We start from the raw sequence: 57,671 nt of genomic DNA, 5'->3' as shown, positions 1-57,671 counted from the left end.
CGTTATAGATTTGGTATACGCCAGTTACTGTTCGGTTTTGCGCCGAACCTACCAATATAGTTGCTATTTTTCGTTCAATCATTAATTGTTCGGCCTGGTGAATGTATTCTTCCGGTTCAACGATAACTGGGTTAATGGTCATCATATCGTCGATATGCAATTGTTTGGTATCCGGATTACACAACAATGCCCTGCGAAGGTCACCATCAGTAACTATACCTTCTACCTTGTCTGCTGTTCCGACAATCACCATTCCCAGCTTACCTTCCGACATACAGAGCAACATTTCAGTAAATGAAGCATTTTTATCTATAAAAGGCAGGCTTTCCTTGCGCATCAGGTCTTTCACCTTAACCAATAATTTTCGTCCTAAGCTGCCTCCTGGGTGAAACCGCGCAAAGTCCTCATGTTGAAACTGCCTGGCTTCCATCAGTGCAATAGCCAAAGCATCACCCATTACCAAAGTAACAGTAGTTGATGAAGTCGGCGCCAATTCCAGCGGACAAGCCTCGCGGGTAATGCATACATTCAGGTGATAATCGCTGTTTTTGGCTATTGTTGAATTCGGATTGCCGGTAATACTGATGATTTGGTTATTGTTCCATTTCAAAAAAGGGATGATCTTCAACACTTCATCCGTTTCGCCGGAGTAAGAAATCAATATAACCAGGTCGTCATGCTCTACCATTCCCAGATCACCATGAAAAGCCTCACCGGGATGCAGAAAAAAACTAGGGGTTCCGGTGCTTGCCAGTGTTGCGGCTATCTTCCGGCCTATTAATCCTGATTTACCCACTCCGGCAACAATCAGTTTACCTTTTGATTCCAGTATGGCGTTAACAGCTAAAGTAAAATCATCGCCAATGGAATTAGCAACTTCTTTCAGTGATTCGATCTCGATATCAAATACCCTTTTGGCGGTTTCTTTCAAGTTGTACGTTTTAAGTTTTACGTATTACGTTTTGTTTAATCCCAATTACGTACAACGTACAACGTAATACGTAAAACCCCTTGAACTATTAAAGTAAAGGCTTAATCACTTCTTCCAACTGGTGCAGTTTCACCATGTTCGGTCCATCACTCAATGCATTATCCGGATCGGGATGTGTCTCCATAAAATAACCATCGGCACCAAATGCTTTTGCAGCCAATGCCATCATCGGAACGAATGTACGATCACCACCTGTTTTGCCGCCTGCACTACCCGGACGCTGAACGGAATGCGTACAATCCATACAAACCGGGTGACCGAATTTCTTCATATCATAAATATTCCTGAAATCGACAGCCAGGTTATTATATCCGTACATGTTTCCTCGCTCGGTAAGGATCACTTGTTCATTTCCTGCTTCAATCACCTTCTGTGCAGGGTAAAACATATCCTGTCCAGAAAGGAACTGGGCCTTTTTCACATTTACAATTTTACCCGTTTTTGCAGCAGCGACTAATAGATCAGTCTGACGGCATAAGAAAGCAGGTATTTGCAATATATCAACCACCTCAGCAGCAACAGCAGCCTGGAATGGTTCATGAATATCGGTAGTAACAGGTAAATTGAAACGCTCCTTTACATTTTGCAGCATCTCCATCCCTTTTTCAATACCCGGTCCGCGGTAGGAATGAATGGAGGTGCGGTTTGCTTTATCAAATGAAGATTTAAAAATCACAGTTACAGGGTACTTCTGCCCTATTTCGGCAGCTTTTTCGGCAACGGTGTAAAGCAGGTCCTGGTTTTCCATAACACAAGGGCCCAATATAAAGAAAGGCTTTTGCCGTATCTGGTCGTATAAACTCATGCACAAAGATGATAATTAAGCACGAATTTCACGAATGAGAATAAGTGCACTAATTACACGAATTGACATCGAAATATTCAAATTCGTGCAATTCGATCAAATAGGTGTAATTCGTGTACTTTTGCATTATGATCAATTACTTCGATTTCTACGGAATACCTGAATCCTTTCACCCCGATGTAGCTGCTTTGAAAAAGAAATTTTATGAGCTGAGCAAGCAGTATCATCCAGATTTTTATGCTACTGATACAGACGAAAAACAACAGGAGATATTAGAACTATCCACCATCAACAATAAAGCATGGCAGACTTTGAGTGATCCCACCAAACGGCTTGAGTATATCTTACGTCAGCATGAATTGTTGGTTGATGGCGCTAAACCTGCCCTGCCCGGCGATTTTCTGATGGAGATGATGGATATTAATGAACGCCTGATGGAAATTGAGGATGCCGATCAGTGGGCAGAGATCAATAATGAAGTGATGGCAGTAGATGATGATATTAACCAGAAACTGCACTCATTAACAAAAGATTATCAAACATTGGATGATACAGCAAAAGAAAGCCGGCTGAACGAAATTTTAGATATTTACTACAGACAAAAATATTTGTTGCGTATTAAGGAGAGTTTGAATACATTTGCAGCCCGGTTTTGAACGAACTAATCCACCGTTCAGACCAAAAGAGGCCCAGATGGCGGAATCGGTAGACGCGTTGGTCTCAAACACCAATGGCTGCAAGGCCGTGCCGGTTCGACCCCGGCTCTGGGTACAAAGCCTCGATACTATGGTATCGGGGCTTTTGTCATTTTAGGGTTCGAGTCCCTTCTTCCGCACGTATCTTTTCCGATAAGTAGCCTATATATTGTCGCTCTTCCCAAATTTATTTTGCAAATTAGATTATCCATTAAACCAACCATTAAGAATCTAACCAATTATGAAAAGAAACGTTATCCAATCTTTATCCATTGTGGCTTTATCTGTCGCCATTTTTACCAGTTTCACTTACACAACCGATCAAAACAATAAGCTTTCTGCCAAAGAAAAGGCACAGGGCTGGAAATTGTTATTTGACGGAAGCTCAACCAGCGGCTGGCATTTGTACAACAGCCAGGTGCCGTTCACCGTATGGAAAGCTAAGGATGGTGAGCTTTTTTGCGATCCAAATGATAAGACAGGTCCCGGCGATTTGATCACTGACAAAGAATATAAAGATTATGACCTGAAATTCGACTGGAAATTACCAAAAGGCGGTAACAGCGGCGTTTTTATTAATGTTTTAGAAAAAAAGGATATCCCGACCGGCTGGGCATCAGGGCCAGAATACCAGTTGCTTGATAATGCCAACCCGGACTATGCAAAACCGGAATACCGTTCAGGATGCTTATTTGGAATGACATCGCAAAAGACAGCTGTAAAAACCAAACCCGCTGATACGTGGAACCATTCAGAGATCAAACAAAAGAATGGTAAAGTGCAATTTTTTCTGAATGGCGTGTTAACCACAGAAATGGACTTTAACTCCAAAGCCTGGGCACAAAAAGTAGCTGCGTCCCATTTTCACGCTTTCCCTGAATATGGTAAACATATCAACGGCCATATAGCTCTTCAAGACTGGGCCACTGGTATCGCGTTTAGAAATATTAAGATAAAAGAACTATAAAATTGATCTTATAAGGTATTGAAAGGCTTCCCAATTTGCAGGGAGGTCTTTTTTATTTTAATTGAATTCCTGAATTTATTTTTCCGATTGGGTAAGGGTATGCTTTGATCAATGTGTCTTAACGTCAAAATAAACAATAAGACAGTATGAAAAAGCTAATTTTAATCTTTGCAGCAGGTATGTTGACTGCCGCTACCACGTTTGCCCAGCAATCTACACGGAAAATAAATATCGGTCTCGTGCCGCCGCTCAGCAGTAATTGGACCTCCGCTTCACGTGATACCAACTCATTTTCACTGAATGCGATAGCTGGCTTATCCGCGTCAGAAACCGGGTTTGCGTTGGCTGGTTTTGGCAATTTTGTTAAGCACAATACGAACGGCTTTCTCGTAGCTGGTTTTATGAATACATCTGGCGGAGGGCATGGAACCGCCATTGCTGGATTTGGCAACTTTTCAAAAAGTACAAGCGGTACGCAAATAGCGGGCTTTGGTAATTTTTCTAAAAGCACCAGCGGAACACAAATAGCTGGTTTTGCCAATTCGAGCGGCAATATATCCGGAATGCAACTGGCAGGTTTTATGAACGTAGCCAAAAATGTAAAAGGCGTACAGATCAGCGGGTTCATCAATATTGCCGACACCGCAAATTGCCAGGTTGGTTTCATCAATGTTTCTAAAAACGGGGAAATGACGCTTGGCGTTACCTATGATGAGAATGAGACTTTGATGTTAAGCCTGCGCTCCGGAGGCAAATTTCTTTATGGTATTATTGGTGCCGGGTATAACGTCGCCAACAAAAAGGATGTATATGCTTACCAGGCCGGCCTTGGCGCTCATATTGTTCGGGCGGAGACCTTTCTCTTAAATGCTGAATTGACAAATTCTGCATTATTAAACTTCAAGGGACTAACCTATTACAGAGCTGCGTTTGCTGCGCTTCCTTCGCTCAGGCTTGTCAATCATATTGACTTGTTTGCAGGACCGTCGTTCGTTTATATGCAAACCAACTCCAGTGAAGATATGCTACGCCATAAAAAATATATCTCTTCATGGGGCGGAAAAAATGGCGATGATTTCAGGGCCTTTTACATCGGGTACAACGCCGGCGTTGCCATCCGATTATAAGTATATTTGGCCAATGCAGTTAAAGAGCTCATCGATCAGCGAAGCGGAATTTGAGGCTTTATTTAAGGCTCACTTCAGGGAATTGCATACTTATGCCTACACTTTGGTAAACGATTGGGATAATGCGGAAGAAGTAGTGCAAGGCCTGTTTCTGAAATTGTGGGAACGAAACGACTGGGCAGGTATACATACTTCCATCAAATCGTACCTGTACCGGTGTATCTACCATGACAGTCTTAACCTGCTGCGGCGCCAAAAAGTGCATTCACGCTACCAGGAATTAACTGCTCCGACTATCGGGTATCATTCGGGAGATGCCGCGGAAAGAATAAAGCTGAACGAAGTAGAAACACATTTGGCAAAGGCGCTGAATAAATTACCGGAGAAATGCCGGGCCACATTTCATCTCAGCCGGTTTGAGGGACTGAAATACCAACAAATAGCCGATCAGCTGCAGATATCTGTTAAAACGGTAGAAACGCATATGGTTAAAGCACTTAAAATATTAAGAAAAGAGATGGCGGAGTTTTTACCCGTCACTCTTTTCATACTACTTAACCTATTTAAAAGATGAAAGAGGATATAACAGAAGATCTGCTGATCAGGTATGTCCTGGATGAAGCAAGTACCATAGAGAGGCAACAGGTAGAAAGCTGGCTTACTGGTGAAGATGCGCATATGAAACACCTGGAGCAAATCAGGTTTCTTCTCGATCAGAGTAAGCAGCTGGCTCAGAAAAGCCCCATCAGTGAGGATGAAGCCTGGGAAAAATTCAAGGTAAAAAGGGAAAACTACAAGCCTGCGCCTGTTAAAATGCTAAGCAAATATAACCGCTGGCTGCAGGCCGCAGCTGTATTGGTACTCGGCGGCGCTTTATGGCTGACCTGGTATTACACATATCAGCAACGCGATGAATGGACAGTAGTAACAGCCTACAATAAAGTGGTTACCGATACATTACCGGACGGCTCGGTGATCCAACTGAATAAAAACTCAAACATTCGTTATTTAGGCAGAACGGTTTACCTTAAGGGAGAAGCCTTCTTTAAAGTAGTTCACAACACAAGCAAACCTTTTGTGGTACATGCTGCGGATATCAGTATCACAGATGTCGGTACCGCATTCAATGTAAGATCAGCAGCAGGCAAGGTGGAGGTTATAGTGGAAAGCGGAATTGTACGGGTGCAACGCAAAGCCGGTAATGTTCTGCTTAAGCAAAAACAAATGGTGCTTGTTCGGCCGGAAAGTGCTTCTTTACAACCAGAAGCAAATAATGATCTGCTGTATCAGTACTATCGTACAGGCGAGTTTGTCAACGATCATACACCGCTTGGCCACCTGGTGAAGGTGCTGAATGAAGCGTATGGTGCAGACATTCGGATTGAAGGGAAAGGCCTGACTGATCTTCCGGTTACGGCAACCTTTAAAAATGAGTCGCTGGATAAGATACTGCAAGTATTGCTGCTCACTACACCTGAAATACACAGAGTCGATCGCGGGAATACGATCATTCTTACCAGGTAAGCTGTAAGCCACCGGCTGCGGCGGCATAGATTGTATTGATGTCATCGCCACTTCCATAGGTATTCACCTTCCAGCCATGAATCACTAAAGGTTCACTGGCGGTGTAAGAAGCCAGATTGATGGTTGGCCCAACAAATAATCGTACCCGTTTGGTCAGATTTAACCCTGCAAGCAGGCGGAAAGAACTGATCTGATCAGGATCTTTTTTGAAACTGGTCAGGGCTTCGTATCCATATTCCCCGTCGAGTGTAAACGAGGATCGGTGAAGAAAATAAGCTCCAAATCCTATATCAAAGGCATACTTGCCGGAATAATCAACATTGTAACCAGCACCGATCAGGCCATAAAGAACACGCCCACCCGAACGAAAATCCAAATGCGCATAATGGAGTTCATCATAGCTAAGTGATAAGCTCTTGTGCCCGTTTTTAATAAAATTGATAGGCGCAATGGGGTAGTCACTGCTATCTGCTACATTGACAAGCCCGGCTAACTGGACACCTTTTACCTTTTTTGCGACGTTATATATTCCGGCAAATTGCAGGCCTTTTACTTCATTTGCATAGTTACTGATACCTGCTACCTGGATGCCGCTGGTCTTATCTAAAACCTGGTTGAAAATGCCTGCCACCTGGATGCCATTCATCTTACCTCCTATTACATTAAACAGACCGGCCGCTTGTAAAAAGCCTGCGTCCCATCTGTCGATGTTAAACAAGCCTCCTATCTCTACGCCCTGCGCACCTGCCGTATAACCGCCAAGCATGTTGATCGAAACGTTATTGGCCACCTGGCTGCTGTACATCCCGTGTGAGCTCAAGCCAGGAGTTAACGAAACCTGGTAAGGACTAAAAGCAAAAAAGCCGCCCAGGTTCATGTTTTGAATCCGTTGTTTTGACCCGATAAACATGCGGGCAATACCTTTCCCCAATTTATCTACTGTCTCTTCCGGATGATACTTGTAACGCTTTTTCTTTTTGGAGTTAACTTTAACCTCTTTCAGAAAAAGAAGGCTGGTATCACGATAGTTCTCCTTAGTCGCAGTTAATGAAATAGGGCCATTTTGATTATTCAAGGTTAATTGAAAATCACCATCGTCATCGGTCAGGGTAGAAATCAACTGATTCCTTTCATAAACGCTCACCTGTTTAACAGGAGTTCTGTTGCTAACATCGAGCACCTGCCCCCTGATTGTTAATTGCTGATCCCGTATATTTTCTATTGCAGCTGTCACTAGCATTTTAGACGGTGCATGCCGCAGTACGATATAGCCGGGCACTTCTTTAAACTCATAATCAGGACCCAGAGTATTGATCAAAAATGAGTAGATCGTTCCATTGAACCCGCTAACCGAAATAATGCTATCGGCTGGAATAGCCTTGTTATTATAAGCAAACGTAAATTCTCCTTTTGAAGCGATCTTCTGCAAGACTGTCCCAAAGGTCTGATGATCAATTTTATCTATAGTTATTTTCCTGAACAAGTTGCTTTGTGCAAAAGCAGGTATCGAAAAACAAATTAACAGAAAGAAAAAAACTAGCAATCGTGATCTCATCATAGTATAGTTATCCGCAGTATAGACACGCTGACCGTCGTTTACCCTTAGCCGGTACGAAAATAATCTGAGGCTTGCTATATTTATGTGTTTCTATTAGATTTTTTGAAACAATACAAGAATTGTAAGTTTGTTCTAAGTCAATAAAGCATGCCATTCTTATCACATATCTCTCTGTCACCTTTGGGCGGTGGTTACCTGCAACATATTTCAAGCCTCAATAGAGGCCTGGAACTTAGCCTAAAAAGTAACGTAACTTTCTTTGTAGGTGAAAATGGGTCAGGAAAGTCCACTTTGTTGGAAGGTATTGCAGAGCAATGTGGATTTAGCCTGAGAGGTGGCAATAGAAATCATAATCTAAATACCGGCCATCGTTTTGAAGGATATGAATCAGCATTGACCCGACATGTTCATTTAGGTTGGACGCCGCGCAGGATAAACGATGGATTTTTCATGAGGGCAGAAAGCTTTTACAATTTTGCGTCTTACATCGATGAGTTGGCTTTAGATGATCGTCGTATTCTGAATGCTTATGGCGGGAAATCGTTGCACCAGCAATCACATGGGGAATCATTTCTTGCTCTGTTTAATAATCAGTTTGAGTCAGGTATTTATATTCTCGACGAGCCCGAAGCAGCCCTTTCACCTGCAAGAATATTGGCTTTTATGTCAGTTATAAGTGAGCTTGAGAAAAGTGGTAGAGCACAATTCCTGATAGCTACGCATTCGCCGATACTTATTTGTTATCCGGGAGCTACCATTTACCAATTTGATGAAAGTGGTGTACAGGAAACCAACTATGAAAATACTGAACACTTCTATCTTACCAAATCATTTCTCGACAACCCGGCTGCATATCTTCGCCACTTAATGAATGACAACAACTAATCTCTTTACAGGGTTAACCCAAAAGTCATCATGCCGACAGATGTTACCTCATCGGCTCTGTGTTCTTGCTCACACGAACATACTTTTAAACAAAAAACCCAGCCAAAACTGACCGGGTTTAATTCGTACAGAAAAATGGGCTCAAACTCCTTACTTCTTAAAATGTCCTATTATCAAACTCGCCAGTTCCACTCCTATTCTTTCCTGGGCTTCGTTGGTAGCTGCACCAATGTGCGGTGTTAATGATATTTTAGGATGTTTCAATATTTCTTCGCGCGGGGTTGGCTCGTTGTCGAACACATCCAATGCAGCAAATGAAACCTGACCGCTGTTCAATGCGTCGACCAAAGCTAATTCATCTATCAAACCACCGCGAGAACAATTAACCAAGCCCACACCTTTTTTGGTTTGAGCAAGTTCAGCAGCGCCTAATAAGGCTTTGTCTACAAACGGTGTATGCAATGTAATGAAATCTGCTGTTTTGATTATCACATCCAGGGTAGCGGTCTTTACAGATGTTTTAACGGTTGTACCACCGCCTAATACTATTTCTACTTCCGGGTTAAATGGATATAAATCATAAGCCAGCACATCCATTCCTACACCAATAGCAATCTTAGCCACCTCGCGACCGATTCGACCAAAGCCTACAATACCTAAAGTCTTACCGCGAAGCTCGATACCTTTTGCATAAGCTTTTTTCAGATCGTTAAATTTGGTATTACCTTCAACAGGCATTTTGCGGTTGCTGTCCGGTAAAAACCGAACGCAGCCAAACAACTGTCCGAACACCAGTTCTGCAACTGATAATGATGAAGATGCAGGGGTGTTATACACGCCAATGCCTTTCTCTTTGGCATAGTCTACATCAATGTTATCTACGCCTACCCCACCGCGACCGATCAGTTTCAGGTTAGGGCAAGCGTCGATCAATGCTTTGCGCACTTTAGTAGCGCTACGAACAGTGATGGCATCATAAGCCTGCAGTTTAACAGGTAATTCATCCTGTGGTATATTATTTGTATCTACTTCAAATCCGGCATCTTCCAGCATTTTTTTCCCTATCGGATCGATACCATCGTTAGCTAATATTTTGATCATTTTTTTATTGTTCAATAGTTCATTTGTATCATTAGTTCATTGGTCTGCTCATTAATACTAATGAACAAATGAGCCAGTGAACTAATGAACTTAAAAATTATTTATTCTTCTCCTGGAACTCCTGCATCGCGTCAATCAGCACATGTACGCTGGTGATCGGCAATGCATTATAAATTGATGCCCTGAAACCGCCTACGCTTCTGTGGCCTTTGATACCCACAATGCCTTTTTCTTCGCAATATTTCAGGAACGGTTTTTCAAGCTCTGCGTTATCCATAACAAAGCAAACATTCATGTGCGAGCGGTCTTCAGGAACTGCAACGGCTCTGAACAATGGATTGCGGTCGATCTCAGCATATAAAGCTCTGGCTTTGGCCTCATTTTCTTGTTGAATAGCTGCAACACCGCCTTTTGATTTCAACCAACGCAGTGTCAGCATCGATACCAGGATGGCAAAGCATGGAGGCGTATTATACATTGATCCGCCTTCAATTTGTGTCTGATAGTTAAACATTGCAGGAATCTTACGACCGGTTTTTCCCAAGATCGAATCTTTTACGATAACGAGAGTAACACCTGCAGGACCCATATTCTTTTGCGCACCGGCGTAGATCAAACCAAAATCAGCCACATTTACTTTACGGCTGAAAATGTCTGACGACATGTCGCAAACCACCGGAATAGGTGATTTAAAGAATTGCTGCAACTGTGTACCATAGATGGTATTATTTGATGTGATGTGGAAATAAGCCGCATCAGCAGGAATAGTAAAATCTTTAGGGATATGAGTGTAGTTGCTTTCTTTAGAAGTAGCTACCACAACAGTCTCACCAAAGTATTTAGCTTCTTTGATTGCTTTGCTTGCCCAAACACCTGAATCCAAATAAGCAGCTTTGCCACCTTCCGGCAATAAATTGTATGGCGCTAAAGCAAATTGTGTACTTGCTCCACCTTGTAAAAATAATACCGAGTAACCTTCGGGAACTTCAAAAAGTTCTTTTACCAGTCTTACAGCCTCATCCAGTACAGCCTCGAATTCAGCCGAACGGTGCGATATCTCTAATATCGACAATCCTGTTCCATTGAAATCTAACACTGCCTCTGCGGCTTGTTTAAATACCTCATGCGGTAAAATGCCTGGTCCGGCACCGAAATTGTGTTTCATATTATTTTTTTGATTTAAAATAAACTAATGGCATAATTGCCAACTTTATATTTGGTTTGGCCAAAGTTAAACAATTTGATAATGTTTGCAGAGAATATTTGCAATATTTTTATCATAATTATCCATCCGGCTTATGTCCCAAATTGACATAATATTAAAAAATCAATTTTAACCCAGTATTAAGCGGCTTAATTATGATAGTGGTAATTTAAAAGGGATTTTTTAAATTTTTGATAGCCTGCAGTTGATCCGCAGCTGAGAAAACCGAGTTACCAGCAACAAAAACATTTGCACCTGCATCGATCAATTGCTTCACATTTTGCTCTCCTACACCGCCATCTACCTCAATATAAAGGCTCGGATTACGAGAAGCGCTTAATGCTTTCAGATCGTGTAGTTTCTTATAGGTATTAGGTATAAACTTTTGTCCGCCAAAACCTGGATTAACTGACATGATCAATACCAGGTCAAGGTCTTCAATAATATCATCCAAAAATGCAACAGGCGTGTGCGGGTTTAAAGCCACTCCTGCATGACAACCTAATTCTTTAATGCCTTGTACAGTACGATGCAAATGCGTACAAGCCTCAAAATGAACCGTGATACTATTGGCCCCTTTTTCCGCAAATTCTTTGATGTACCTATCCGGATCAACGATCATTAGGTGTACATCCAAAGGTTTTGTTGCGTGCTTCTTTACAGCCTCCATCACCGGGAAGCCAAATGAGATATTCGGCACGAACATCCCGTCCATAACATCCACGTGGATCCAATCGGCCTCGCTCCTGTTCAGCATTTCAATATCTCGCTGAAGGTTGCCAAAATCAGATGCTAAAATGGAGGGTGCTACGAGGTGGTTCATGGGTCGAATATAGGTAATTAGTGATTAGTTAACCAGTTAATCAGTGATTAGTTATGCAGAAATTTAAAACTAATATTGATTTTAGCGTCTATCGGCTAATCCAATTCATCAACTAACTAATTACTGATTAACCGGTCACTGATTAACTGATCACTGACCATCAATCACAATTTTGCAGCAGATCGTAGTATTTTTTCATCAACACAAGGTCGTAGTTGACAAGGGAGTTGTAAGCCTCGGATACAAGCTCATTCAATATGGGGATTGCAATATGAGCGCTATTGTTAGATATAGATTCTGTCTGTTGTATTAATTGTTTGACCCGTATAATCTCATAAAGCAATAATTTGGTCAAATCCTCCTGAGTATTTTGCATAACAGTTGCCTTACCATCAAGCAAATTTAATGAGTCAACGTTAACAGAATTTATCTTATCGTTAGGGTCTGGTAAAGGATCTATGCGCATATTATTAACTTAAGTTCAAAAACGTTCTAATTGTTTTCAAAAAGTGAAAAAAAATTTCATAAAAAAAGCCCCCGTTCCCGGAGGCTTTATAATAAGCTGATTTTTAAATTATTGCGCTTTTTCTGGTTTTGGCAATAAAACTTTTCTTGAAAGCTTCAGTTTACCTTGCTTGTCGATGTCAAGTAATTTAACTCTTACTTCATCACCTACTTTAAATATGCCATCCATCGTCTCAAAACGTTTATGGTCGATCTCCGAAATGTGAAGTAAGCCATCTTTACCAGGCATGATCTCAATAAATGCACCAAAAGGCATGATCGATTTCACTTTACCTTCATATATCTCGCCAACTTCAGGTTTTGCAGCGATGGCCCTTATACGTGATACAGCAGCATCGATAGAAGCTTTGTTTGCGGCAAAGATCTGAACGATACCCTGGTTGTCTTTTTCTTCAATAGAAATGGTAGCACCGGTTTCGCGCTGCATTTCCTGGATGATTTTACCACCCGGACCGATAACCGCACCGATAAATTCTTTATCGATCTTGATAACGATGATACGTGGTGCATGTGGTTTATAATCTTCACGTGGCTCACTGATCGTCTTTTTGATCTCGTTTAAGATGTGTAAGCGACCGTCTTTTGCCTGAGCTAAAGCTTTCGTTAACACTTCGTATGATAAACCATTGATCTTCAAGTCCATTTGACAAGCAACAATGCCATTTTCGGTACCGGTTACTTTAAAGTCCATATCACCTAAATGGTCTTCGTCACCTAATATGTCTGACAGGATCGCGTATTTCGTTCCCATCTCATTGGTGATCAAACCCATAGCGATACCTGTTACCGGGGCTTTGATCTTCACACCGGCATCCATCAGCGCCAATGTACCGGCACACACAGTAGCCATTGAAGATGAACCGTTTGATTCCAAAATATCAGATACCACACGGATAGTGTATGGATTCTCATCTTCAGGAGGTAATACCTGTTTCAATGAACGCTGGGCCAGGTTACCGTGACCAATCTCTCTACGACCTGCTCCCCTGTTCGGGCGAACCTCACCTGTTGAGAAACCAGGGAAATTATAGTGAAGAATAAATTTCTGATAGCCATTGATAAACGCACCATCGATCATTTGCTCGTCTTCCTTAGAACCTAAGGTTACAGTAGTTAATGATTGTGTCTCACCACGGGTAAAGATCGCTGATCCGTGTGCTGAAGGCAGATAGCTTACTTCGCTCCATATCGGGCGGATCTGGGTAGTAGTACGGCCATCTAAACGTTTGCCTTCGTCTAATACCAGGTTACGGATAGCATCATACTCTACGTCGTGGTAGTATTTCTTAGCAAGTGAAACAGTGATAGGCTCAACTTCTTCGCCTAAAGTTTCGATATAGCTATCGATAACTTCTTTGAATTTGGTTGCACGCTCATCTTTTGCAGATGCAGAAGAAGCAATGGCATAAACTTTATCATAAGTAGCAGCATATACTGCTTTTTTCAAATCCTCGTCATGTGTTTCGTGGCTGTAAACACGTTTTTCAGTTTTACCGACAGCTTCAGTTAGCTCGCGTTGAACGAAAACTTGTTTTTTGATAGCCTCATGAGCGAATTTAATAGCTTCCACCATTTCATCTTCCTGTATTTCTTTCGCTTCACCTTCAACCATGTTGATGTCAAACTCAGAACCTGCAACGATGAACTCTAAAGTAGCACGCTCCAAATCGGTCATAGTTGGGTTAATAACCAATTGACCGTCAATTTTAGCTACGCGAACTTCAGAAATCGGTCCGTTAAACGGAATATCAGAAACAGCAATTGCTGCTGATGCTGCCAAACCTGCAAGGCAATCAGGCATAATTTCTTTATCAGCAGAAATCAAGCTGATCATCACCTGTGTATCTGCATGATAATCTTCAGGGAACAAAGGACGCAAAGCACGGTCAACCAAACGTGAGATCAATACCTCATAATCTGATAATCTTGCTTCACGACGTAAAAAGCCACCCGGGATACGGCCAGTGGCAGCGTATTTCTCCTGGTAATCAACTGACAGGGGTAAAAAATCAACTCCTTCTTTTGCATCGGGCGAAGAAACGACGGTAGCCAACAACATCGTATCTCCCATTTTCACAACTACAGACCCATCAGCCTGTTTGGCCAGCTTACCGGTTTCGATCTCAATGGTGCGTCCGTCACCCAGGTCGATAACCTTTTTAATTACATTTAAACTCATCTTGTTTTTGTTGTGGTGTGCTTTTCATCTTCAGAACACACCGGTTTTTATTTTGTGTATAATTGTTTGCAAAAGTAAAAAAGCCATCCGAATTGGGATGGCTTTTTAAGAAATTCCGGAAAGATTTATTTGATAATATCACGCAGCTGTAAAGCTTTGATGATAGCACGGTATCTTTCAATGTCTTTGTTATACAGGTATGCCAATAATGCACGGCGTTTACCTACTAATTTTTGCAGCGAAAGCTGGGTTGAAAAATCTTTTTTGTTGTTTTTCAAATGTCCTGTCAAATGCGCAATACGGGTTGTGAATAATGCGATCTGTCCTTCAGCCGAACCTGTATCGGTTGCGCCTTTACCATGTTTTGCAAAGATATCAGCCTTTGCTTCTTTACTTAAATACATTACTTGAATAATATTAAAGCGTTAATACTTTTGTTAATTGAGGTGCAAAGGTAATGTTTGTTTTTGGATAAATGAAATAAATGTTCGATAATAGTTGATTGAGTTAAATGGTTGATTAAGTGAGTGGTTGTCGGCAACAGCATTCAACAATTTACTAATACCCATAAATTTCAAACAGAGATCGGTTTTAATTCTAAAGAATTGTAAAAATCGGCTTTTGCTTTTTTACTAAAAAATCGATTAAATATTATTTTACAAGGTTTTATAAGAGATGTGGTCAATATCAGACCGCCTATACCCTTATAGAATTCCTTACGCAGATTAGATTGAGTTTCCGCCCATAAAATGAGTTTTGACATATAATTCCAATTGGACGTTTGCCAAAATATAATCATTAAAATATGTGGAATTATTATCGCAATTGGCAACAAAAGCCATAACGACTTATTCCTCCATTTCTTAAACAATTTATCTCGCTGAAATCCTATTATTTGATTCGTTAAAATCTCATTATTCGTTTGTAAGTCAACCAAGGACTTATCTTTCAATTGTTTTTCCCTTTCATCATCAATAGTTAATTGAATACTATTGTTATTCCCTTTTGTATTTTGAATATGCAACTGATTTATACTTAAATTATATATTCTAAGCCTCTCTTTCAGGTCGGTTATATTATTTTCCAATTTCTGATTTTCCTCAGCCACCTTTGAGCTTTGTTCATTAATGTCTATAATTAAGCCATTCTTTTGTTCCAACAAATCTTCAAGTTCCAAGAATTGTTTATCCAATTCTTTATAATCTTTTTGCAATTTAGATTCAACAAACTCATTTAATATTTCTGGTTCACTATTTTCCAGCTCTTTAAACTTGTTTAAGAACATTTCGTCCTTGATGCAATTGAGAATCATTTTCTCGTCAGATATTCCCATATTATGAAAATACTTAACACTTCTTATTGCAACCTTTGACGTGAAAATATTATTGTCCAATGCCGGTGTCGAAATTGTTTTTATAAAGGCTCTTCTATAGTCATCAGATTTTACAGGCAGGTAGTTTAGCATCTTTTTCAATAATATTCCTGGAGAAAAAAACGTAGGAATATTTGCCCCATCACGCTTCTTCATTACCAAATGATGATCGTATTTGATGAGTCTCTTATCTAAGGTAACCCCTAAATATTTTACATCATTTATAGACGAGATTTTCGCGTCTCTAAGAAACAAAATAGCCTCTCTTAAAAAAATATCATGTTCTATTTGCTTAATATCTTTTTGACCTTTTATCGGCAGCCCCTTTTCTTCTCTTTGCTCATCGATAAATTTCAAATAATTCAAGTATTTACTTTCTTGGTCTTTAAGGTATTCATCCTAAGAAGTTAATCGATCAAATTGAAAAGCGAATATGTTTATGTCTCTATTTTTAAGATTTAGTTGTGCATGACCAATAACATCCTTAGGATGAGGAGTATTCTCCATATCAGCCAGTTTCTTTTGAAAATATCGCATAGTTAAGTCATCAATTTGGTTTGACTTCACTAATGCAGAAATTTGTGAATAGTTCAAGTTTTTAGGAATCATCGCATCAAAATCTTTACTTCGATTTTGAAGTTCTTTTAGTGTGACGCTTAAATAATAGAACTTTATTTTCAGTGATTTGCCTAATTCTACTAAAGCTTTGGCCGCTTCTGTATCTGGATGGGAATGTAAGTCCAGTATTGAGTATAAAAAATTAGTATCGACAAATATTGTCCAATCAAATGCTATGTCCTTATAAATAAATTCATATTCTTCTTTAGATAGCCCTAACGCAAAAAAAGCCTCAGATTTATTCGCGAGGCTCATTAAATAATCTAAGCTTTCAACACTTATTTCAGTAGAAAAATTCTCAATATATTTCTTTAATACTTTAGATAGAAACGAGTTATTTAATTTAACAATGTACTTATTTAATATGCTTGAAAGATCTATATCTAACTCTGTGCTTGCTCTTCTGACATCAAAGGCCGACAATGCATTTTTACCATGTTCTAAATAACATTCATATATATACTCTGTTAAAGTATCCCATAACAAACTAATTTCTTCACTGTTAAGCGGTCTTTTGGAATATTTCTTTATACTTTTCGAAAACTGATCGAATCGTTTATCTCTTTCGTCTTTATTGAGTAGTTCAACTTTTTTGAGTTGCAATTCTCTTTCAAGAGTCAAAGCGTATTTACCTGTGCTGTCTTTAACTACAGAGCTTTGATCGATTAATGTTTCAAGGTTCTCGATTAGCTCGGATTTAAATAGTTCAATATCAAGCTCAATCTTTATGTATTCATTTAATTCGTCAATACTAACTTGTTCATTAACTGAATGAAGTATATATTCGATTATTCCTTGAATGGTTTTATCTCTTGCATCGGACTTTGATAAATCTAGAGATCTAATTATTTTGTTTAAATTCATTTTAGAGGCAAGGTAAAAGTTAAAAATACAAAAAAATATTGATATATTTTCTATATCACACTGAGAATGACCCAACAATACTCCACCTTCGAAACCGAATTCCGTGTTCGCCCCGATGATATCGACATGTTTCAGCATGTGCATAACAGTAAATATTTCGACTATGTGCTGGCTGCGCGTTACGATCAGATGGAACGCTGCTACGGCATGGCTATGGAAAAGTTTATGGAGCGTGGTTTTGGCTGGGTAGTGCGCACTGCTCATGTGGATTATAAACGTGCCTTAACTATGGGGGACTATTTCATTGTAAAAACTGGTATCGATAGTATAGACGATAAAGGCTGTCGCGTAAAATTCACCATCACTAATAAAGCAACCGGTAAAGTTTGCTGCGATGGCTGGTTTTATTATACCATGATCGACATGCAAAGCGGCCGGTCAGCCAAAATTCCTCAGGATATTATTGAGCATTATTTAATTTGATGTGTAGATTCTAAGATCAAGCTAAGCATCTGCATATTCGCACATCTGCACATTTGCAAATTCACTCACTTCCAGAATGAGGGGATTTGAGTTGTTCCCCTGATTGTGCAATCGGTACAGCCGGCAGAGCTGTATATATAAACGCCTTTGTCGCTATCAAATGCTATTGGTGTAATGTCAGAAGCTGAACCAAAAAAAATGCTGCCGTCACGTGTCGAGTCAATCAGGCAATCATAGGGGTAAACAGTTGGTGTTGGCGGTAAAGTGCTGTTTGGAATAAATATCCTTTTGCTTTGCACGTTAGTAGCGGTAATGTAACCGAGCGCAATTTTAGCCGGGTTACTAATACAATGGACATTTCCGACGAGTTCAGAAGGCAACTCGCCGAATATAGTTCCTAAATCCTCCGTATTTTTTTTTAATAAAGTATAAAATTGAAAAGCATCGGCCGTCAAAGCATATTGCCGCACGATAATGCTGTATTTGGTTTCCAGCTTCTCAGACGACAGGGCCGCGCTAGTCAATATATTTTGATAGACCACATCACTGCTCAAACCAGCAGTTGACCCTAAGAGAATATTCGTCGACCTGTCGTTGCCAAAACAATTGAACACCTGTTGATCGGGCCTGCGTCCTGTTAATTTATTTGTAACCGTATCTGCAACAAGCGATGAGCTATACTTAGTATTAAACTGCCATGTTTCATTATATTCCCACCTATAACAGCGCGTACTGTTGCCCGCATCGTGCGCATTAACGTAAATCTGCAAATTTCCATTGCGGATATTGTATCCTATACTATCAATCGGTGGCGTGGGCTTTACATCTATAAAGTCCGACTGATACTTTTCACCATCAGTTGTGGCAATATCCAGGCGGTACTTTGATGACAACGGCAGATTAAGAACACCTGCGGAAAGATACCTGCCAGTACCGTCACTATTTAATTGCCAGGTATTGCCCTGACTATCTTCTATATTTATGATTGCCGATAATTCGGGGTTTGATGTTTTTTTACTATCAACATTAACCGTCCTGCTCAATTTAATAATTGTAGTGTCGCTACCTGGATTGATTACCCCCTCAACAACAAGGTAACTGTCCGGCGCCGCCACGATATGTGGATTATATGGCTTTTTACAGCTAACCAATAAGGCAAAAAGTACGGGTAAAATGTGACGTAACCTTATCATAAATCCAAAGCACTGCTTCTGGCTATTATTTAACTAAGATAATAGTTACTGTAAACCGCAAAGCAATAGTCCCCGTTTTACACAAAAAAGTTACAAGAAATTAATGGGCAATTACTCCGTCGATCAACTCACCATAAAACTCCCCCAGATTCATACCTGCTGCCCTCACCTGCTGTGGGATCAGACTGTTAGCAGATTGCCCTGGCGTGGTATTGATCTCGATGAAATAAAACTCTTCAGTTCCTTCCAGTAAAATGAAATCAACGCGTACCATTCCTTTACAGTTCAATCGCAAGTATACTTCGGTTACTATTTCTGCAATCTTTTCATTTTGCTCTAGCGTTAGGTTTGCAGGCGTAATTTCGCGGCTTACGCCTGGAGTGTATTTGGCCTCGTAATCAAAGAATTCCTTTGAGCTGATAATTTCCGTTGCTGGCAGCACTTTTATCTTACCATGCAGGCGTGCGATACCGACGCTAAACTCACGGCCCTTTATAAACTCCTCAACCAATATCTGGTCGTCCTCGGTAAATGCTCTTTCGAAAGCATCATGCAATCCGGCAGCATTCTGCACTTTGCTCATGCCTACACTGCTGCCGCCGTTGTTTGGCTTTACAAAAAGCGGGAATTTCAGTTTGGCAGCTACCGCTGATACATCATGTATACCGCTCTTAAAAATTTGCACCGAGCGGGCAATGTTTAAACCATGAATGCCATTTACAATAGCTTTGGTGTAAGCCTTATTCATCGTGATGGCTGAAGTAGTTGCATCACAGGTATTATAAGGTATGCCCAGCATATCCAGGTAGCCCTGTACTTTACCATCCTCGCCTGGTGTGCCATGTATGGTGATGAAAGCGAAATCAAACTTTATTTTCTGACTATCTACCGTAATGGTGAAATCATTTTTATCAACGGTGATATTGCCCTTATCTGAAGCATAAAACCAGCTATCTCGGTTTATAAATATGGTGTATACGTTATATTTTTCTGCATCAAGATTGGCTGCGATGTTTTTTGCGCTGTTTACAGATACTTCGTATTCCCCGGTGAATCCGCCGGCCAGGAGAGCTATATTTTTACGTGACATATTCATCAAAGATAGACTTTTGATGAAGCTTCAAACAATCTGTTTTTATTTTTTAGAAGAAATTATCGTCAGTTAAATATTATTTTTGAAACGATAAAAACCTGTATCCGTACAATTAGGTGATCTCACTATCTTAAAACTAAAACGCCCCAAGTGACTAATAAAGAATATAAATTTTGTCTTGAAGCCGACAGGTTAATAGCCAGAAGACCCCCCATAACTTTAAAAAGAAAAATAAAATCATTCTTCACACCGGACTATATCGAAGACTTTATGATTGCATTGCGTAAAGTTGAATATTTGAATGGCAAACCGGGAATACTCAACAAAATTGCACGCATTTTTGCTAAAAATAAATTTAACAGGCTAAGTGTAAAATTGGGGTTTTCTATTGCACCCCATGTTTTCGGGCCCGGTTTATATATACCACATTATGGTACAATCGTAGTAAATGGCAACGCCAGAGTGGGCGCCAATTGCGTTCTGCATACATCAACCTGCATAGCAGGCTCAGAACCTAAAAAACTGGGCGATAATTTATATATATCTACAGGCGTTATCATATCGGGTAATACCAATATTCCGAATAATGTAACCATAAGTGCTAATTCGCTGGTTAATAAATCAGTTACTGAGAGCGATGTTTTAATTGGCGGAACTCCTGCAAAGGTGATCAAATCAAGACCGGCCTGGTATGAGTGTGACGATCATGAAGAGTTTTTAGCAGCTATAAAAGAAATAAATGAATTGCGTAAAAGAATGCTTGGGTAGTTTTTGACAATAATGCAATTATATTAACGTCTATAAATATAAATCGAAGCAAAAGTCGAAATAATAATCTATGTTTGATAGTTGAATACGCATTGAATATCCTGATAAATTCAAATGAGCAAATTTACAGCTTACTTAAAAACCAAATCATTCCGCAATACCATTATCTCAGCCATTCTTGTCTCTATCGTTATTGTCTTAATAGCTTTTTACAGTCTTGACTATTATACACGACATGGCTCTGGTATACTTGTTCCAAAGGTTATGAATATGCCGATAGATAAGGCACTCAGCACTTTGAAAGATCAAGGCTTTGGTGTCAGCATCGATTCGGTATATGTTTTAGATCAGGCACCGGGCACTGTAATTGAACAGGACCCTGATGCAGGCACAAATGTGAAAGATGGCCGTATGATCTACCTGAAAATCGTAAAAAATCAAGCGCCAAATGTGGCTTTACCTGATATTATAGATGCACCTTATATATCTGCCGAAGCAACACTTTCCAACTATGGCCTAAAGATTGGTGATACAACCTATGCACCAGACATTGCCCGCAACCACGTGCTTCAGGTTAAATTTGCAGGCCAGACTATACAGGCGGGAACCAAAATTCCTAAGGGCTCAAAAGTGGATTTGGTATTAGGCGATGGCTCGGGCGCAAGCGAAGTAGAAATACCAGACCTGATTAACCAGGATCTGGATGCAGCTAGGTTTGTATTAAAACAAAGTGGTGTCGTACTCGGTACAATTACCTATCAAGGTACTATTACCGACTCAACCAATCTCATTATAGTATCGCAAATGCCTGCTAAAACTGACTCTGTAACAAAAGTACCTAATGGCACACGCATCAACGTAACAGTTACGCAGGGCAAAAAAACACAATGAGAGATATCGATGCCAAGGAAGTGTTTGCACGCCTGCAAAATGGCGAGCATCTGAACCTGCTTGATGTGCGCAGTGAGATGGAATACTACACCTTTAACATCGGCGGAAAAAATATCCCCCTGCCTGATCTTCTGGAAAATCTGCACGACCTGGAATGGAATAAAGACGACGAGATCATCGTTATCTGCAAGGTTGGTTTGCGCAGCGCTACGGCCCAATCAATTTTAGAGTTGAAAGGTTACAAAAATATCAGAAATTTGACCGGCGGTTTGATCGCCTGGCAAAAAATTAACCCCAATAATTTACCATTATAAAATGGAAGAGCAAAAGAAATCAAGTTCTGTCAAAAAGTATATCATAGCATTTGTTGTCATTATTATTCTCGCACTGGGAGGCACAGGTTTATTTTATTACTTAAAGTATTTCGGTGCCAACGTGACCGACAAACAGGAATACCTTTACATCCACACCGGAGCCACCTACCAGGATGTATATAAAACCATTAAAGATGAAGGAATAGTTAAAGACACAACCAGCTTTAACTGGGCTGCTCAGAATATGAAATATACTACCCGCGTCAAACCGGGACGATATCATTTGGTAAGTGGTATGAGCAACCGCAGACTGATCAATATGCTGGCATCCGGTACGCAGGAGCCGGTTACTCTTAATTTTCATAATCTGAGGTTGAAAGAAGAATTTGCAGGTTTTGTATCTAAGAAAATCGAACCAGATTCAACCTCGATCATCCGTCTGCTGGATTCAACTGAATTCTTAAAACAATATGGCTTTACACCGGATAATGTGTATGCCATGTTTATCCCGAATACTTACCAATTATATTGGAACAATACACCTGAAAAGTTTTTCAAGCGGATGTATGCCAATTATGAAAAGTTCTGGACATCTGAGCGCAAGCAAAAAGCTGATGCATTGGGATTGTCTCCTATCCAGGTGTCAATTTTAGCTTCGATAACTGATGCGGAAGCATTGCATGATGATGAAATGCCTACAATTGCAGGACTGTATCTGAACCGCCTGAAAAAAGGCATGAAGCTGGAATCGGACCCAACTGTGATCTTCGCAAAGCAAGACTTTACTATAAAACGTGTATTGAATAAATATCTGTCATTCGACTCGCCTTACAATACCTATCTGCACACTGGTTTGCCTCCGGGTCCTATTATGATGCCTTCGGTAAATGCCTTAAATTCTGTGCTCGATTACAAAAAGACCGACTACATTTATATGTGCGCCAAAGCCGACTTTTCAGGCTATCATGCTTTTGCTACCAACGTAGCCGATCATTTGGTTAATGCCCATAAATTCCAGCAGGCCCTTAACGAACGCAACATCAAAAAGTAATGTTTGAATATACTACCAAAGTTCGGGTAAGGTACGGCGAAACCGACCAGATGGGCTACATGTACTATGGTAATTATGCCGAATTTTATGAAGTGGGCCGCGTTGAAATGCTGCGCAGCCTCGGCATGACTTACAGCGGAATGGAAGCTTCCGGTGTTATGATGCCGGTGTTAGAAATGAACTGCAAATACCTGAAGCCTGCCCTGTATGATGAAGAGATCAGCATAAAAGTGATCATGAATAAAATGCCGGGGGTTAAGATCCATTTCAGGTACGAGCTGTACAATCCGGGTGGCGAACTGATCAATATCGGAGAAACATCGCTGGTGTTTGTGAACATGAAAACCAATCGCCCATGCATGGCGCCACAAGATTTTCGTGATAAGTTGAAGCCATTTTTTCAGTAGATTTGGCTTAGATGGAATGGTTGCACCGCTTTTTACGACGGTTTGTCTTCTACAGGTACTTGATTGAATGTACCAAGTATATAGCCTTTCCTGGATTCAAACCCATATCTTTTTACACCGTAGCCGTTTTCTTTTTCAGTGAAATAAAGCAGGGAAAATTAGCCAACCAGGCATCATCGCTGGCTTACAACTTTATGCTGGCCTTGTTTCCTGCTACTATTTTTGTGTTCACGCTGATCCCTTACATCCCTATCAGGCATTTCCAGGATAACCTGGTTCACATAATGGCTGACATAATGCCGCGAAATGCATACCTGGCTTTCCAGGATGCTATTACTGAAATAATCAAAAAGAAAAGCGGTGGCCTTTCTTCCTTTGGTTTCCTGACCACCATGTTTTTTGCCACTAATGGTGTTAGCAGGCTGATGCAGGCTTTTAATAAATCATCATTGGTAAAAGAAACCAGGAGCTATGTTCACAGGCGTTGGGTGGCGCTGGTGCTTACTATGATGATTTGCTTCTCCATGTTTATTGCAGTAGGCATCATGATAGCCGGGCATAAGATACTGATATTCCTGCAGCACCATTTTTATAGTAAGGCCCACGGCTGGTTTATCGCAATTGCGTTGTTAAAATGGATCATAGTGATCTCCATATTTTTTGTGACAGTATCTATTTTATACCGCTACGGTCCGGCACATAAACAAAAGTGGAAATTTCTCAGTCCGGGTTCAGTTCTAGCTACCAGCCTGGCAGTTCTGACCTCATTAGGATTTACTTTTTATATCAATAATTTCTCCTCTTATAACAAAATATATGGATCCATCGGCACACTTATCGTGATGATGATATGGCTGTATCTAAACTCGCTTATCATCTTAATTGGTTTCGAACTTAACGCCAGTATAGAGCTTTGCAAGCGAAGTATTAAGATCGTTAAACCCAAGTTCAACACTTTTCGCACCACTAAAACAGAGAAAATCAACCATTAACAATTTAACAATCAATTGCTTATCAATTTATTTAAAAAAACTTAACATCAAATTTGCCAATTCACCCCGGTTTTGTACTTTTGCCCCCGGAGAGATGGCAGAGTGGTCGATTGCGGCGGTCTTGAAAACCGTTGACTGTTAAAGGTCCGGGGGTTCGAATCCCTCTCTCTCCGCCGAAAAAACTAATGCCTCGCATATGCGGGGTATTTTTGTTTTATAGAAACAATAAATACACCATTCTCTACACGAATATTCAACAGTTGCCCAACTGATAGCCACCGTAAAATTTTTATAACATATAGCTAATTCTCTGCAGACTATCGTAAATTTGATAACAACATCATTAATCAAATAACACCATCCGCCATGATCAAGAAATATTATTGCTTATCGCTTTTAATTTTCAGCCTTTCACTTCTTGTAAGCCAGTCTGGCTTTGCCCAATCAAAGATGTTGGCAAAAGGAGATGCAGCGCCGGTATTTAACGCCAAGGCCAGCCAGGCCGGCAGTGAATTTGATTTTTCATTGAAAAAAGCACTTGACAAAGGACCCGTTGTTGTGTACTTCTACCCTTCTGCCTATACAGGCGGCTGTGATGCAGAAGCACATGCCTTTGCCGAATCTAAGGATAAATTTACCGCGGCAGGAGCTACCATTATCGGTGTATCTGCAGACGATATTCAGCGGCTGAATGCATTCTCTTCCGATCCTAATTACTGTGCAGGCAAGTTCGCTGTGGCATCAGACCCCGACGGCAAAATTGCAGCGACATACGGCTTGACTATGGGAGCTGCAAGATCCGGAATTAAAGACGTACGCGGCCAGGATCTGACACACGGTTTCATCCCGCGAACTACTTTTGTCATCGGTAAGGACGGCAAAATCATAGCAGTATTTTCATCACAAACCGATCATATTTCACCCGCCGACCATGTTCAAAAATCGCTGGACATTGTAAAGGGGTTATAATTGACAGGGTTTATTTTATAATGTGTGCCGGATTGGCTCGCAGCAAGCAATTCCTTTAAATAATTGCCCCAGATAGCGGGAAGGGAATTAGTGCCATGTCCTTGTGTTTTATCGGTTATCGGCAGTAAAATATACCGGCCTTTTGGTACCTTTTTAATTTCCTGTTCCATTATCCCTAACTCAGGAGGATTGATCTGGTCATCTGCAGAGTTAATCGCGAAGAGCGGAGCTTTTATCTTATCAAGATATGGCGATGGATCATAATTTCGTGATGCCTCCAATTGATAGATCAGGTCATTGGCATCCATTTTAGCATAGCCTTTTTGCATTGCGGCAACCAGGTCATCGGCTTGCTGCCGTGTAGGGGCCTTTTTCTGTAGTTGCAGCGGGCTACTTCCCATAAAAAACAAGGAAGACCCCGCCCCCATCAACCCCTGAACAGGAGAAGTGGTATATTCGCCGCCTTTCCATTCAGGGTCGGCTTCAATTAAATTAATGGCCATTTTGCGCATCATCCGGTTACGACCCGCCAAAGAAACAGGTAAACTGGCCAATGGCAGCAAGGCGTCTGAAAAGCCCGGGTATTGGTAGCCAAACATCCAGGTATGCATGCCCCCCATTGAAGTGCCTGTGGTTAAGCGTAAATGATTAACACCCAGGTGTTCGGTTAACAGACGGTAATAAATAAGCACCATATCGTCATAAGTATATTTAGGGAATTTCATGTGCAAACCATCACTCGGTTTGCTCGATTTGCCATGCCCCACACCATCGGGTAAAATGATGTAATATTTATTGGCATCCAAAAGCTGCCCCTTACCAAAAAGAACTCCTGCAAATTGGCTATTTAAAAAACCGCGACTGTTGCTCCCTGTACCATGCATAATCAGCACAGCATTGGTTACAGTGCCATTTTGATCTTTTAAAGGTTTACCAAAAGTGATATAATGGATTTTTAATTGCGGCAATGTGGTTTCGCCGCTTTGAAAAGGAAAATTGTTGATCAGAAAATATCCATCAACTTTATTTGGGTAATCCTTCTGTGCAAAAGCAATTGTGCTGATGAACAGGATCTGAATTAATATGGCTATAGTTATCTTTTTCATTAGCAAAACTTTATTTAACTAAATCAATTCTGCAGGCTCCACATTTTGACCATAGTTGGCATCCGCGACACCCTTTTACAAAAGAAATTACTTTGTAATTCAAGGTTATATAAGTCATCCTATATTTCAAAGTATTTTATGAAGATTTATTGGTTGACTTCAATTAGGGTAACTTCTCACACTATCCACAAAGTCGAACAAATTTCCTTGACAGGTCATCAAAAGCTGTCTAACTTTATTGTAATTATTAATCACAAAACTATCTATTATGAGCATGAATCCAGTTGTCCATTTTGAAATGGGCTATTTCGACCGCGAGCGAATGAAGAAATTTTATCAGGGGGCTTTTGACTGGCAACTCCAGCAAATGGGTCCCGAGATGGGTAATTATGTCCTTGCCCATACCACGGAGATGGACGAGAACGGCATGGTAAAAACTCCGGGCACCATAAACGGAGGTTTTTATGAAAAAACAGACAATCCGCTTTCACATGCGCCGTCTGTTGTAATTGCCGTGCAGGATATACACCAGTCAATGGAGGCTGTGAAAGCTACCGGCGGCAAGATACTTGGCGCTATGGACGAAAACGGTGCCCCAAGCATGGAGCCGATGATGATACCGGGCGTAGGGCTCTGGATATCCATCGAGGACACTGAAGGCAACCGTGTAAGCATTTTACAGCCGAATCCAAGGTAAATTAAAGTTTGAATATTGAAACACTGAGCCGGGAATCATGATTTCCGGCTTTTTTATATCTATCTCCTTTCAGCAGTGGCTCCTGCGACGTCAAGACCGTAACTTCCTTTTCCCACACAAATATTACTTTTCAATCGCTATAAGTTTAATTAACTTGTACAGCGTAATTCTAAACCATAACCATCTAATTATAAACCAATGAAAAAATATAGCTACCTGCTTCTGCTCTTTATCTGCTTATTGAGCACCAAATTATTTGCACAGCAAACTCAGCCAGACAGCAACTATGTTGTCAGAGGGTTTGCCATTGCTGCTCCTAAACCAAGCGGACTAGATGACTTTGTTAAATTCATTAATGAAGAATTGGCACCACGCAAAATAAACACGCTGATCCTTCGGGTAGATTTTAACTATAGTTATAAAAGTCACCCCGAGCTTCGAGATTCCGCAGCATTGACTAAAGGCGATGTGAAAAAGATTGTAGAGGCGTGCAAGAAGAACAATATTGCTATCATACCGCAGATCAACCTTCTGGGACATCAGTCATGGGCGCATAAGCTGAACAAGCTGCTGGAAAAGTATCCCGAATTTGATGAAACCCCTTGGGTAAAAATGCCCGCTACTGCTGCAGAGTATAAATGGCCAAATGCCGATAACCTATATTGCAAAAGCTACTGTCCGCTTCATCCGGGTGTACATAAAATAGTGTTCGACCTGGTAGATGAAGCAATGGAAGTATTCGAAGCAAACGCCTTTCATGCTGGCATGGATGAAGTATTTTATCTGGCTGATGATAAATGCCCGCGTTGTGGTGGCCGTGATAAAGCGGTGATCTTTGCCAATGAAGTACAACTGATCCGCGATCATCTGGCAGAAAAAGGAAAAGAATTATGGATATGGGGCGATAGATTGATCGACGGTCGCGCTACCGGCATTGGAATGTGGGCTGCAAGCTATAATGATACCTACCGCGCTATCGATATGATACCACGAGACGTGGTAATCTGCGATTGGCAATATGACCGCGATAACCAAACTGCCGTTTACTTTGCATTAAAAGGTCTTCGTGTAGTAACCTGTGCCTGGAACCGTCCGGAGGTAGCAGTGAGCCAGGTAGAAGATCTTTATCGCTCACGCAGTTTATCCGTTACCCCAATGCGTGGTCGTTTTTATGGTATTGCTGAAACTATATGGTCGCCATCAGTACAGTTTCTGAAAGAGTATTATAATAAGGATGCAGCTCAAGCTAAACAAAACTCTCAAAGCAATGCTTTCAGAGCGTTATTTGATAAGATGGGTGAGTTGGATCAATTGGCTGCCGCAACTAAGTAACCAAAGTTTCTCAACCACTCCAAAAACTCCGTGTCATTTCGACGAACAGCATGGGACAAGAGCAGTGCCGTGAGGAGAAATCCTATACAAGCGGCTCTCAGACATTGCAGCACGTAGAAGATTTCTCTTCGGCCCAATTCACTACTCCTCCCTGGCTCATCGAAATGACAAAAGTTTTAAGTTTACGGTACTAATTAACAAACACCTCATCAACGAATACCCAGGATGGTTTTCCTTTTGCGGGATGCCATTCTGGTAATTTATAAATAGGCTTCGCTACGAATTTTATACAGGTGATGGGTTCGCTCTCATGGAGTTTGCATACTAAAGGTTGTAAAATATCCGGATCGCCTTTCTTTTGAGGCCCGGTTGTTAAAGTACCAATAGCTTTTAAATGTTGCATATCGGTACCACCCCAAACTTCTACCTCCGTTGGTAAAAATATCTGGCTGCCAATCATCTTCAGACAATTTAAGGTCAGTGTATGTGGCTTTACCGGATTCTTGAAGTAGAGCATCAATTCCATGTCAGTTTGTGTACCTAACCATTTATTGTTTCCGAAGTTCATGCCACCCAATTCGCCATCGGTTAATGTGCTGGCGCCGTCAGCCTGGTAACGTTCGTTAACCGGTTTAATCAGGGAGATACTATCAGGCTTAAACGTATTTTTATAAAAAGTATAACTGACCACATCACTGCCATACCAACCTGTTTTATAAGCTTTAGCCTTGATGATGGTGTTATCGCTGATCATAATACCTGGCTTATATAAGGCTGATTTGATGCTATCCGGATCTTTTCCATCAGTAGTATAGCGTATGTCGACTCCTTTAATCGGGTTTGTAACTACCAATTGAACAGGTTTACTAAAAACAAATGCTGTATTTTTCACCTGCGGTGGGATCAGCTTCATTGGCTTGCCATCATCCTTAAAACCCTCTATAAGCGCGATCTTCTTATTTGAATTTTGAAATGTCTGCAATTCTTGTGCGGTTAAACCAGTATTCCAAAGTACCAGCTCTTTTAAGCTTTTTAATGACTTGAGTTGATCCAAGGTTTGGACGGTCAATTTAGTTCCGGCCAGCGACAGCGAACGCAGATATTTTAGCGATGACAGGTCTTTTAAAGTATTCCCTGTAATGTCTGAGAAATTAAGATTTAATATGCGGAGATTTTCAAATTTGGCGATTGTTTTAAGGTCGCCATCTTTCACCGGCATCTTGTTCAAGTCGATTGACACTACCTGTTTTTTGATCCCGTTTAGTTCATCAAGTACTTTAGTGTTGTAGGTAGATTTATTGTAAATATTCACAGCCAAAGCCGGTGAACCATTTGCTAATTCGTAAATAACGCGATAATTATTATTGAGTTTTTTGACCTCTTTTTCATCTGCTGCTGCAAAATCGTACTGCTCTTCTGATGCTTCAGCAGGTTTCAGAAATATCGCAGCTGCCATACGTAATGAGTCAGTTGCTGGCAGATCAACGACCTTCTTTTTGAAGTCAGCGTTTTCTTTTATCCATTGATAAAGTACATTCATTTCTGCAGCGGTCAGTTGTGGTTTGCCAGATGGAGGCATATGTTTCTTTTCTTCCTCAGGTAAATGAATTCGCTGCAATAACAAACTTACCTGCGGTTGACCAGGTACAAACAACTTCCCTGACTTCCCTCCTTTTAAAACTGATTTTTCATCGATGAGCATTAGTCCGCCCTTCAACTTATCAGGGTTGTGACACGCAATACATTTAGTCTCAAATATCGGTTGAACCACGTCACGATAAACCAATGCCTGATCGATGGGGACTTGCGGACGTGAGCTTTTCATTACCGGCCCCAATACAAAGTTATCGCCATGAGTAATATTCGCGCCATAATGTCCTGCGATCATCAGGAAACAAACCGTAGCAACAGCTCCAGACTGTGCTACAAGTGGCTTATACCATGACGCATTTCGCAACCAGTAAATAGCACTTGATATCAATACGATACATACACCAAACCATTTGTGCCATTGCACGCTGTTGCTATCATATCCGGGCTCCCGGGCGAGGAAAAGGCCCATAATAGCCGTTACCGCTGCCAATAAAGCCCCTGAGAGCAACAAAACAGTCGTGAATTCATCATACAGCTTTTCGTTTGCAAATGCTGATCTGAAACGAAAAAATTCCATCAGCATCGCCAGGATTAGCAGAACAATGGGAAAATGGAGGATCATCGGGTGAAGACGGCCTACAGGCTGCAGCCATACAGGTATCACCAGGTTACCCCCGGCAAGCACCAAAACGATTATGAAAATATTCAGCGCAAATAACAAATTACCTGCAATACCCTTGTAACTGTTTTTTATCATCTAGCGGGTAGCAAATAATTAAACACGAGTAAATTTATACGGATACACTTTACCTGATGCCCACTGCGCAACGTAAAGGTTCTCGTCGTCATCCACGCAAACATCATGCGGGTTAAGGAATATCTTCTCGGCCTGAGCCATTGGCTGCAACACACCATCTTTATAAACCGGTTCGGTGCCTCCTAAATTGGATACTACCTTATTGTTCTTATCAAGGATAGTTGTAAACCCAGAATTCTCTTTGCCCAAATCTGGTGAACGCAATACTGCTGCATACAAATGATCACCCTTTATTACAGGCCTGCAAACGCAAGCTCCCGGCAATTTGATCACTTCCAGCAATTTACCATCCATACTGAATCGCTTAAAGCAATTGCGGGTACGGTCGGTAACCAATAATGTTGGAGTTCCATTACGACGATCCATTAAAATGCCATGTGCATTATCCAGATGCTCATCGCCATCACCACGACCACCGAAGTAGTTTTTGATCTTCCCGTCTTTATCATAATGAATAACATATTGTGAACCATAGCCATCAGCAATAAAAAAGTCTCCATTCTTATCCACAGTAGTTTCGGTCGGGATAAAGTCTTCTGGTTTTTTGTAAACTCCTGTTTCCAATGGCACATCAATAGTCATTAATATTTTTCCATCAATGGTGGTTTTATATACCTGATGCTTTACCGTGTCAGTGATGAATAGAAACTCTGTGCCATTCTCATTAACTAATGTCAGACCATGTGCGCCGGGAAATTCATGCCCCCAGGTATCCAGCAGCTTGCCTGATTTATTATAGATCAGCACGTTATTCTTAGTCTCATTGGTGAGCAACAATATCCTGCCCTTTTTATCCTGAACCATTTCGTGGCAATCGTTCACAGGGTTAATATTCGGGTCGGCTTTACTCCATTTGTTATCCATACGGTAACGCATATTGCCATGACCGTAAATAGGGCCGTTATCCTTTGCCAACAGATCCTTTGCAATAAAAAAGCTTGCCGAAACAATTGCTGATGTCTTTATAAAACTTCTTCTTTCCATGATCTCTAAATTTTTAGGAAATAATATCTCTTACCACATTTCCGGCTACATCGGTGAGCCTGTATCTTCTGCCTAAGCTCTTATAGGTCAATTTGGTATGATCGATGCCCAATTGGTTCAACACTGTCGCATGAAAATCATGCACATGTACCGGATTCTTAACAATGTTGTAGCCAAAATCATCGGTCTCACCATAAACTATGCCCGGCGTAATACCTCCGCCAGCCATCCAAATACTAAAGCAGCGTGGATGATGGTCGCGGCCATAATTTTTCTTCTCCAGCTTACCCTGGCTGTAATTGGTACGGCCAAATTCGCCACCCCAGATTACCAGTGTTTCATCTAGTAAACCACGTTGCTTCAGATCAGTTACCAATGCTGCCGATGCCTGGTCAACGTCTTTCGCCTGTCCCGCCATTTCCATTGGAAGATTGGAGTGCTGATCCCATCCCTGGTGATACAACTGCACAAACCGCACACCATTCTCAGAAAGTTTTCTTGCCAGCAAACAATTAGCAGCATAAGTACCAGGCACCAAACATTCGGGGCCATAAAGTTTTACAATATCGTCTGACTCTTTAGAAACATCCATGATCTCCGGTACAGCCGTCTGCATCCGGTACGCCATTTCATATTGCTTTATTTTGGTGGTGATCTCCGGGTCCTGGAATTCTTTGTAGGAAAGTTCATTTAGCTCAGATAACTTGTCCAGCATCTTTCGACGCTCGTGTCTGTTTAGGCCTTCCGGGTCATTCAGATAAAGTACCGGGTTTTCGCTGCTGCTGAACAATACGCCCTGGTGTATGGAATCAAGGAAGCCATTGCTCCAAAGCTTAGAATATACTCCCTGACCATTGCCCTTACCTTTTGATAAAAGTACAGTAAATGCAGGTAGATTCTTATTCTCACTGCCCAAGCCATAGCTCACCCACGATCCCATGCTCGGTCTGTTGCCCTGCTGCGCGCCTGTCTGAAAGAACGTAAGCGCCGGATCGTGGTTAATAGCTTCTGTATAAATTGTTTTGACGATACAGATATCGTCGGCAATACTACCAATATGCGGGAATAGGTCACTTACCCAAGCACCAGATTTTCCATATTGTTTGAAATCATAATAGGAACCAGCCAGAGGAAAGGATTTCTGCAAAGCTGTCATCCCTGTCAATATCTGTCCGCCACGAACTGAAGGCGGTAGTTCCTGACCAAACATTTCGCGCAGCTTCGGCTTATAGTCGAAAGATTCCAGTTGCGAAGGCGCACCATCCTGAAAAAGATAGATCACCCGTTTGGCCTTCGGTGCAAAATTCGGTATGCCGGGAATAAAATCAGCCCCATTATCACTATTGAGACCGGATAACAGATCAGGAATCAATAATGACCCCAACGCCACACTGCCTAGCCCCAAACTCAGCCTCGACAGAAACTTGCGCCTGTTGATACTGAGACCATGCTCCAAAAATTCTTTTTCCATAATCAGGTTTTAGTAATGGCTTCCTCTAAGTTATATATCGTATCGATCACTTTCATCATCGCAGCCAGGTTAATTTTATCCATATTGGCCGGTATAGGGTATTCCCCCACCGCTAACAATTTCTCTGCATCTTTTTTATTCATCGATTTCAACTGATCCTGATAATAGGACGTCAAAATGCTCATCTCCTTATCAGTTGGTTTACGACAAAGGATCCTCCTGAATGCTGTATAAATTTTATCCTTCGGCTGACTATTACCCTGCAACATCTTCTGCGCCAATACCCTTGCCGATTCCAGCATGGTCGGATCATTCATCATTTCAAGCGCTTGCAGCGGAGTATTTGTACGCAATCGCTGTACTTCACACTGATCGCGATTGCTGGCATCAAAAATGGCCATCTCAACAGGTGGCGAGGTGCGCTTTATCAGTGTGTACATACCCCGACGATATAAATTCGGTCCATGTACCTGACGGTAACTTGCCAATTGTCCCCGGCCGGATGTAGTACTTTCCCACAAACCCGGCGGTTGGTATGGGTTGACGCTCGGCCCTCCTATTGTTTTGTTCAACAAACCACTGCTCGCTAAAACCATATCCCTGATAAACTCAGCAGGGAGTCGGTTTCGAGGCCCCCGGGAAAGTAAAATATTATCCGGATCATTTTTCAGTTTATCAGGAGCAACCACTGCCGACTGCCTGTAAGTGGCCGACATAACGATCTGTTTTACCATTCGCTTCATATCCCATCCATGTGTTTTGAAATCGACTGCCAACCAGTCGAGCAATTCAGGATTAGAAGGCAGCTCGCCCTGCATACCAAAATCGCCCAGAGTTTTTACTATACCCCTGCCAAAGAATTCCTCCCATAACTGGTTAACATAAACTCTTGCGGTTAATGGATTTTTATCATCAAAAACCCAGTCGGCCAGACCAAGCCTGTTCTTAGGATAAGCGCTGTTAAATGGCAGAATGGCTTTCGGTGTACCCGGAAATACCTCGTCGCCATGTGTATCGTAGTTTCCGCGTTTTAATATGTAGGTCTTTCTGTAAGCTTCACTATCCCCCATTACTGACACAATGAGTTTGCCGGTATCCATCTTATTTACAAATTTCAATATGCCTTTTGCATCCTCATTGCTGATCTGCATCATCGGCCGCTTGGCATAAGTTTCAGGACCGCCAACTGTCGATTGCAAACCAGGTTCCTTTACGCTATTGAAGAATGAAAACATTTGGTAGTATTCCTTTTGTGAAAAAGGATCAAACTTATGGTCGTGACAATGGGCACATTCCAGCGTTACACCCATTAAAGCTTTACCAAATGTATTTGTACGGTCAGTTACATAATTTACACGGTATTCTTCATCAATAACGCCACCTTCTTCGGTGATCTTATGATTACGATTAAAACCTGTGGCCAATAATTGCTCTTTGGTATGATTCGGGATCAGATCGCCCGCTAGTTGCCAGGTAATAAAATCTTTGTAAGAAAGATTCTCATTATAAGCATGTATCACCCAGTCGCGCCATGGCCATTGCGTACGGTAGTTGTCATCCTGGTAACCGTGCGAATCAGCATACCGGGCAATATCCAGCCAATGCAGCGCCATCTTCTCACCATATTGCGGACGAGCCATTAGCTCGTCTACCATTTTTTCATAAGCATTCGGACTATTATCGGCCAGGAAGCGATCCATTAAAGCTACATCAGGCGGTAAGCCATTCAGATCAAAGCTTAGGCGTTTTAATAGTCTCTCTTTATCTGCTTCAGGATTGGGTTTAAAGCCTTTTTGCTCCTGTTTGTGTAATACAAAATAGTCGATGGTATTTTTAGGCCACGATTTATCTTCTACTTCAGGAACCTGTGGCAATTTTGGAGGAACAAATGCCCAGTGCTTTTCATATTTGGCGCCTTGTTTTATCCACTTTTTGATCAGCTTTACTTCGTATGGAGTCAAAGGCTTTAGGTTTGATTTCTGCGAGGGCATCATTTCGCTCGAATCCGTGGTAGTGATCCTGCGATACAGCTCTGAAGCATCAGGGTCCCCTGGTACAAGAGCATGTTTATCGGGCTCGTCCTTTAACGCAGCATAAGCACTTTCCTGGATATCAAGCCTTAAATTAGCCTGGCGTTTATTCGCATCGGGGCCGTGGCATTTAAAGCATTTATCGGATAAGATGGGTCTGATGTTAAAGTTATAGCTCACCACATCAGGTATTTCTTCGGCAGCAACAGAGCTTTCAGATGTGTTGTGACAAGCGTTAAGACTAATGATCGCACCAATAAAAAAAATCGCTACACAAATTACAGCTAAACGCATTTTGGGTCTATAAATGGTTTTAATTGCGAAAAACTAATTTAAAATTACTCAATATCTATGCAGAATTGTGCAGGAATTATTACACATTATTCCAATAGTTTAATAACTGGTTATACAATTTTCGTGAAATAAATGCTAAATAAAATGGATAATTCAGCACAGTAAATGGACTATATTATCATTTATTGTACCGAACTTCTAAAAGAGAGCAAAAAAACCGAGGCTCTAAGTAAAAACTCTGGCTATAACTCAGCAAGATTTTATTTATTTTTGAAGCCCATTTAAACGGAGAGATGTCAGAGCGGTTCAATGTGCCTGATTCGAAATCAGGTGTACTGTAACAGGTACCGGGGGTTCGAATCCCTCTCTCTCCGCCTTCGGTCACCGAAGCGGGCTACGGCGGATGAAATCCGTCAATTGCTTGCGAAGGTAAGCTTCGCCCACCTTCGTTTAAACGAAGGCGGGCTCTTTGTTTATAATCCTCCTTTTAGATTTTATTATTTTAATCAAATTACAAATTATTTGGATGTATTGCAGCTTGAATTTATCTTTGCAACTAAGATACTTATTTAATAAGATTATGAATAGTGAGTTGATAACCCAAATAAGGAGACTGAGTCAGCATTACGCATACACTTCCATCCAGATGCATGAAACTGTTGCCCGAAAAGCAGGATTTTCAGGAACAGATCATAAATACCTGGGATTTTTATTGCAAAGAGGGCAAATGACAGCAGGTGAACTGGCAAATTTAACTGGCTTGACGACAGGTGCAGTCACAGGTTTAATAGACCGCTTTGAAAAGAAAAAATTGGTCAAAAGACAGTTTGCTAAGGATGATAGGCGGAAGGTTTTCATCGTACCGGACTCTGAAAAGATAATGGCATTGTTAGAGCCGCTTTACAAAGAATTCCGGAACAATTCGGAAAAACTGATTGCTTCATTTCCGGAAAAGGAACTCAAAACTCTTGAAGCCTACTTTTCAAAAGCAATTGAAATAATGGATGTGACAATCAATAGACTCAAAGACTAATAATTGAATAAAATATGAGTACCAGCACACTTGGTTTTCAGGAAATTGATGAAACAAAACTGGCATTGGTCGGAGGAAAAGGCGCCAATCTCGGGGAATTATGCAGAATTGAGGGTATTCAGGTACCTGATGGTTTTTGCATTACAACGAAAGTATACAAGGAAATTATTGAGGGTAACGAAGAGTTTAACTTCCTCCTCGATCAATTATCGGTTTTCAAAGCAGATGACCGGAAAGGAATCAGCGAGATCAGTGCAAAAATTCGGACGTTAATAGAAGGGACATCAGTTTCCAGGGATGTAATAGAGGAAATAACTGATCACCTCTCAAAACTTGGTGAACAAGATGCTTTTGCAGTACGATCGAGTGCTACAGCTGAGGACTTGCCAACAGCATCTTTTGCCGGGCAACAGGATACCTATCTTAATGTTATCGGAAAAGATGATATCTTGAAGCACATCAGCAAATGCTGGGCTTCTCTGTTTACAGATCGTGCGGTAATCTACCGGATGCAAAACGAATTTGACCATCACCAGGTTTCTTTATCTGTCATCATTCAAAAGATGATTTTCCCACAGGCTTCGGGGATTTTATTTACGGCTGATCCGGTTACCTCTAATAGAAAAGTGTCATCCATTGATGCTGGTTTTGGTCTTGGCGAGGCTTTGGTATCGGGTGTAGTAAGCGCAGATAATTATAAAGTACGTAATGGTGAAATCGTCGATAAAATAATAGCAACTAAAAAACTGGCCATACATGGTTTAAAGGAAGGCGGAACAGAAACAAAGCAGCTCGCTCCTGATCAGCAAATAGTCCAAACACTTACTGACGAACAAATTTTACAACTGACACAAATTGGCAGACAGATCGAATCTCATTTTAGCTCACCGCAAGATATTGAATGGTGCCTGGCCGATGGTATATTTTATATTGTCCAAAGCCGACCTATTACTACCCTATACCCTATACCAGAGGCTCATGATAATGAAAACCATGTTTATATATCTGTCGGCCATCAGCAAATGATGACCGATGCTATGAAGCCACTGGGATTATCTTTATGGCAGTTAACCGCAGCCCGACCCATGTTTAAAGCAGGAGGCAGATTGTTTGTTGATGTTGGGCCAATGCTAGTCTCCCCGGTCAGCAGAAAAACTATAATAGACGTGATGGGCGAACATGATCCGTTGATAAAGGATGCGCTCGTGTCGTTAACGGAGCGGGAGGATTTTATAACAACGACGAGTGATAAAAAAGAATCTATACCTGTTAAAAGTAGCAAAGGAAAATCTTTCGCAGATATTATGGCTCAGATCGAAAACTCCCCCACTGTGGCTGCCGAACTGATCAAACACAGCGAAACCGCAATGGAAGAGCTAAAGCAAAATATCCAAACCAAAACAGGGACAGATCTATTTGATTTTATCCTGGAAGACGGGCAGTCAAGAAGAAGTCTATTTGCCGGGCAAAATATGGCTGCAATTATAGCTGCTGTAGATGCAACTACATGGATCAACGAAAACATGAAAGAATGGCTTGGAGAAAAAAATGTGGCCGACGCGCTTTCTCAATCTGCTCCCAATAACATTACCTCAGAAATGGGATTGGATTTACTGGACGTAGCCGATGTGATTCGCCCTTACCCGGAAGTAATTGAGTATTTGCAACATACAAAAGACGATAACTTTTTGGATGAACTACTAAAGTTTCAAGGTGGACAAGAAGTGCATGATGCCATTAATATTTATCTTAATAAATATGGGATGCGCTGTGCAGGTGAAATCGACATTACCAAAACGCGTTGGAGCGAAAAACCCACAAAGTTAATCCCTATGATCCTTAACAATATCAAAAACTTTGAGCAGGATGAATCCAAACACAAATTTGAGCAGGGACGGCAGGCCGCATTAAAAAAAGAACAAGAGTTATTGGAGCGATTAAGCCTCTTGCCTGACGGTGAGCAAAAAGTGCAGGAAACAAAACAAATGATCCATTTACTCCGGAATTTCGTCGGCTATCGGGAATATCCAAAGTATGGCATTGTTAGCCGGTCTTTGGTTTATAAGCAGGCTTTATTGAAAGAAGCGGAAAAACTTGTGCAAGCGAACATCATTCGTGAAAAGGAAGATGTCTACTATCTGACTTTTGAAGAATTTCGTGAAGTAGTACAAACACAAAAACCGGATTATCAGCTCATCAATAAACGTAAAGAAGAACACAAATTCAATGAAAAGCTAACTCCGCCCCGAGTTATTACTTCTAATGGAGAAATCATTACAGGTAAATACAAGCGTGAATATCTGCCAATTGATGTTATCGTTGGCCTGCCTGTTTCCTCCGGCATTATAGAAGGACGAGCACGTGTCATTTTAAATATGGAAAATGCTGACCTTGAAGATGGAGATATATTGGTCACTACATTCACCGACCCTAGCTGGACACCATTATTTGTATCAATAAAAGGTTTGATCACTGAAGTCGGTGGACTAATGACGCATGGAGCAGTCATAGCCCGCGAATATGGCTTACCGGCCGTTGTCGGGGTAGAAAATGCTACCAAATTGATCAAAGACGGACAAAGGATCCGGGTAAACGGGACAGACGGATATATAGAGATATTATAAGTAGATATTAAATTGTATCTTAGTAAAACATCATCAATTCTTACTATGAAACATCAGGCCAAATCGATTCGACCATTTATTGGAGCTAAGGATTTCGATCTTTCAAGAAGCTTTTATCGTGATATGGGCTTTGAAGAATTCGTTATCTCTCCTAATATGTCTCTTTTTAAAATCAATGAACTGGGATTTTATCTGCAAAATGGATATGTAAAAGATTGGGTCGACAATACGATGGTGTTTATCGAGGTTGATGATGCCGACAGGTATTTTAAAGAATTGTCGGCCTTAAATCTGAAGGAGAAATATGAAAATATCAGACTGACTCCGGTTCGGGTAGACTATTGGGGTAAAGAATGCTTTATCCATGATCCATCAGGCATTCTTTGGCACTTCGGCGAGTTCTTTAAAAACAAATAGACCTCTTTATGAACACCATCTTACAACACATAGGCACAATTAGCTCAGAACTAAAAAGTATAGATGATTGCCCGCGGCAGGCTGATGAAAATGCGCCTGAAGCATCGATAATAATTTATCCTGAATTTGCTGAGGGCATTAGGGATATAAAACCCGGCGATGAAATATTGTTGCTCACCTGGCTGCACGTGGGCGACAGAACAGTTTTACAAACCAGGCCAAGAAACAATCCTAATGCGCCGCTTACCGGTATATTTTCAACCCGTTCGCCTGACAGGCCCAATCCTATTGGTATCCATTCTGTAAAAGTTACTTCAGTAGCAGATGATGAGATTAAAGTAGATGGTCTTGAGGTGCTTGATCAAACGCCGGTGATTGACATTAAGCCCATTTGGAATACAAAAATTTGAAGGTAATTGCCCCTAATGAGCGTGGCGCTGATATGCTTCTAAAAACATTTGATTAATGTATCGGTTTAAATCCTTAACAAGGATTTTATTAAAAAACTGATACATTAATTATTTACATCTTGTCTGTGCGATATCACTACATCTCCAAAAATAAGTTACCCCTTAAATTATTAATACTGATTTTCTTTGTAAGTGCCCTATCGTTTGCTCATGCCCAGGTTAATGCGCCAACCGATTCACTTAAGGCTGATTCTTTACGCATTAAAAACAATAAAGCACATAATCCATCATATAACCTCAGTAATCAATATGATTTTGGAGATTTAACACGAAATATTTTTCACCCGCATAAAAAACCGGATACTTTGCACAAAGGTTCAGGAATTACTGTTGTACCTAACGTTGCAGCCAATCCAACCATAGGCGGTCAATTGGGCATCAAGGCGGTGGCAGGCAGAAGACTTGGGGATGATCCAAAAACATTATTATCCGTCGGTGCTACTTCAGCATCGGTTACAACCAAGGGGATATTATATTTCTACATCAATCATAATGTTTTTACACCGGGCAATACCTGGAATTTCCAGGGCAACATTGTAGCCTCAAGAAGTATTACTCCGGATCACGGATTAGGCATAGGTAATGGTATTAGTAATGGCAACACTACCGACAACGTTCTGGCAGATCCAACACATAAAGGCTATGCTATCCACTCTCAATACTATAATTTTCGGGAAAAAGCATACAAAGAGGTGACCGAAAATCTTTTTGTAGGAGCAGGTTTGTCATTTGAGATCAGGCGTAGAATTGAAAATCCGGACACTGTTAATAACGCCACACCTTATAGCGTTTACAATAACCGGCATGGATTTGCGCAGGATCATTATGCAGCGAATGGCTTTCTTTTCAATATTGAGTACACCACCCGGGATAACCCCAATAGGGCTTATAAAGGCATTTATTTCGACGCAGGTATCCGCATCAATCAAACATGGATAGGCAGTTCGAAGAATGCGATTCAGTTTACCACTGATTTAAGGAAATACATAAGCTTATCTGAAGAATATCCGGAAATGGTGCTGGCACTATGGAACTGGGGTTCCTACTTGGCTAGTGGTGCCATCCCCTATCTTGAGCTACCTGGTACAGGGCGTGATGGCTCATTCAGAAGCGGCCGGGGATATACGGCGCAATACTTTAAAGGCACGCAGTTTAATGATACAGAAGCTGAATTCCGGTTCCCTATATTAAATAATAAATTCATTAGCGGCGTTGTATTTGGCAATATGCAAACCGCTAATGACGAACATGGCACCAAATTATTCCAGGTATTTCAGCCTGGCGGCGGAGCAGGTTTAAGGGTACTGTTTAACAAAGCCACACGTACCAACCTGGCATTAGATTATGCCTGGGGTAAATTCGGGAATAAAGGATTCTTCCTCAATCTGAACGAAGCTTTTTAAGTTATACCCCGCTAAAGATTGAAAAACCGCCATCCACGCAAATCATGGCACCGGTAACAAATGCAGAAGCATCGCTTAACAGCCAAACCAATGCCCCTATCAATTCATCAGGATGTCCAAAACGTTTGAACGGTGTATTTCTGATTACAGACTCTCCTCTTGGCGTATAACCGCCCTCCGGTTTTGTCAATAAATTTTTATTCTGTTCAGTCAGAAAAAAGCCTGGGGCAAGCGCATTCATGCGGATAGCATCACCGTATCGATTAGCCAATTCAACAGCAAACCATTGATTATAGCAATCCATAGCTGCTTTACCCATATTATAACCAATCACTTTGGTTACGGCTCTTTTTGAGTTCATAGATGATATGTTGACAATACTGCCTCTGCCAGTTTTAGCGATCTCTTCACCAAATACCTGAGTTGGCAATAAGGTTCCCCAAAGGTTCAGGTCCATCACCTGTTTCATACCATCCAGGTTCATTTTGAAAATGTCTTCGTCTGGCTGCAGTACACCTTGTGGCATATTCCCCCCCGCCCCATTTACCAAGCCATCAATCCGGCCAAAAGCCTTTAATATTTTATCCCTGGCAGCAACCAGGTCATCCTGATTCAATACATCTGCAACAACAGCCAAAGCCTTACCGCCTTTTTTGTTAATCGCATCTGCCCTTTCATTTGCAATCGCCTCATTGCGTCCTAATATTACCACAGTGCCACCCGCATCAACAATCCCATTAACAAACGAGTTACCTAATATTCCGGTGCCGCCGGTCACCACAATTACTTTGCCTTCTAAAGAAAAATTGTTATTCATAGATCTATATTTATTTTATGTCGGGGATATTGATAACATCCATATCCGTGTAATCCAAATTTTCGCCTGCCATACCCCATATAAAACTGTAGCTCGCAGTACCACTGCCTGAATGTATGCTCCATGGCGGAGAAACTACGGCTTCATTATTGTTTACTGCAATGTGCCTTGTTTCGTCACCCTGCCCCATGTAATGAAATACTTTTTGCCCTGCAGGCAGGTCAAAATAAAAATAGGCTTCCATACGGCGGTCGTGCGTGTGAGCAGGCATAGTATTCCACACACTGCCTTCCTGCAAAATAGTTAGCCCCATTACCAATTGGCAGCTTTTTATACCATCCATATGGATGTATTTATTTATCGTACGCCTGTTAGCTGTAGATGCATCACCCGCATTCACCTTGGCAGCCTCAGCGTGGGTCATAACCTGTGTAGGATGAAAAGCATGAGCCGGAGCAGATAACAAGTAAAATATGGCCGGATTTGCCGGGTCTTTACTGCTAAAGGTCACATATTCGGTACCCTTACCTATATAAATGCAGTCCAGTTTATTCACAGCATAGGTTTGGCCATCTGCTGAAATCTCTCCATCGCCGGCTATATTGATAATGCCGATCTCACGCCGTTCAAGAAAATATTTTGACCGCAGATTTGGGTAAGTTTTTAATTCTAAAGATTTATTTACAGGACTAGCTGCACCTATAATCATGCGGTCATAATGCGTATAAACGCAATTGATCTGGTCTGGCTCGATCAGATCATCAACCAAAAATCTTTCTCTTATCAGCGCGGTCTGATAGGTTTTAAAATCATCCGGATGGACGCTATGTATTATTTTCAAAGCTTAGATGGTTTTAATAGTAGTGTGCGGCACAAACCTTGCAAAAGATTAATTATTAACCAAACAAATCAGCGTTTTTTTATATAGTATATTATCCTGCAGTAAATTATATTTCCGAGGCAAACTAGTTAGTTTCTAATTAAATTTTTAGCATTTAGACTTACTGCCAATCAAGAAAATGAATATCTTAGTAGCGAAAAACATTGCCGCTATAAAAGCACTTCTGCACAAATGAAAAAAGTTCAACTATTTAGAAACTTCCTTTGGTTTCCGATAATAAGTATTACTCTTTTCAACGTAACATTTAAAATCGAGGACAAAAACTATCATATCCCTCAAAGTCATTACATCATTCTTGGTGTATTGATTTTTTTATTCATCGCCACCTTTTTTATTGGCAAGAGCTCATAGTAAGGTAAATTAAGAAATTTTGATTGAGGTTTATTTTCGGTGATCAGAACAAAAAACGCCAACTTCCGTTTAACAAACTCGGATAATAGCCTGAAATAGATCAGGATATTAAAACTTCATACTTAAGAACAACAATTAATAATGAAAAAAGCATTAATCACAGGAATTACCGGTCAGGATGGCGCCTATCTTGCAGAACTTTTATTGAAGAAGGGGTACGAGGTACATGGCATAAAAAGAAGAAGTTCATTGTTTAATACCGATCGTATCGACCATCTTTACCAGGATCCTCATGATACTAATATAAAAATGACCCTGCACTATGGTGACTTGTCGGATTCAACTAACCTGATCCGTATTATACAGCAGGTTCAGCCCGACGAAATCTATAATCTGGGTGCAATGTCGCACGTAAAAGTAAGTTTTGATACACCTGAATATACTGCAAATGCTGACGGTATTGGTACTTTACGCTTGCTGGAGGCTATCCGCATACTAGGGTTAGAAAAGAAAACCAAAATATACCAGGCTTCAACATCTGAACTGTATGGTTTGGTACAGGCTGTGCCTCAATCAGAAACTACACCGTTCTATCCTCGTTCGCCTTATGCTGTTGCAAAATTATATGCTTACTGGATCACGGTTAACTACCGGGAGGCTTACGGTATTTATGCCTGCAATGGTATCCTCTTTAACCATGAGAGCCCTTTACGCGGCGAGACCTTCGTAACACGTAAAATCACACGCGCGGTATCGAAAATTGCGCTTAATCTTCAAAGCACTTTATTCCTTGGTAACCTGGATGCACAACGCGACTGGGGCCATGCTAAAGATTATGTTGAAGCAATGTATTTAATCCTACAACAGGAAACCCCTGAAGATTATGTTATTGCAACCGGTGTAACAACACGTGTACGCGAGTTTGTTAGAATGTCATTCAAAGAATTAGGCATCGAAGTTGAATTTCGCGGTGAAGGTGTTGATGAAAAAGGCTATGTGGTTTCCTGCGCTCATCCTGACTACCAGGTAGAAAACGGCAAGGAAGTAGTAGCTGTGGATCCTAAATATTTCCGCCCAACTGAGGTGGACCTGTTAATTGGCGATCCTACCAAATCTAACACAAAATTGGGCTGGAAACCAAAATACGACCTGCAGGCCCTGGTAAGTGAAATGGTTCAGGCCGACGTTGATCACTTCAGAAAAGAGAAATTACTGAAAGAGTATGGTTATACCATCAAGAATCAGTTTGAATAGTCAATCTGATATTTGACATAAAAATAAAGCCTTTAAGAAAATTCTTAAAGGCTTTTTTATGAAAGTAAAAGTAGTCTCTATTTTTTAACGATGCTTTTATAAACATCAAGGGTTTCATCAGCAATCAGGTTCCAATCGTATGGCCTCATATCGTAATCAATACGCTGATTCTCTGTTAAGCTGATATTATTCAGATGATTTAATAACGAAGCTTCATTCCCCACTTCAAAATAATTCTCGGCAGGAAGATTGACCTGGGTATTTGCAGGAATATTGCTGGAAAGAATAGGCAATCTGTAGCTCATTGCTTCCAGTAAAGCTATTGGCAAGCCTTCATAAAATGACGGGATCACAAACATTGCAGCATGTGTAAACAGTTGATGCAACTTTTCTCCTTTGATGAAACCTGTTAAAACCACATTGTTTTTCCGGGCCAAAGCTTTCAACTCCTTAGAATATTCCGACTCATGATCGGCATCACCCGCTATAATCAACTTATATTTCTTTGAAATGGATGATTGAGCATAAGCACGCACCAGATAATCAAAGCCTTTCTCGGGAACAAACCTGCCCAGTGTAAATATGTACTGACCTTTTTCAACATTCAGTGACTCGATATAATCTGTATTCTCACTAAGTATTGGTTTATCTACGCCATTAGGGATCAACACACAATCATTTCGCCCGTAGGTAGCGGCAACATGATCTTTGATCTCCTGTGATATCACGATCACTTTTTTAGAGAACCTCACTCCCATCAACTCACCAGTCTTCAGGAAAAACTTGGCGACGCCGTTCCACTTCATCCTCTTATAATCTGGCCCGTGGTGGGTCATTACCACTTTAAGACCAAGAAGACGTGCAAAACCCGCAACCAAATTGGGTCCGATGGCATGGATGTGCAGAACATCAGGACGTTTAACAGCAGCATGACACACAGCCAGTGTGCTATGTACAATCGCCTCGAATGATTTACTTTTTGGCGAATAGATGTTTTTTAGTTTGATGCCGTGATGTTCTTTAATACTTTTATCTACAACATAATTGCTGCGGCATATCACAGTAATAGTGTTTGCGCCGCCTTTTATCATCCTCGGATAAAGGTGCTCGCAATGTGTTTCCACTCCACCCGGGATGTGTGGTATGCCGCGGGTGCCCATTACCATTATTTTCATCAGGGTATTAGTTAGAGTGCAACGTTTAAATTACTGTAGATATCTTTTAGTATGCCGTAGTGCCTGTCGTAGCTCACCTGGTTCGAGATGAATTTGTAAGCATTTTCGCCAAATCTCTTCTTCATCTCATCATCATTCCACAGCTTAATGATCTTTTCGCGTAGATCGTCAGCGTTGAACGATTCAAATAATAAGCCTGTCTCACCATCGTGTATCAACTCCGGTATTCCTCCGATCCTTGCACCGACAATAGCCTTTTTGAATGACATGGCTTCGATTACCGAAAATGGGTAATTCTCATACCACTCCGACGGACATACTGTAAACTGTGCATTAGTGATCAGATTATAAACCTCAGGCAGAGTTTTGTGACCCAGCAATTGTACATTGGTAATATTATTTTCTTTAATGTGCGCCTGGAATTCAGGGAGCAGGTTTCCTCCCCCTACTATTTTAAGAGGGATATCCAATCCGCTGATCGCTTTAAATAATGTGGATACACCTTTAATTTTCTCCAGCCGACCAACATAAAGGATATACTTTTCGTCATCATTCTTCTGCTGTGCAGCCAGGGCTTCACGGTTGAAATTGAAACAAAGGTTAGTCAATCTTAATTTATCCCTGAAGAAGTTAAACTCGTAAAATTTCTTGTATAAAAACTCAGATGGACACAGGAAGTAATCTACGTGCTTAAACAGGTGCATATACCGGTGCACATAGTTCTCCAAACCCGCTAATGAGCTTGCCAGGAACGAATTCTTTTTACACTTATTGATACCGCATTGAATAAAATATCCGCCCTTACATTTTTCGCAAATACTGCCGTGAGAGATGAAGGAATTTTCCGGACATATCAAAGTATAATCGTGCAGCGTCCAAACAACGGGCACCTTATGTTTTTTAAGTACGGGTAATATACTTGGAGTAATGTAATGATTGATATTGTGCAAATGTGCTATATCTACCTTTGTTTCAGATAGCAACCGCTCCATGTTTACTTTAGCCTGTTTGGAGTAAATACTTTTACCCAGCGCTTTAACACCACCTAAAACATTTTTATTGGCATTTAACTTCTTGTAATCGATGAAATCAACAAAGTATTTATCGTATCCGTAGCTTTCAAAGTCTTTATCCGACTTCATCGCAAAAGGGATCACATTATGACCTTTGCCCTGGTAAAGTTTTCTTACATTGTCAACATAGGTCCAATCGCCCCCGACCTGAAACCACACCCAATTCACCATTAATATGTTCAAAGGGTTTTGGCTTTGTAAATTTTCCATTCGCAGATTTTGTACTTCTAATTATTTAATTGTGTTTGTAATATTGGGGGCTGTTTATTTTTTCTTTTCCATTAATTCATCAAAGAACGTAATAATACGGTCGACCTGGGTTGTATAGTCAAACTCATTCTGAGCCAGCTTACGTCCGTTTTGCCCAACTATTTCAGCCTTACCGTAATCGGAAAAAATATCTGACAACGTCTGGGCCAGGTGGTCCGGGTCATTGGGTTCAGTTAAGAACGAATCTTTTCTGTCAGTCAGATATTGCGGAATTGATCCCGTAGACGTGGTTAATACCGGTTTACCTGTCGACAAATACTCAGCAATTTTAGTCGGGAAACAATGTTCAGACTGTTGATTATTAGGCTTGGCTAAAGCCAAAACAGCTGCATTTGTCATTCTTTCTATCATTACAGGCCTGTCTACGTACCCGGTAATTTCGATGTTATCCTGCATTTGGTTTTTATCGATAAATTCGATCACATCATCCTTGTTAGGTGATACGTTTAAATCACCCATTAAAACCAGTTTCTTGCCAGGGGACTTTTTCGTGAAAATTGTATAGCCCTGGAGCAGATCCATAATGCCGTCCTTAAATTGATTTAAGGCACCGGTGTAGACGATTTCGCCGCTGTTATTTGGCGTATGTTTAAAGTTATTGGTATTGGTAATGATCGGGACAATTATTTGCTTAGCTTTCTTATTTATCTTCCCTACAAAATAATCATATAAGCTATCAGAAATTACGATCAACCCATCAAATACCTTGAATAGATGTTTGATATATAGATTGATATATATCTTCTTAAAGAAACTTCGTTTTACAGCAAACACAAACGGGAACTCGCTTATTTCGAGCACAAATTTGCACCTGTCAATGAGGCTGAATAACTTATAAGTAACGATCATATACCACCTGTTATCAACAATAAGCAGGATATCAGTATTGCGTTTTTTGGTGGCTACATAACCTAAAGTTTTAAAGAAGGAGATAAAATCGTTAAAGCGGCGTTTAATAAAGGATGCGCTTCTGACAGGATTTACCGGGTATCTGAATTTTATCCCCTCATACTCCCCTTGCTTCTCAAAATTCAGTGCTTTGGTTTTATGGCGTTCTGTTGGCCTCGGGACTATAATTTCAACGTCGTGGCCACGTTCCTTAAACCGTTTGGCGTATAAATGAATTCTGTTTGTTGCAGCCATTCCATGCGGATAGGCCTCATTCAATATAATAGTGATGTTCATTTTCATTATTCCAACTAACAGGGGTATCCATGACTTCGTTAAAGCAGTAAATCTACCTTAATTTCCTTTCGCAAAATTATTATCTTTTAACGAAACACAACGGCTTGGCGGAATTGTGCTTCCTTAAAAATTTAACTTATTTCCCCTTCCTGATTCACTATGCAAACTTATACGTAAAAAAATAGTGTAGCGTTATACCACGCTTCATGTTTGCGGCACAGGTTCGATCCGAAGAGTCGACGGTTGCTCTTCCTGTTGCGTTTGATAAACTATAACCCGTCGTACATTGAGTGTAACTATACCGATCATTAGGGTCATAAAGTAATAGTATAAACTTGATGAAATGGTTATGTAAATGCCAAAACCCGCACAAGCCAGTGCCCAGAAAAACAAAATGATTTTGGCATTGGTAATTCTTAGCAGCTTTAACCTGTTTTTCTTAAACATACTATAAACCAGGTAACTAATGTACACTATACAAGTCTGCAATCCAAACCACCAGGTAACCAGAATAAACTGATTATCTAACCATTGGTAAGGTGCTTTAAGATCGCCGGTCCAATTCCAAGTTCCTGAGGGTCCAACACCGGTAAATAGTTTATCCCAGTTAAATTGATCCATAAATTCTTTTAACTGGCTGCTCCTGCTATCTTCGCCCATTCGTCCGGCGAACACAGAACTTATATCTTTTAACGTCCCGAACTTGTCAATATTCACCACTACATAATAGGCTCCCATCATACACATTAAGATCATACATATCAATATAAATGTACTTCTCCCTTCCTTCAAGTCCCTTCTAAGTTTAATAAAAATCATGATTGCCATAACCAGCAAATAGCTTCTGGATGCTATGGCAAAAGCAAAGAAAGTAATCAACAACAGTATACCATACTTGGTAAGTTTGGCAAAGTTTGTTTTATCATCATTGTCCAAAAAATAAAACGGATAAATCCAAAGCAATACCACAGTTGTATCCCTGATAGCATTCAATGCAACCTCTCTGTTTGAGATTGTGCCGGCCAGGCCAATTTGCATCAAATTGAATACTACAATCGCATAACAGAAGTATTTAAACCACTTTAATATCTTTTCGGTATACTCCTCTTCAGCCGTAAAGTAAAGTATGCCAAAATTGAGCCAGGTCCCTAAACCTTTGGGCGAATAAAATACCGATGGGCTTTTGGAAAATAAACTAAGGTCATTAAATGAGGCTATAAATATCAATAAAGGCATTAAGAGGAAACACAGATTGATGAAAATCGGGAAGCACTTGTGATACCTGGCAAAAAGAAAAAGACTTATTGGCGTTAAAACGATATCACTTAGAAATGAAACCTTGGAATACCAACCGCTTTCTGCTGCGTCGGCATTTGTTTTCATATAATATTGGGCCAATAGCAGGGCAAAAAAATGGACAAATACCACGAACATAATAACATTATAAATGTATTTCGCAGTTTTATCTGAAGATGATGATGCAGCAATATTAACCATATCTATTCAACATTAACGCTTTCAACCTCACTTACCTGTAAATGCTTTGTCGTACTCCGGTAGTAGTACAAAATACAAGAACAATAAATTAGTCCTCCAAGCAATCTTGTAAGAGCAGCTCCATTAGCACCCATCCAGGGAATAAATATAAAGTTAAATACCAGGGTGACACTTCCTGATATAAATGAGGTATTTCTTAACAATTTCCCAAAACCATGAGCTCCTAAAAACCGGTTAAAATAATCTCCAATGCCGTAAAATGCTACGCCGATACTAACAATAAGATTGATAAACACAACCGATTGAAATTTTTTCCCATAAAAGAAACTTATAAATGGTGGTACCAATATCCATAACACCACCAATGAAAACAATGTCAACCCTACTGTTATAAGCGTAAGCTTTTTAGGAATACGATTGTGACTTGCAAATTCCTTATAATTAGTAGTAGCTATTGTATTAGGTATAAACGATAAGGGGTTTGCCAGCGAAGCAGCTAATGCGTAAAAACCAACTCCGCTATTATTGAAACCGAAATAGCTGACAATAACTGGTGTAAGAGACGCCATACCTATTGAAAATACAGACCCGATATATACATGAAAGCCGTAGCTCTTATTATAATTCCATATCTCAGTAATGGTAGATTTTAAATTCTTAAATGATAACTTTATTCTTATTAAAACATACAGGCATACAAGAGCCAATGTTCCAACATAAAACGACCACGCTATCTGCAATCTATTTGTTTTAATATGAGATAAAAATGTGTAGATGATAACGGCTGATATAAGAAAGCCTACTTTAGGAAATAGTCTTTGAATAGCAAGCAAAGACATCCTGTTATCTGCCTGGAATAATACTTCAAAATAGTTGATCGATAGATATGCCCAACCGATCGGTATTGAGTAAAACAATAAACTGCTAAGATGTTTTTCCTTCAGATTTGGGTCGTATAACGAATAAAGCAACAGACCACCTGACATAATAACAAACATGCATAACAATATGACAAAAGTTGCACCGTAATATTGTCGTGCTTTCTCCTTGTCATGATTTAAAACCAATGCCCTGTTTGCAGCCTGAAAGAACCCGAATGTGGCAATTAATACAGTTAAATTGAATAGATTATCCATAAACTGGTAATCTCCGAATGCATTAGGCCCCAGGTAATGTGTAAAAATAATACTGGTAACAATGGCCATTGGGATTCCGGCAATGTTAACGGAAAGCAACATCAAAACCTGCCGGGCTTTCGGATTCTTCCAATTTTCCGTTATTAACCCTTTTATATTGCTAACGCTTAACTTTTGCACTTTCCTGCTTATTTTATTTTTTCAATAGTTTAATTCCCGATCAACCAAGGCATAAGTCATTGATTGAAAATCAACAACTTATATCTTGAAAACTGCTTCCTGTCCCTGCTATCTGACAGCAGGACAACCAAGCTTGATAAACACGGGGGCATTCCTTGTTAGAATCTGCTCAAAAAGCCTCTCATAGCGCGGCCAAATGTATTTTTTGGGCGGCTTGTATAGGTATTGTAATAGCTATTGTTGTAATTGTAACCATAACCATACTTTTCCCTCTTTATACCGTTAAATATGAGATTTAGTTTAGGGAATCTATTCTCTTTTTTAACTTCATTAATAAAGTCAAGCTCTTCTTTGAGTGTATAACCTTGTCTTATTACATATAAGCACGCATCAGTTACCCGTGCAATAATTAGTGCATCAGTCACCAAATGTATTGGCGGGCTATCGATGATCACAAAATCATATTTCTTGCGAAGAATATCGATCAGGTTGTCCAGGTTGACCTTTTCTAATAATTCTGAAGGATTTTCCTGGATTGTACCGGCACTCATCACATCCAGTCCCGGAATACCTGATGGACGTATAAGACTGTCAATGCTCAGGTGATCGCTTTCCAGGTAATCACTGATACCCAGATGTTCATCCCGTAAATCGAAGATCGATGCAATTTTAGGCTTCCGAAGGTCCATCTCCAAAATAACGGTTTTTCTTGCCGCATACGCCAGGGTAACTGCCATGTTCGCGCTCACAAAGCTCTTACCTTCGCCTGATGTACTGGAAGTTACAACGCAAACTTTACCGCCTTCGTTATCACTCAATACCTGGTATAATTTTGAACGTAATGCTCTGAATTGTTCGCCAATAGCAAAACTGCCCCGTTCTTTTGTAATTACAATTGGGGTTGACGATTCCTGGAATGATAATTCTCCAAGAATAGGAATATCCACTTCTTGTTCGATTTGTCTGCGATGCGTGATTTTATCATCAAAACTGTTGCGGGTATAAATAATACCAACAGGGATAAGCATCCCGGCAAAAAGAGCCAGTGCGTATACTATCGATGATTTCGGCCATTTCGAATTACCGGCATGGGCATAATCCACCACCTTGGCATCTGTTACAGTGGATGCATATTTTAGTGATAATGCCTCGCGTTGTTCCAACAAGAAGGAGTACAATTTTGCTTCAGCATCATTATCCCTGTGCATGCCATTTAGTTGAGTTTGTTGCCCCGGAATACTTCTTAATTGCCCTTCAGCTCTGGAGTTGGTTGATTGAAGCTGGCCTCTTGTCAACATCAAAGTTTCCTTATCGTTACGTATTTTCTCCTTTATATTCGCCTGTAAAGTATTGATTTCATTATTAATCGGCTCAAATACCGGGTTATCAGGCGGGTTATTAGCCAATAAGTTTTGTTTCCTTAATTCCGCATCGGTTAGTTTATCAAGCAGTGAGGAAAGGCTTGCATCCTGCAGTCCCACTGTTGACGGCTGCTTATTCCCCCCCGGAGAATTAACATAACTCTCAATGCTATTAATGATCCTTATCTGCAGGTTAATATCGTCAAGTGCTTTCTGACTTTGCTGGGCGTCTTGAACATAAGTTTGGGATTGCGCATCAATATTACTTGTTAAGCCTTGCGAGCTTGCATAACTCTGTATTTGAGCCTCACTCATGTGCAAGTCTTTGGCTATTGAGTCGATACGTTTGTTAATAAACTTGATGTTCGCGTCGGTTTTCTTATTTTTTTCGTCTACCGAAGCTTTCATATACGCGTTAATTACCGCGTTAAGAACATCAATTCCACGTTGAGGAACAACGTCAGACATAGATAAATCAACAAACGGCACTTCCTTATCATCAAGGGTTGATTTAAGTCCACTCACATAATAATCTGCTACTCCGGATGGATCGCTAATGCTGATACCAATTTTAGAACCGATAAAAGCATTCAGATATGGTGTAACATCCAGCTTCCATAAACCAAAATCGCTCTGAATGTATTGGCCATATTTAAACTGGCTCTGCTTTCCGTTTTTATCTTCAACAGTAAAGCCTTGCGCATTATCGATAGTTATATCCAGTTTTATGCCCTTGTCATCAATTTTATCAGGCATTTTTATGAAACTGAACTTTACGGGAGAATTCTTATAAAGGTCGGTAGAAACCATACCCTCTTTTTTAGAGTAACCAATCCACAGGTTCATATTATTAACCACCTGCATCATTATTTTTTTCGATTTTATGATCTCAATCTCATTTTCGAAAACAACAGGTGCGCTGATCTGGTCCAATTGATTGATGTTATCTCTATTGTCCTGCCTCTGATTTTGGTCTTTACTGTCTTTAAACGCGATAGTGGCGTTTATTGGATATATAGGTTTGGCATATTTTAAATAAAAGAATGCCCCACCTATAAATATAATTAGAGATAGAAGAAATATAGGCCAATGAAAAACATACTTTTTAAAAACTTTCGCAAAATCGGTAGTTGGATTTTGCGAAACGGGTAATGTTATCGTTGTATACCTGTTGTCGTTCGTGGTAACAGCCATTGATTTTATTATAGATTTTTACGGGAAACTATTATAAGCGCGGCAACAGAAAGAGCTGAGATTATCAAACTGACTCTCTGGAAGCCCGCTGTGTTATTATTTGAAATTTTAGAACGATTTGGCGTTACTACTAATACATCGTGATTTTTCATATAATAGTATGGCGAATCAAATAATTTTTTTGAATTCAGATCAATTGGGATGTATTCACGTTTCCCATTAATCTCTCTTACCAAAACTATCTGGCGTATTGCCGTAATGTTAAGGTCACCCGCCATGCTCAACGCCTCAGGGATAGTAACCCGTTCGTTCGGTATAGTGAAAACGTCTGGTTTAGCAACATCCCCTAACACAGATATCTTGAAGTTAGTGATCCTTACATTGACGATCGGTTTTTTCAGATAATTAGAAAGAGATGCTGTTAGCTGCTCAGTTAAATTTGTTGTGTTTAACCCGGCTACCTTAACCTGGCCAAGAAACGGCAAATTAACGTTACCGTTTAAATCAACCATCCAACCAATTACTGCATTTTCAGGAGTTGATGTATCGCCATTGGTACCGGTTCCGCTTATTCTGTTAAGATTATATGAAAATTGGGTGGCACCATCTGATGGACTATTCACACTGATAGCGAGAATGTCGCCAGGTTGTATAATCAATGGAGAGAAATTGTTTATATCCTCCTTGGTTATGCTATTCTGGTTGAGATCCTGGAAATAAGGAACTTTTTCGTAAGTGGAGCACGAGCTGCAGAATACCACAACAAGTGCAAATAAGAGGAATAGTGTCGATTTGAAGTTCATAGTGGGGATTGTTTAGATGTTGTACATGAGTTCTTGTAACTATTAGAGTGTATGAAGATTTAGCGATAGTAATATAAGTTTTATTTTTAATAAATAATTAATTTTTACAGGTTTGTTATACCTGTATTTTCTATAAAATAATTCATTTAGCTGTTTTTAATAAGTAGCAGACTTTATATATGTTTCTTTAAAAATCTCCGTCAAAATTATATTTTAAATGTCTAATAGCCGCTTTGATTTTGTAACTATAAAACAATAATTAAATCAATAATTTGTTTTATAATTCTTACTAAATCCCCCCTATCTCGTTCCTGCTCATATTCGACAAAGAACAACTATTTTTTGTAAAAAAGGTTTCAACCCGCTAAACTATTTTCAATCGACATTTAACGACTTACCTTAGGTGAATGTTTCAATTATAAATTAAATCAGCACGTTAAATAATATTTGCCACTAACGAAAAAGCATACCAAAAAGAGGGAAACCGCATTAGAATTTTAGTAATACCTGATAATTAAGCTATAATAATAAGACTATGGCTAAAATCACTTCATTTTATATTAAAAGAAAAATATACAAATTGTCTCAGCAGAGACTCGGTTGCTTATTTTCCGAAGTGGCTAACTTTTAAATCCTTAAATACGTATTAGCTCACCGATCTTACCGATCATCATATTAAAATTATATTAACTAGTAAAATTCCGATGACTAACAATGGCCTTAATTGCGAACAACTGTTTTGTATTAAGTACAATATTTCCCCCGCTGTATGCAGCAATTTAAGGCATAAATATTCTTGTATAAACTTTTACTCAAATGGGGATTTTTTTTCCCGGACGAGAGCGTATTTTTTCTTCTTAGAAAATTAACCAACAATTTAATAGTTAAATATTTGTGTTTTTGATTAACAGATAAGCGGGATTTACTCTGTATATGCAAATAAAATCTGAATTTTTTCTGAAAAAATATATTATAAGTGATAGAATTTATTTTAATGCATAGTTATTGCATAATAGTAAATATCAAACCTATTGAACTATGGTACACAGGTACAAACAATTTCATAATGTAATTAATATAACATTAGACTATTTGTTGCTAAACTTGTCATTGATCCTTGTTTACAATTACTTCAATCATACTTTTATATCCTGGGTAAATAATAAGAGCTATTTGCCTATAGTTTTGGTATTTAATCTTTTGTGGCTTTTATCCTCCAATATTACCAGCCTGTACAATAATGTTTCGGATATCGACCTTAAGGTTTATCGCAATGTAGCTAAAACTTACCTGCTTTACCTCGGCCTGATATGCTTTATCCTGCTAGCATTGACCGGAACTAAAACTCATTTTATATCAAACGAGTATTTATTCTATTCAATGTCTATATTCGGGATATTCCTTGGTATATGGAAAATTGGGTTCTTTGCAATCAGGAAGAGCGATAAGGTGTTGATGAATAATTCAAGAAACGCCATTATAGTTGGCGCCAGCCGTGCCGGGAACGAGCTTTACAATCAATTCAACAATAAAGTACTAAAAGGGTATAATTTGCTGGGTTTTTTTGATGATGAGCCATCAAGAGTTAGCCCAAAGCATCTTTACCTGGGTAATACCAGTCTGTGCATGGATTATGTTCTTAAAAATAATGTTGAAGAGATATTTTGTGCACTGCCTTATTCAGAACATAAAACTATCGAGCGTTTAATGTCTGATTCTGACAAAAACCTGATCAGGTTTAAAATAGTACCTGAATACCACGAATATTTCAAAAACACCTCTTATCTGCAAAATTTGGGTAATATTCCAATTCTGACAGTAAGGGCAGAGCCTTTGGAAAACATTGTCAACAGGATTATGAAACGCGCCTTTGACATCATGTTTTCGTTAGGTGTAATTATTTTCCTGTTTACCTGGTTGTTTCCGATAATAGCTATATTGATCAAATTAGGATCAAAAGGGCCTGTATTTTTTAAACAAAAACGTTCTGGTCGCGATAATCATTCCTTTACATGCTATAAATTCAGAAGTATGAGAAAGGACAATAAAACCGAGCATGTTCAGGCCACTAAAGGCGATGCGCGTATTACTAAACTAGGTGCATTCATGCGTAAAACAAGCATCGACGAGCTTCCTCAGTTCTTTAATGTGCTGATCGGTAATATGTCTATCGTCGGTCCTCGTCCTCACATGTTAAGTCATACAGAACAATATTCACAACTGATAGATCAGTTTATGGTTCGCCATTTCATGAAGCCGGGAATAACCGGTTGGGCACAAATAAATGGACTGCGTGGTGAAACAAAAACAACCGAAGCAATGCTTGAGCGTGTTGAAGCAGATGTGTGGTACCTTGAAAACTGGACCTTCCTGCTCGATCTGAGAATCATAGCATTAACCTTCTGGAAATCAGCTACCGGCGATAAGAACGCTTACTAATAGAAAAGTCCTTATAATTTTAAACCCCCACTTTTGAACAGAGGAGATCAACCTACTCTCTATTCAAAATGGGGGTTGTCCATTTAAAAAGTTCCGTCTAAAGTTTCAGGGTAATTATTACCGAAGGCAATATACTGGCATCAATATTAGCTTTCAGGATATTAGTGTTCCATCCATCGGGCTGAAATGCGGTTGATGGATCCCACCATGCATCCATTTCTGCACCTGATTTCTGGAAGAATTTCACTTTATTATATCCCATGTAAATATCCGAGCTCGATGCACCAGAATAGTTGCCATAGCACAAACCGCAGTTTGAGTAAGGTGTGCTTACACCATAAATGGTATTGTGATCCATTTTAATA

51 protein-coding genes and 3 tRNA genes (1 of these 54 running past the window's edge) are annotated in these 57,671 nt (G+C 40.3%); 26 read left to right on the top strand and 28 right to left on the bottom strand.

Features of this window, described 5'->3' with window-relative positions; all coding sequences use genetic code 11:
• On the bottom strand, positions 1-931 hold the 5' portion of the coding sequence (locus VIM89_RS20505; RefSeq protein WP_488158054.1) for a KpsF/GutQ family sugar-phosphate isomerase. The gene continues 5 nt to the left of window position 1, outside the view; 931 of the gene's 936 nt are visible here — the first part of the coding sequence; its start codon is at positions 929-931; the stop codon falls past the left edge of the window.
• Positions 932-1,019: 88 nt separating this feature from the next.
• The gene (kdsA, locus tag VIM89_RS20500) at positions 1,020-1,796 is read right to left on the bottom strand and encodes a 3-deoxy-8-phosphooctulonate synthase (RefSeq protein WP_488158053.1); all 777 of its coding nucleotides are present in this window, start codon (positions 1,794-1,796) and stop codon (positions 1,020-1,022) included.
• A gap of 128 nt (positions 1,797-1,924) precedes the next feature.
• Here kdsA and hscB point away from each other — a divergent pair, with 128 nt between their 5' ends.
• The 6 genes from hscB (at position 1,925) to VIM89_RS20470 (ending at position 6,109) form a co-directional block, all read left to right on the top strand.
• Complete coding sequence (gene hscB / locus VIM89_RS20495) at positions 1,925-2,452, top strand: Fe-S protein assembly co-chaperone HscB (protein WP_488158052.1); 528 nt, start codon at positions 1,925-1,927, stop codon at positions 2,450-2,452.
• Positions 2,453-2,483: 31 nt separating this feature from the next.
• Positions 2,484-2,567, top strand: a tRNA-Leu gene (locus tag VIM89_RS20490).
• A gap of 165 nt (positions 2,568-2,732) precedes the next feature.
• Positions 2,733-3,458: a 3-keto-disaccharide hydrolase gene (locus VIM89_RS20485; RefSeq protein ID WP_488158051.1), complete on the top strand. Its 726-nt coding sequence runs from the start codon at positions 2,733-2,735 to the stop codon at positions 3,456-3,458.
• Between the two features lie 146 nt (positions 3,459-3,604).
• Positions 3,605-4,585, top strand: coding sequence for a hypothetical protein (locus VIM89_RS20480; protein ID WP_488158050.1), 981 nt, complete (start codon positions 3,605-3,607; stop codon positions 4,583-4,585).
• Positions 4,524-5,159 carry an RNA polymerase sigma-70 factor gene (locus VIM89_RS20475; protein WP_488158049.1) on the top strand — a complete coding sequence of 212 codons (636 nt, stop codon included), beginning with the start codon at positions 4,524-4,526 and terminating at the stop codon, positions 5,157-5,159. Before VIM89_RS20480 ends, VIM89_RS20475 begins: the two co-directional genes overlap by 62 nt.
• The gene (locus tag VIM89_RS20470; RefSeq protein WP_488158048.1) at positions 5,156-6,109 is read left to right on the top strand and encodes a FecR domain-containing protein; all 954 of its coding nucleotides are present in this window, start codon (positions 5,156-5,158) and stop codon (positions 6,107-6,109) included. Before VIM89_RS20475 ends, VIM89_RS20470 begins: the two co-directional genes overlap by 4 nt.
• Here the strand turns inward: VIM89_RS20470 and VIM89_RS20465 are convergent.
• The gene (locus tag VIM89_RS20465; RefSeq protein ID WP_488158047.1) at positions 6,099-7,592 is read right to left on the bottom strand and encodes a carboxypeptidase-like regulatory domain-containing protein; all 1,494 of its coding nucleotides are present in this window, start codon (positions 7,590-7,592) and stop codon (positions 6,099-6,101) included. The genes VIM89_RS20470 and VIM89_RS20465 overlap by 11 nt on opposite strands.
• A 222-nt stretch (positions 7,593-7,814) precedes the next feature.
• Here VIM89_RS20465 and VIM89_RS20460 point away from each other — a divergent pair, with 222 nt between their 5' ends.
• The gene (locus VIM89_RS20460; protein WP_488158046.1) at positions 7,815-8,552 is read left to right on the top strand and encodes an AAA family ATPase; all 738 of its coding nucleotides are present in this window, start codon (positions 7,815-7,817) and stop codon (positions 8,550-8,552) included.
• A gap of 150 nt (positions 8,553-8,702) precedes the next feature.
• Here the strand turns inward: VIM89_RS20460 and VIM89_RS20455 are convergent, their stop codons facing one another.
• The 8 genes from VIM89_RS20455 to VIM89_RS20420 all read right to left on the bottom strand — a co-directional run bounded on the left by VIM89_RS20455 (position 8,703) and on the right by VIM89_RS20420 (position 17,238).
• Positions 8,703-9,653: a D-2-hydroxyacid dehydrogenase gene (locus VIM89_RS20455; RefSeq protein WP_488158045.1), complete on the bottom strand. Its 951-nt coding sequence runs from the start codon at positions 9,651-9,653 to the stop codon at positions 8,703-8,705.
• A 97-nt stretch (positions 9,654-9,750) separates the two neighbouring features.
• The gene (gene serC / locus VIM89_RS20450; RefSeq protein ID WP_488158044.1) at positions 9,751-10,818 is read right to left on the bottom strand and encodes a 3-phosphoserine/phosphohydroxythreonine transaminase; all 1,068 of its coding nucleotides are present in this window, start codon (positions 10,816-10,818) and stop codon (positions 9,751-9,753) included.
• A gap of 208 nt (positions 10,819-11,026) precedes the next feature.
• Positions 11,027-11,680, bottom strand: a complete 654-nt coding sequence (gene rpe / locus VIM89_RS20445) for a ribulose-phosphate 3-epimerase (protein ID WP_488158043.1) — start codon at positions 11,678-11,680, stop codon at positions 11,027-11,029.
• Between the two features lie 160 nt (positions 11,681-11,840).
• Positions 11,841-12,146 (bottom strand): hypothetical protein, encoded by a 306-nt coding sequence (locus VIM89_RS20440; protein ID WP_488158042.1) that lies wholly within the window; start codon positions 12,144-12,146, stop codon positions 11,841-11,843.
• A 108-nt stretch (positions 12,147-12,254) separates the two neighbouring features.
• Positions 12,255-14,384, bottom strand: coding sequence for a polyribonucleotide nucleotidyltransferase (gene pnp, locus VIM89_RS20435; protein ID WP_488158041.1), 2,130 nt, complete (start codon positions 14,382-14,384; stop codon positions 12,255-12,257).
• 125 nt (positions 14,385-14,509) lie between these two features.
• Positions 14,510-14,788: a 30S ribosomal protein S15 gene (rpsO, locus tag VIM89_RS20430; RefSeq protein WP_488158040.1), complete on the bottom strand. Its 279-nt coding sequence runs from the start codon at positions 14,786-14,788 to the stop codon at positions 14,510-14,512.
• 170 nt (positions 14,789-14,958) lie between these two features.
• Positions 14,959-16,113 carry a hypothetical protein gene (locus VIM89_RS20425; protein WP_488158039.1) on the bottom strand — a complete coding sequence of 385 codons (1,155 nt, stop codon included), beginning with the start codon at positions 16,111-16,113 and terminating at the stop codon, positions 14,959-14,961.
• Between the two features lie 42 nt (positions 16,114-16,155).
• Positions 16,156-17,238, bottom strand: coding sequence for a hypothetical protein (locus VIM89_RS20420; RefSeq protein ID WP_488158038.1), 1,083 nt, complete (start codon positions 17,236-17,238; stop codon positions 16,156-16,158).
• Positions 17,239-17,304: 66 nt separating this feature from the next.
• Between VIM89_RS20420 and VIM89_RS20415 the strand changes: the two genes are divergently transcribed.
• The gene (locus VIM89_RS20415; protein WP_488158037.1) at positions 17,305-17,721 is read left to right on the top strand and encodes an acyl-CoA thioesterase; all 417 of its coding nucleotides are present in this window, start codon (positions 17,305-17,307) and stop codon (positions 17,719-17,721) included.
• 65 nt (positions 17,722-17,786) lie between these two features.
• Here the strand turns inward: VIM89_RS20415 and VIM89_RS20410 are convergent, their stop codons facing one another.
• Both VIM89_RS20410 and VIM89_RS20405 read right to left on the bottom strand, forming a co-directional pair.
• Positions 17,787-18,914 (bottom strand): DUF4249 domain-containing protein, encoded by a 1,128-nt coding sequence (locus tag VIM89_RS20410; protein ID WP_488158036.1) that lies wholly within the window; start codon positions 18,912-18,914, stop codon positions 17,787-17,789.
• Positions 18,915-19,014: 100 nt separating this feature from the next.
• The gene (locus VIM89_RS20405) at positions 19,015-20,004 is read right to left on the bottom strand and encodes a D-alanine--D-alanine ligase (RefSeq protein WP_488158035.1); all 990 of its coding nucleotides are present in this window, start codon (positions 20,002-20,004) and stop codon (positions 19,015-19,017) included.
• A gap of 153 nt (positions 20,005-20,157) precedes the next feature.
• Here VIM89_RS20405 and VIM89_RS20400 point away from each other — a divergent pair, with 153 nt between their 5' ends.
• The 8 genes from VIM89_RS20400 (at position 20,158) to VIM89_RS20365 (ending at position 25,399) form a co-directional block, all read left to right on the top strand.
• Positions 20,158-20,775 carry a hypothetical protein gene (locus tag VIM89_RS20400; protein ID WP_488158034.1) on the top strand — a complete coding sequence of 206 codons (618 nt, stop codon included), beginning with the start codon at positions 20,158-20,160 and terminating at the stop codon, positions 20,773-20,775.
• A gap of 114 nt (positions 20,776-20,889) precedes the next feature.
• Positions 20,890-21,666: a PASTA domain-containing protein gene (locus VIM89_RS20395; protein WP_488158033.1), complete on the top strand. Its 777-nt coding sequence runs from the start codon at positions 20,890-20,892 to the stop codon at positions 21,664-21,666.
• A complete protein-coding gene (locus VIM89_RS20390; RefSeq protein WP_488158032.1) occupies positions 21,663-21,980 on the top strand; it encodes a rhodanese-like domain-containing protein in 318 nt (105 codons plus the stop codon). The genes VIM89_RS20395 and VIM89_RS20390 overlap by 4 nt, the downstream gene beginning before the upstream one ends.
• A 1-nt stretch (position 21,981) precedes the next feature.
• On the top strand, positions 21,982-23,031 hold the full coding sequence (mltG, locus tag VIM89_RS20385; protein ID WP_488158031.1) for an endolytic transglycosylase MltG: 1,050 nt from the start codon (positions 21,982-21,984) through the stop codon (positions 23,029-23,031).
• Positions 23,031-23,438 (top strand): acyl-CoA thioesterase, encoded by a 408-nt coding sequence (locus tag VIM89_RS20380; RefSeq protein WP_488158030.1) that lies wholly within the window; start codon positions 23,031-23,033, stop codon positions 23,436-23,438. Before mltG ends, VIM89_RS20380 begins: the two co-directional genes overlap by 1 nt.
• 11 nt (positions 23,439-23,449) lie before the next feature.
• Positions 23,450-24,430 carry a YihY/virulence factor BrkB family protein gene (locus tag VIM89_RS20375; RefSeq protein ID WP_488158029.1) on the top strand — a complete coding sequence of 327 codons (981 nt, stop codon included), beginning with the start codon at positions 23,450-23,452 and terminating at the stop codon, positions 24,428-24,430.
• An 88-nt stretch (positions 24,431-24,518) separates the two neighbouring features.
• Positions 24,519-24,603, top strand: a tRNA-Ser gene (locus tag VIM89_RS20370).
• A gap of 193 nt (positions 24,604-24,796) precedes the next feature.
• Complete coding sequence (locus VIM89_RS20365) at positions 24,797-25,399, top strand: peroxiredoxin (RefSeq protein ID WP_488158028.1); 603 nt, start codon at positions 24,797-24,799, stop codon at positions 25,397-25,399.
• Here VIM89_RS20365 and VIM89_RS20360 read toward each other — a convergent pair.
• On the bottom strand, positions 25,366-26,505 hold the full coding sequence (locus tag VIM89_RS20360; protein ID WP_488158027.1) for an alpha/beta fold hydrolase: 1,140 nt from the start codon (positions 26,503-26,505) through the stop codon (positions 25,366-25,368). The two genes, VIM89_RS20365 and VIM89_RS20360, sit on opposite strands and share 34 nt — an antisense overlap.
• Positions 26,506-26,773: 268 nt before the next feature.
• On the opposite strand from VIM89_RS20360, the gene VIM89_RS20355 reads away from it, so the two are divergent.
• Together VIM89_RS20355 and VIM89_RS20350 are read left to right on the top strand one after the other, a co-directional pair.
• Positions 26,774-27,202: a VOC family protein gene (locus VIM89_RS20355; protein WP_488158026.1), complete on the top strand. Its 429-nt coding sequence runs from the start codon at positions 26,774-26,776 to the stop codon at positions 27,200-27,202.
• A gap of 198 nt (positions 27,203-27,400) precedes the next feature.
• Positions 27,401-28,534 (top strand): family 20 glycosylhydrolase, encoded by a 1,134-nt coding sequence (locus VIM89_RS20350; RefSeq protein ID WP_488158025.1) that lies wholly within the window; start codon positions 27,401-27,403, stop codon positions 28,532-28,534.
• 190 nt (positions 28,535-28,724) lie between these two features.
• Here VIM89_RS20350 and VIM89_RS20345 read toward each other — a convergent pair whose 3' ends face one another.
• Genes VIM89_RS20345 through VIM89_RS20330 form a run of 4 tightly spaced genes read right to left on the bottom strand, consistent with a single transcriptional unit; the run spans position 28,725 to position 35,723 of the window.
• Complete coding sequence (locus VIM89_RS20345; protein WP_488158024.1) at positions 28,725-30,884, bottom strand: c-type cytochrome domain-containing protein; 2,160 nt, start codon at positions 30,882-30,884, stop codon at positions 28,725-28,727.
• 18 nt (positions 30,885-30,902) lie between these two features.
• A complete protein-coding gene (locus VIM89_RS20340) occupies positions 30,903-31,928 on the bottom strand; it encodes an NHL repeat-containing protein (RefSeq protein WP_488158023.1) in 1,026 nt (341 codons plus the stop codon).
• A gap of 13 nt (positions 31,929-31,941) precedes the next feature.
• Positions 31,942-33,399: a DUF1501 domain-containing protein gene (locus tag VIM89_RS20335; protein ID WP_488158022.1), complete on the bottom strand. Its 1,458-nt coding sequence runs from the start codon at positions 33,397-33,399 to the stop codon at positions 31,942-31,944.
• Between the two features lie 2 nt (positions 33,400-33,401).
• Positions 33,402-35,723 carry a PSD1 and planctomycete cytochrome C domain-containing protein gene (locus VIM89_RS20330; protein WP_488158021.1) on the bottom strand — a complete coding sequence of 774 codons (2,322 nt, stop codon included), beginning with the start codon at positions 35,721-35,723 and terminating at the stop codon, positions 33,402-33,404.
• Positions 35,724-36,010: 287 nt separating this feature from the next.
• Here VIM89_RS20330 and VIM89_RS20325 point away from each other — a divergent pair.
• The 6 genes from VIM89_RS20325 to VIM89_RS20300 all read left to right on the top strand — a co-directional run bounded on the left by VIM89_RS20325 (position 36,011) and on the right by VIM89_RS20300 (position 41,670).
• Positions 36,011-36,097, top strand: a tRNA-Ser gene (locus VIM89_RS20325).
• Between the two features lie 272 nt (positions 36,098-36,369).
• A complete protein-coding gene (locus VIM89_RS20320) occupies positions 36,370-36,756 on the top strand; it encodes a MarR family winged helix-turn-helix transcriptional regulator (RefSeq protein WP_488158020.1) in 387 nt (128 codons plus the stop codon).
• A gap of 14 nt (positions 36,757-36,770) precedes the next feature.
• Complete coding sequence (gene ppsA, locus VIM89_RS20315) at positions 36,771-39,380, top strand: phosphoenolpyruvate synthase (RefSeq protein WP_488158019.1); 2,610 nt, start codon at positions 36,771-36,773, stop codon at positions 39,378-39,380.
• Between the two features lie 45 nt (positions 39,381-39,425).
• The gene (locus tag VIM89_RS20310) at positions 39,426-39,797 is read left to right on the top strand and encodes a VOC family protein (protein ID WP_488158018.1); all 372 of its coding nucleotides are present in this window, start codon (positions 39,426-39,428) and stop codon (positions 39,795-39,797) included.
• A gap of 8 nt (positions 39,798-39,805) precedes the next feature.
• On the top strand, positions 39,806-40,207 hold the full coding sequence (gene tsaA / locus VIM89_RS20305; protein ID WP_488158017.1) for a tRNA (N6-threonylcarbamoyladenosine(37)-N6)-methyltransferase TrmO: 402 nt from the start codon (positions 39,806-39,808) through the stop codon (positions 40,205-40,207).
• A gap of 125 nt (positions 40,208-40,332) precedes the next feature.
• Complete coding sequence (locus tag VIM89_RS20300; RefSeq protein WP_488158016.1) at positions 40,333-41,670, top strand: BamA/TamA family outer membrane protein; 1,338 nt, start codon at positions 40,333-40,335, stop codon at positions 41,668-41,670.
• A gap of 1 nt (position 41,671) precedes the next feature.
• Here VIM89_RS20300 and VIM89_RS20295 read toward each other — a convergent pair whose 3' ends face one another.
• A complete protein-coding gene (locus tag VIM89_RS20295) occupies positions 41,672-42,487 on the bottom strand; it encodes an SDR family oxidoreductase (RefSeq protein ID WP_488158015.1) in 816 nt (271 codons plus the stop codon).
• Positions 42,488-42,497: 10 nt separating this feature from the next.
• Complete coding sequence (gene kduI / locus VIM89_RS20290) at positions 42,498-43,328, bottom strand: 5-dehydro-4-deoxy-D-glucuronate isomerase (RefSeq protein ID WP_488158014.1); 831 nt, start codon at positions 43,326-43,328, stop codon at positions 42,498-42,500.
• A 552-nt stretch (positions 43,329-43,880) separates the two neighbouring features.
• Here kduI and gmd point away from each other — a divergent pair.
• Positions 43,881-44,993 (top strand): GDP-mannose 4,6-dehydratase, encoded by a 1,113-nt coding sequence (gene gmd, locus VIM89_RS20285; RefSeq protein ID WP_488158013.1) that lies wholly within the window; start codon positions 43,881-43,883, stop codon positions 44,991-44,993.
• Between the two features lie 77 nt (positions 44,994-45,070).
• On the opposite strand, the gene VIM89_RS20280 is transcribed toward gmd, so the two are convergent.
• The 7 genes from VIM89_RS20280 to VIM89_RS20250 all read right to left on the bottom strand — a co-directional run bounded on the left by VIM89_RS20280 (position 45,071) and on the right by VIM89_RS20250 (position 54,867).
• Positions 45,071-46,168, bottom strand: a complete 1,098-nt coding sequence (locus tag VIM89_RS20280; protein ID WP_488158012.1) for a glycosyltransferase family 4 protein — start codon at positions 46,166-46,168, stop codon at positions 45,071-45,073.
• 11 nt (positions 46,169-46,179) lie between these two features.
• Positions 46,180-47,451, bottom strand: a complete 1,272-nt coding sequence (locus VIM89_RS20275) for a glycosyltransferase family 4 protein (RefSeq protein WP_488158011.1) — start codon at positions 47,449-47,451, stop codon at positions 46,180-46,182.
• A gap of 54 nt (positions 47,452-47,505) precedes the next feature.
• Entirely contained in the window at positions 47,506-48,696 is a 1,191-nt protein-coding gene (locus VIM89_RS20270; protein WP_488158010.1) for a glycosyltransferase, read from the bottom strand.
• A 204-nt stretch (positions 48,697-48,900) separates the two neighbouring features.
• Complete coding sequence (locus VIM89_RS20265; RefSeq protein WP_488158009.1) at positions 48,901-50,193, bottom strand: hypothetical protein; 1,293 nt, start codon at positions 50,191-50,193, stop codon at positions 48,901-48,903.
• Between the two features lie 2 nt (positions 50,194-50,195).
• Positions 50,196-51,509 (bottom strand): oligosaccharide flippase family protein, encoded by a 1,314-nt coding sequence (locus tag VIM89_RS20260; RefSeq protein ID WP_488158008.1) that lies wholly within the window; start codon positions 51,507-51,509, stop codon positions 50,196-50,198.
• A 158-nt stretch (positions 51,510-51,667) separates the two neighbouring features.
• Positions 51,668-54,064 carry a GumC family protein gene (locus tag VIM89_RS20255; RefSeq protein ID WP_488158007.1) on the bottom strand — a complete coding sequence of 799 codons (2,397 nt, stop codon included), beginning with the start codon at positions 54,062-54,064 and terminating at the stop codon, positions 51,668-51,670.
• An 8-nt stretch (positions 54,065-54,072) separates the two neighbouring features.
• Complete coding sequence (locus tag VIM89_RS20250; RefSeq protein ID WP_488158006.1) at positions 54,073-54,867, bottom strand: polysaccharide biosynthesis/export family protein; 795 nt, start codon at positions 54,865-54,867, stop codon at positions 54,073-54,075.
• 1,038 nt (positions 54,868-55,905) lie between these two features.
• Here VIM89_RS20250 and VIM89_RS20245 point away from each other — a divergent pair.
• Positions 55,906-57,306, top strand: coding sequence for an undecaprenyl-phosphate glucose phosphotransferase (locus VIM89_RS20245; protein WP_488158005.1), 1,401 nt, complete (start codon positions 55,906-55,908; stop codon positions 57,304-57,306).
• A 97-nt stretch (positions 57,307-57,403) separates the two neighbouring features.
• Here VIM89_RS20245 and VIM89_RS20240 read toward each other — a convergent pair.
• Positions 57,404-57,671: hypothetical protein (locus VIM89_RS20240; protein ID WP_488158004.1), on the bottom strand; the 268-nt coding region annotated here is incomplete at its 5' end.

The sequence above is a fragment of the Mucilaginibacter sp. genome, from assembly GCF_036568825.1.
Lineage (GTDB): Bacteria > Bacteroidota > Bacteroidia > Sphingobacteriales > Sphingobacteriaceae > Mucilaginibacter.
The sequence above is the reverse complement of the archived record's forward strand: the minus strand, read 5'-3'. Positions and strand labels throughout refer to the sequence as shown.

What these genes read in the sequence shown, in the direction of transcription:
- VIM89_RS20395 (WP_488158033.1), top strand. Translation starts at nt 20,890, where the DNA reads ATGAGCAAATTTACAGCTTACTTAAAAACCAAATCATTCCGCAATACC.
- VIM89_RS20475 (WP_488158049.1), top strand. Translation starts at nt 4,524, where the DNA reads ATGGCGATGATTTCAGGGCCTTTTACATCGGGTACAACGCCGGCGTTG.
- hscB (WP_488158052.1), top strand. Translation starts at nt 1,925, where the DNA reads ATGATCAATTACTTCGATTTCTACGGAATACCTGAATCCTTTCACCCC.
- VIM89_RS20280 (WP_488158012.1), bottom strand. Translation starts at nt 46,168, where the DNA reads ATGAAAATAATGGTAATGGGCACCCGCGGCATACCACACATCCCGGGT.
- ppsA (WP_488158019.1), top strand. Translation starts at nt 36,771, where the DNA reads ATGAGTACCAGCACACTTGGTTTTCAGGAAATTGATGAAACAAAACTG.
- VIM89_RS20470 (WP_488158048.1), top strand. Translation starts at nt 5,156, where the DNA reads ATGAAAGAGGATATAACAGAAGATCTGCTGATCAGGTATGTCCTGGAT.
- VIM89_RS20415 (WP_488158037.1), top strand. Translation starts at nt 17,305, where the DNA reads ATGACCCAACAATACTCCACCTTCGAAACCGAATTCCGTGTTCGCCCC.
- VIM89_RS20480 (WP_488158050.1), top strand. Translation starts at nt 3,605, where the DNA reads ATGAAAAAGCTAATTTTAATCTTTGCAGCAGGTATGTTGACTGCCGCT.
- VIM89_RS20380 (WP_488158030.1), top strand. Translation starts at nt 23,031, where the DNA reads ATGTTTGAATATACTACCAAAGTTCGGGTAAGGTACGGCGAAACCGAC.
- tsaA (WP_488158017.1), top strand. Translation starts at nt 39,806, where the DNA reads ATGAACACCATCTTACAACACATAGGCACAATTAGCTCAGAACTAAAA.
- VIM89_RS20350 (WP_488158025.1), top strand. Translation starts at nt 27,401, where the DNA reads ATGAAAAAATATAGCTACCTGCTTCTGCTCTTTATCTGCTTATTGAGC.
- VIM89_RS20345 (WP_488158024.1), bottom strand. Translation starts at nt 30,884, where the DNA reads ATGATAAAAAACAGTTACAAGGGTATTGCAGGTAATTTGTTATTTGCG.
- VIM89_RS20440 (WP_488158042.1), bottom strand. Translation starts at nt 12,146, where the DNA reads ATGCGCATAGATCCTTTACCAGACCCTAACGATAAGATAAATTCTGTT.
- gmd (WP_488158013.1), top strand. Translation starts at nt 43,881, where the DNA reads ATGAAAAAAGCATTAATCACAGGAATTACCGGTCAGGATGGCGCCTAT.
- VIM89_RS20255 (WP_488158007.1), bottom strand. Translation starts at nt 54,064, where the DNA reads ATGGCTGTTACCACGAACGACAACAGGTATACAACGATAACATTACCC.
- VIM89_RS20270 (WP_488158010.1), bottom strand. Translation starts at nt 48,696, where the DNA reads ATGAACATCACTATTATATTGAATGAGGCCTATCCGCATGGAATGGCT.
- VIM89_RS20485 (WP_488158051.1), top strand. Translation starts at nt 2,733, where the DNA reads ATGAAAAGAAACGTTATCCAATCTTTATCCATTGTGGCTTTATCTGTC.
- VIM89_RS20330 (WP_488158021.1), bottom strand. Translation starts at nt 35,723, where the DNA reads ATGCGTTTAGCTGTAATTTGTGTAGCGATTTTTTTTATTGGTGCGATC.
- VIM89_RS20460 (WP_488158046.1), top strand. Translation starts at nt 7,815, where the DNA reads ATGCCATTCTTATCACATATCTCTCTGTCACCTTTGGGCGGTGGTTAC.
- VIM89_RS20355 (WP_488158026.1), top strand. Translation starts at nt 26,774, where the DNA reads ATGAGCATGAATCCAGTTGTCCATTTTGAAATGGGCTATTTCGACCGC.
- serC (WP_488158044.1), bottom strand. Translation starts at nt 10,818, where the DNA reads ATGAAACACAATTTCGGTGCCGGACCAGGCATTTTACCGCATGAGGTA.
- VIM89_RS20250 (WP_488158006.1), bottom strand. Translation starts at nt 54,867, where the DNA reads ATGAACTTCAAATCGACACTATTCCTCTTATTTGCACTTGTTGTGGTA.
- VIM89_RS20335 (WP_488158022.1), bottom strand. Translation starts at nt 33,399, where the DNA reads ATGGAAAAAGAATTTTTGGAGCATGGTCTCAGTATCAACAGGCGCAAG.
- VIM89_RS20455 (WP_488158045.1), bottom strand. Translation starts at nt 9,653, where the DNA reads ATGATCAAAATATTAGCTAACGATGGTATCGATCCGATAGGGAAAAAA.
- rpsO (WP_488158040.1), bottom strand. Translation starts at nt 14,788, where the DNA reads ATGTATTTAAGTAAAGAAGCAAAGGCTGATATCTTTGCAAAACATGGT.
- VIM89_RS20390 (WP_488158032.1), top strand. Translation starts at nt 21,663, where the DNA reads ATGAGAGATATCGATGCCAAGGAAGTGTTTGCACGCCTGCAAAATGGC.
- VIM89_RS20375 (WP_488158029.1), top strand. Translation starts at nt 23,450, where the DNA reads ATGGAATGGTTGCACCGCTTTTTACGACGGTTTGTCTTCTACAGGTAC.
- VIM89_RS20420 (WP_488158038.1), bottom strand. Translation starts at nt 17,238, where the DNA reads ATGAATTTAAACAAAATAATTAGATCTCTAGATTTATCAAAGTCCGAT.
- VIM89_RS20360 (WP_488158027.1), bottom strand. Translation starts at nt 26,505, where the DNA reads ATGAAAAAGATAACTATAGCCATATTAATTCAGATCCTGTTCATCAGC.
- VIM89_RS20320 (WP_488158020.1), top strand. Translation starts at nt 36,370, where the DNA reads ATGCATGAAACTGTTGCCCGAAAAGCAGGATTTTCAGGAACAGATCAT.
- VIM89_RS20265 (WP_488158009.1), bottom strand. Translation starts at nt 50,193, where the DNA reads ATGGTTAATATTGCTGCATCATCATCTTCAGATAAAACTGCGAAATAC.
- VIM89_RS20275 (WP_488158011.1), bottom strand. Translation starts at nt 47,451, where the DNA reads ATGGAAAATTTACAAAGCCAAAACCCTTTGAACATATTAATGGTGAAT.
- VIM89_RS20245 (WP_488158005.1), top strand. Translation starts at nt 55,906, where the DNA reads ATGGTACACAGGTACAAACAATTTCATAATGTAATTAATATAACATTA.
- VIM89_RS20410 (WP_488158036.1), bottom strand. Translation starts at nt 18,914, where the DNA reads ATGATAAGGTTACGTCACATTTTACCCGTACTTTTTGCCTTATTGGTT.
- VIM89_RS20310 (WP_488158018.1), top strand. Translation starts at nt 39,426, where the DNA reads ATGAAACATCAGGCCAAATCGATTCGACCATTTATTGGAGCTAAGGAT.
- pnp (WP_488158041.1), bottom strand. Translation starts at nt 14,384, where the DNA reads ATGAGTTTAAATGTAATTAAAAAGGTTATCGACCTGGGTGACGGACGC.
- VIM89_RS20405 (WP_488158035.1), bottom strand. Translation starts at nt 20,004, where the DNA reads ATGTCACGTAAAAATATAGCTCTCCTGGCCGGCGGATTCACCGGGGAA.
- kdsA (WP_488158053.1), bottom strand. Translation starts at nt 1,796, where the DNA reads ATGAGTTTATACGACCAGATACGGCAAAAGCCTTTCTTTATATTGGGC.
- mltG (WP_488158031.1), top strand. Translation starts at nt 21,982, where the DNA reads ATGGAAGAGCAAAAGAAATCAAGTTCTGTCAAAAAGTATATCATAGCA.
- VIM89_RS20340 (WP_488158023.1), bottom strand. Translation starts at nt 31,928, where the DNA reads ATGGAAAGAAGAAGTTTTATAAAGACATCAGCAATTGTTTCGGCAAGC.
- VIM89_RS20295 (WP_488158015.1), bottom strand. Translation starts at nt 42,487, where the DNA reads ATGAATAACAATTTTTCTTTAGAAGGCAAAGTAATTGTGGTGACCGGC.
- VIM89_RS20365 (WP_488158028.1), top strand. Translation starts at nt 24,797, where the DNA reads ATGATCAAGAAATATTATTGCTTATCGCTTTTAATTTTCAGCCTTTCA.
- rpe (WP_488158043.1), bottom strand. Translation starts at nt 11,680, where the DNA reads ATGAACCACCTCGTAGCACCCTCCATTTTAGCATCTGATTTTGGCAAC.